Source organism: Roseitranquillus sediminis (assembly GCF_016918935.1).
GTDB lineage: Bacteria > Pseudomonadota > Alphaproteobacteria > Rhodobacterales > Rhodobacteraceae > Roseitranquillus > Roseitranquillus sediminis.
This window is the reverse complement of sequence record NZ_JAFFOB010000005.1, coordinates 165478-220822: the sequence shown is the minus strand read 5'-3', so window position 1 is coordinate 220822 and position 55345 is coordinate 165478. Positions and strand designations below refer to the sequence as shown.

The 55345-nt window shown below is 67.3% G+C and carries 54 protein-coding genes and 1 pseudogene (2 of these 55 running past the window's edge); 35 read left to right on the top strand and 20 right to left on the bottom strand.

Annotated features, from left to right (window positions below):
• Together JM664_RS01580 and JM664_RS01575 are read left to right on the top strand one after the other, a co-directional pair.
• Nucleotides 1-249 carry the final stretch of a transporter substrate-binding domain-containing protein gene (locus JM664_RS01580; RefSeq protein WP_227418144.1) on the top strand. Its footprint begins 426 nt before the window's first position, so the window shows 249 of its 675 coding nt (coding positions 427-675); its start codon lies off the left edge, out of view; the stop codon is at nucleotides 247-249.
• A gap of 40 nt (nucleotides 250-289) precedes the next feature.
• Nucleotides 290-919, top strand: a complete 630-nt coding sequence (locus JM664_RS01575) for a glutathione S-transferase family protein (RefSeq protein WP_227418143.1) — start codon at nucleotides 290-292, stop codon at nucleotides 917-919.
• A 406-nt stretch (nucleotides 920-1325) separates the two neighbouring features.
• On the opposite strand, the gene JM664_RS01570 is transcribed toward JM664_RS01575, so the two are convergent.
• Nucleotides 1326-2639 carry a tetratricopeptide repeat protein gene (locus tag JM664_RS01570; protein ID WP_227418142.1) on the bottom strand — a complete coding sequence of 438 codons (1314 nt, stop codon included), beginning with the start codon at nucleotides 2637-2639 and terminating at the stop codon, nucleotides 1326-1328.
• A gap of 609 nt (nucleotides 2640-3248) precedes the next feature.
• Here JM664_RS01570 and JM664_RS18830 point away from each other — a divergent pair.
• From JM664_RS18830 to JM664_RS01555, 3 genes are all read left to right on the top strand, one after another.
• Nucleotides 3249-5219, top strand: coding sequence for a 4Fe-4S binding protein (locus JM664_RS18830; protein ID WP_227418141.1), 1971 nt, complete (start codon nucleotides 3249-3251; stop codon nucleotides 5217-5219).
• Entirely contained in the window at nucleotides 5216-6262 is a 1047-nt protein-coding gene (locus JM664_RS01560) for an FAD:protein FMN transferase (protein WP_227418140.1), read from the top strand. Before JM664_RS18830 ends, JM664_RS01560 begins: the two co-directional genes overlap by 4 nt.
• A 275-nt stretch (nucleotides 6263-6537) precedes the next feature.
• Nucleotides 6538-8178: a peroxidase family protein gene (locus JM664_RS01555; protein ID WP_227418139.1), complete on the top strand. Its 1641-nt coding sequence runs from the start codon at nucleotides 6538-6540 to the stop codon at nucleotides 8176-8178.
• Here JM664_RS01555 and JM664_RS01550 read toward each other — a convergent pair.
• Both JM664_RS01550 and JM664_RS01545 read right to left on the bottom strand, forming a co-directional pair.
• Nucleotides 8126-8410 (bottom strand): annotated as a pseudogene (locus JM664_RS01550) (transposase); the annotation flags it as partial. The gene JM664_RS01555 and the pseudogene JM664_RS01550 overlap by 53 nt on opposite strands.
• 141 nt (nucleotides 8411-8551) lie before the next feature.
• Nucleotides 8552-9919, bottom strand: a complete 1368-nt coding sequence (locus JM664_RS01545) for an aminotransferase-like domain-containing protein (RefSeq protein WP_227418138.1) — start codon at nucleotides 9917-9919, stop codon at nucleotides 8552-8554.
• A 240-nt stretch (nucleotides 9920-10159) separates the two neighbouring features.
• Between JM664_RS01545 and JM664_RS01540 the strand changes: the two genes are divergently transcribed.
• The 16 genes from JM664_RS01540 to JM664_RS01465 all read left to right on the top strand — a co-directional run bounded on the left by JM664_RS01540 (nucleotide 10160) and on the right by JM664_RS01465 (nucleotide 25712).
• The gene (locus JM664_RS01540; RefSeq protein WP_227418137.1) at nucleotides 10160-10480 is read left to right on the top strand and encodes an NIPSNAP family protein; all 321 of its coding nucleotides are present in this window, start codon (nucleotides 10160-10162) and stop codon (nucleotides 10478-10480) included.
• Nucleotides 10481-10520: 40 nt separating this feature from the next.
• A complete protein-coding gene (locus JM664_RS01535; RefSeq protein WP_227418136.1) occupies nucleotides 10521-11396 on the top strand; it encodes an FAD binding domain-containing protein in 876 nt (291 codons plus the stop codon).
• Nucleotides 11393-11893, top strand: a complete 501-nt coding sequence (locus tag JM664_RS01530) for a (2Fe-2S)-binding protein (RefSeq protein WP_227418135.1) — start codon at nucleotides 11393-11395, stop codon at nucleotides 11891-11893. Before JM664_RS01535 ends, JM664_RS01530 begins: the two co-directional genes overlap by 4 nt.
• A complete protein-coding gene (locus tag JM664_RS01525) occupies nucleotides 11890-14286 on the top strand; it encodes a xanthine dehydrogenase family protein molybdopterin-binding subunit (protein WP_227418134.1) in 2397 nt (798 codons plus the stop codon). The genes JM664_RS01530 and JM664_RS01525 overlap by 4 nt, the downstream gene beginning before the upstream one ends.
• Nucleotides 14283-15263 carry an amidohydrolase family protein gene (locus JM664_RS01520; RefSeq protein ID WP_227418133.1) on the top strand — a complete coding sequence of 327 codons (981 nt, stop codon included), beginning with the start codon at nucleotides 14283-14285 and terminating at the stop codon, nucleotides 15261-15263. The genes JM664_RS01525 and JM664_RS01520 overlap by 4 nt, the downstream gene beginning before the upstream one ends.
• Before the next feature lie 13 nt (nucleotides 15264-15276).
• Nucleotides 15277-15741, top strand: coding sequence for an SRPBCC family protein (locus tag JM664_RS01515; protein WP_227418132.1), 465 nt, complete (start codon nucleotides 15277-15279; stop codon nucleotides 15739-15741).
• Nucleotides 15741-16550, top strand: coding sequence for an alpha/beta fold hydrolase (locus JM664_RS01510; RefSeq protein WP_227418131.1), 810 nt, complete (start codon nucleotides 15741-15743; stop codon nucleotides 16548-16550). Before JM664_RS01515 ends, JM664_RS01510 begins: the two co-directional genes overlap by 1 nt.
• Nucleotides 16550-17146, top strand: a complete 597-nt coding sequence (locus JM664_RS01505) for a UbiX family flavin prenyltransferase (protein ID WP_227418130.1) — start codon at nucleotides 16550-16552, stop codon at nucleotides 17144-17146. Before JM664_RS01510 ends, JM664_RS01505 begins: the two co-directional genes overlap by 1 nt.
• Nucleotides 17147-17173: 27 nt before the next feature.
• The gene (locus JM664_RS01500) at nucleotides 17174-18874 is read left to right on the top strand and encodes a UbiD family decarboxylase (RefSeq protein ID WP_227418129.1); all 1701 of its coding nucleotides are present in this window, start codon (nucleotides 17174-17176) and stop codon (nucleotides 18872-18874) included.
• A gap of 34 nt (nucleotides 18875-18908) precedes the next feature.
• Nucleotides 18909-19274 (top strand): Rieske (2Fe-2S) protein, encoded by a 366-nt coding sequence (locus JM664_RS01495; protein WP_227418128.1) that lies wholly within the window; start codon nucleotides 18909-18911, stop codon nucleotides 19272-19274.
• Entirely contained in the window at nucleotides 19255-19611 is a 357-nt protein-coding gene (locus JM664_RS01490) for a hypothetical protein (RefSeq protein WP_227418127.1), read from the top strand. Before JM664_RS01495 ends, JM664_RS01490 begins: the two co-directional genes overlap by 20 nt.
• Nucleotides 19608-20852, top strand: coding sequence for an amidohydrolase family protein (locus tag JM664_RS01485; RefSeq protein ID WP_227418126.1), 1245 nt, complete (start codon nucleotides 19608-19610; stop codon nucleotides 20850-20852). The genes JM664_RS01490 and JM664_RS01485 overlap by 4 nt, the downstream gene beginning before the upstream one ends.
• Nucleotides 20853-20974: 122 nt before the next feature.
• Entirely contained in the window at nucleotides 20975-21949 is a 975-nt protein-coding gene (locus JM664_RS01480; RefSeq protein ID WP_227418125.1) for a Bug family tripartite tricarboxylate transporter substrate binding protein, read from the top strand.
• Nucleotides 21950-22022: 73 nt separating this feature from the next.
• Complete coding sequence (locus JM664_RS01475) at nucleotides 22023-22463, top strand: tripartite tricarboxylate transporter TctB family protein (protein WP_227418124.1); 441 nt, start codon at nucleotides 22023-22025, stop codon at nucleotides 22461-22463.
• Entirely contained in the window at nucleotides 22454-23971 is a 1518-nt protein-coding gene (locus tag JM664_RS01470; protein ID WP_227418123.1) for a tripartite tricarboxylate transporter permease, read from the top strand. Before JM664_RS01475 ends, JM664_RS01470 begins: the two co-directional genes overlap by 10 nt.
• A gap of 10 nt (nucleotides 23972-23981) precedes the next feature.
• Complete coding sequence (locus JM664_RS01465) at nucleotides 23982-25712, top strand: thiamine pyrophosphate-requiring protein (RefSeq protein ID WP_227418122.1); 1731 nt, start codon at nucleotides 23982-23984, stop codon at nucleotides 25710-25712.
• Between the two features lie 16 nt (nucleotides 25713-25728).
• On the opposite strand, the gene JM664_RS01460 is transcribed toward JM664_RS01465, so the two are convergent.
• The 3 genes from JM664_RS01460 to JM664_RS01450 are packed head-to-tail and all read right to left on the bottom strand — an operon-like array spanning nucleotide 25729 to nucleotide 28653.
• A complete protein-coding gene (locus JM664_RS01460) occupies nucleotides 25729-26214 on the bottom strand; it encodes a TIGR02444 family protein (protein ID WP_227418121.1) in 486 nt (161 codons plus the stop codon).
• Nucleotides 26207-26902: a GntR family transcriptional regulator gene (locus JM664_RS01455; protein WP_227418120.1), complete on the bottom strand. Its 696-nt coding sequence runs from the start codon at nucleotides 26900-26902 to the stop codon at nucleotides 26207-26209. Before JM664_RS01455 ends, JM664_RS01460 begins: the two co-directional genes overlap by 8 nt.
• Nucleotides 26903-26904: 2 nt before the next feature.
• Nucleotides 26905-28653: a thiamine pyrophosphate-binding protein gene (locus tag JM664_RS01450; protein ID WP_227418119.1), complete on the bottom strand. Its 1749-nt coding sequence runs from the start codon at nucleotides 28651-28653 to the stop codon at nucleotides 26905-26907.
• 91 nt (nucleotides 28654-28744) lie between these two features.
• On the opposite strand from JM664_RS01450, the gene JM664_RS01445 reads away from it, so the two are divergent.
• The 3 genes from JM664_RS01445 (at nucleotide 28745) to JM664_RS01435 (ending at nucleotide 31533) form a co-directional block, all read left to right on the top strand.
• Nucleotides 28745-30172, top strand: a complete 1428-nt coding sequence (locus tag JM664_RS01445; protein WP_227418118.1) for an aldehyde dehydrogenase family protein — start codon at nucleotides 28745-28747, stop codon at nucleotides 30170-30172.
• A gap of 83 nt (nucleotides 30173-30255) precedes the next feature.
• Entirely contained in the window at nucleotides 30256-30729 is a 474-nt protein-coding gene (locus JM664_RS01440; protein WP_227418117.1) for a MarR family winged helix-turn-helix transcriptional regulator, read from the top strand.
• Nucleotides 30730-30744: 15 nt separating this feature from the next.
• Nucleotides 30745-31533, top strand: coding sequence for a sulfite exporter TauE/SafE family protein (locus tag JM664_RS01435; RefSeq protein WP_227418116.1), 789 nt, complete (start codon nucleotides 30745-30747; stop codon nucleotides 31531-31533).
• Here the strand turns inward: JM664_RS01435 and JM664_RS01430 are convergent.
• The gene (locus tag JM664_RS01430; RefSeq protein WP_227418115.1) at nucleotides 31530-32276 is read right to left on the bottom strand and encodes a sulfite exporter TauE/SafE family protein; all 747 of its coding nucleotides are present in this window, start codon (nucleotides 32274-32276) and stop codon (nucleotides 31530-31532) included. The two genes, JM664_RS01435 and JM664_RS01430, sit on opposite strands and share 4 nt — an antisense overlap.
• A gap of 254 nt (nucleotides 32277-32530) precedes the next feature.
• Between JM664_RS01430 and JM664_RS01425 the strand changes: the two genes are divergently transcribed.
• The 3 genes from JM664_RS01425 to JM664_RS01415 are packed head-to-tail and all read left to right on the top strand — an operon-like array spanning nucleotide 32531 to nucleotide 35087.
• The gene (locus JM664_RS01425) at nucleotides 32531-33511 is read left to right on the top strand and encodes an ABC transporter substrate-binding protein (protein ID WP_227418114.1); all 981 of its coding nucleotides are present in this window, start codon (nucleotides 32531-32533) and stop codon (nucleotides 33509-33511) included.
• Nucleotides 33508-34314 (top strand): ABC transporter permease, encoded by an 807-nt coding sequence (locus JM664_RS01420; RefSeq protein ID WP_227418113.1) that lies wholly within the window; start codon nucleotides 33508-33510, stop codon nucleotides 34312-34314. The genes JM664_RS01425 and JM664_RS01420 overlap by 4 nt, the downstream gene beginning before the upstream one ends.
• Complete coding sequence (locus JM664_RS01415; protein ID WP_227418112.1) at nucleotides 34311-35087, top strand: ABC transporter ATP-binding protein; 777 nt, start codon at nucleotides 34311-34313, stop codon at nucleotides 35085-35087. The genes JM664_RS01420 and JM664_RS01415 overlap by 4 nt, the downstream gene beginning before the upstream one ends.
• Before the next feature lie 108 nt (nucleotides 35088-35195).
• Here JM664_RS01415 and JM664_RS01410 read toward each other — a convergent pair whose 3' ends face one another.
• On the bottom strand, nucleotides 35196-35888 hold the full coding sequence (locus JM664_RS01410; RefSeq protein WP_227418111.1) for a GntR family transcriptional regulator: 693 nt from the start codon (nucleotides 35886-35888) through the stop codon (nucleotides 35196-35198).
• Between the two features lie 42 nt (nucleotides 35889-35930).
• The gene (locus JM664_RS01405; RefSeq protein WP_227418110.1) at nucleotides 35931-37097 is read right to left on the bottom strand and encodes an NAD(P)/FAD-dependent oxidoreductase; all 1167 of its coding nucleotides are present in this window, start codon (nucleotides 37095-37097) and stop codon (nucleotides 35931-35933) included.
• Nucleotides 37098-37462: 365 nt separating this feature from the next.
• Here JM664_RS01405 and JM664_RS01400 point away from each other — a divergent pair, with 365 nt between their 5' ends.
• Genes JM664_RS01400 through JM664_RS01385 form a run of 4 tightly spaced genes read left to right on the top strand, consistent with a single transcriptional unit; the run spans nucleotide 37463 to nucleotide 42197 of the window.
• On the top strand, nucleotides 37463-38452 hold the full coding sequence (locus JM664_RS01400; protein ID WP_227418109.1) for a Bug family tripartite tricarboxylate transporter substrate binding protein: 990 nt from the start codon (nucleotides 37463-37465) through the stop codon (nucleotides 38450-38452).
• Between the two features lie 2 nt (nucleotides 38453-38454).
• Nucleotides 38455-38928: a tripartite tricarboxylate transporter TctB family protein gene (locus JM664_RS01395; RefSeq protein WP_227418108.1), complete on the top strand. Its 474-nt coding sequence runs from the start codon at nucleotides 38455-38457 to the stop codon at nucleotides 38926-38928.
• A gap of 1 nt (nucleotide 38929) precedes the next feature.
• Nucleotides 38930-40456 (top strand): tripartite tricarboxylate transporter permease, encoded by a 1527-nt coding sequence (locus tag JM664_RS01390; RefSeq protein WP_227418107.1) that lies wholly within the window; start codon nucleotides 38930-38932, stop codon nucleotides 40454-40456.
• Between the two features lie 52 nt (nucleotides 40457-40508).
• Nucleotides 40509-42197: a gamma-glutamyltransferase family protein gene (locus JM664_RS01385; protein ID WP_227418106.1), complete on the top strand. Its 1689-nt coding sequence runs from the start codon at nucleotides 40509-40511 to the stop codon at nucleotides 42195-42197.
• A 259-nt stretch (nucleotides 42198-42456) separates the two neighbouring features.
• Here JM664_RS01385 and JM664_RS01380 read toward each other — a convergent pair whose 3' ends face one another.
• Genes JM664_RS01380 through JM664_RS01365 form a run of 4 tightly spaced genes read right to left on the bottom strand, consistent with a single transcriptional unit; the run spans nucleotide 42457 to nucleotide 45221 of the window.
• Nucleotides 42457-42759, bottom strand: coding sequence for a 4a-hydroxytetrahydrobiopterin dehydratase (locus JM664_RS01380; RefSeq protein WP_227418105.1), 303 nt, complete (start codon nucleotides 42757-42759; stop codon nucleotides 42457-42459).
• The gene (locus tag JM664_RS01375; RefSeq protein ID WP_227418104.1) at nucleotides 42759-43934 is read right to left on the bottom strand and encodes a GNAT family N-acetyltransferase; all 1176 of its coding nucleotides are present in this window, start codon (nucleotides 43932-43934) and stop codon (nucleotides 42759-42761) included. The genes JM664_RS01380 and JM664_RS01375 overlap by 1 nt, the downstream gene beginning before the upstream one ends.
• A 50-nt stretch (nucleotides 43935-43984) precedes the next feature.
• Nucleotides 43985-44752, bottom strand: a complete 768-nt coding sequence (locus tag JM664_RS01370; RefSeq protein ID WP_227418103.1) for a glycerophosphodiester phosphodiesterase family protein — start codon at nucleotides 44750-44752, stop codon at nucleotides 43985-43987.
• A 4-nt stretch (nucleotides 44753-44756) separates the two neighbouring features.
• Complete coding sequence (locus JM664_RS01365; RefSeq protein WP_227418102.1) at nucleotides 44757-45221, bottom strand: RidA family protein; 465 nt, start codon at nucleotides 45219-45221, stop codon at nucleotides 44757-44759.
• Nucleotides 45222-45344: 123 nt separating this feature from the next.
• Between JM664_RS01365 and JM664_RS01360 the strand changes: the two genes are divergently transcribed.
• Entirely contained in the window at nucleotides 45345-46094 is a 750-nt protein-coding gene (locus JM664_RS01360) for an MlaA family lipoprotein (RefSeq protein WP_227418101.1), read from the top strand.
• Nucleotides 46087-46674 (top strand): MlaC/ttg2D family ABC transporter substrate-binding protein, encoded by a 588-nt coding sequence (locus JM664_RS01355; RefSeq protein WP_227418100.1) that lies wholly within the window; start codon nucleotides 46087-46089, stop codon nucleotides 46672-46674. The genes JM664_RS01360 and JM664_RS01355 overlap by 8 nt, the downstream gene beginning before the upstream one ends.
• A 21-nt stretch (nucleotides 46675-46695) precedes the next feature.
• On the opposite strand, the gene JM664_RS01350 is transcribed toward JM664_RS01355, so the two are convergent.
• Nucleotides 46696-48879 (bottom strand): transglycosylase domain-containing protein, encoded by a 2184-nt coding sequence (locus JM664_RS01350; protein WP_227418099.1) that lies wholly within the window; start codon nucleotides 48877-48879, stop codon nucleotides 46696-46698.
• 257 nt (nucleotides 48880-49136) lie between these two features.
• Here JM664_RS01350 and JM664_RS01345 point away from each other — a divergent pair, with 257 nt between their 5' ends.
• On the top strand, nucleotides 49137-49475 hold the full coding sequence (locus JM664_RS01345; RefSeq protein ID WP_227418098.1) for a P-II family nitrogen regulator: 339 nt from the start codon (nucleotides 49137-49139) through the stop codon (nucleotides 49473-49475).
• Between the two features lie 32 nt (nucleotides 49476-49507).
• The gene (locus tag JM664_RS01340) at nucleotides 49508-50842 is read left to right on the top strand and encodes an ammonium transporter (RefSeq protein WP_227418097.1); all 1335 of its coding nucleotides are present in this window, start codon (nucleotides 49508-49510) and stop codon (nucleotides 50840-50842) included.
• 60 nt (nucleotides 50843-50902) lie between these two features.
• Here the strand turns inward: JM664_RS01340 and JM664_RS01335 are convergent, their stop codons facing one another.
• The 6 genes from JM664_RS01335 to JM664_RS01310 form a co-directional block, all read right to left on the bottom strand.
• A complete protein-coding gene (locus JM664_RS01335) occupies nucleotides 50903-51277 on the bottom strand; it encodes a rhodanese-like domain-containing protein (RefSeq protein ID WP_227418096.1) in 375 nt (124 codons plus the stop codon).
• An 84-nt stretch (nucleotides 51278-51361) separates the two neighbouring features.
• On the bottom strand, nucleotides 51362-52678 hold the full coding sequence (locus tag JM664_RS01330) for a DUF3618 domain-containing protein (protein WP_227418095.1): 1317 nt from the start codon (nucleotides 52676-52678) through the stop codon (nucleotides 51362-51364).
• Entirely contained in the window at nucleotides 52671-53081 is a 411-nt protein-coding gene (locus tag JM664_RS01325; RefSeq protein ID WP_227418094.1) for a phage holin family protein, read from the bottom strand. The genes JM664_RS01330 and JM664_RS01325 overlap by 8 nt, the downstream gene beginning before the upstream one ends.
• Nucleotides 53082-53093: 12 nt before the next feature.
• A complete protein-coding gene (locus JM664_RS01320) occupies nucleotides 53094-53840 on the bottom strand; it encodes a hypothetical protein (protein ID WP_227418093.1) in 747 nt (248 codons plus the stop codon).
• Nucleotides 53841-54014: 174 nt separating this feature from the next.
• Nucleotides 54015-55199 carry an amino acid aminotransferase gene (locus tag JM664_RS01315; protein ID WP_227418092.1) on the bottom strand — a complete coding sequence of 395 codons (1185 nt, stop codon included), beginning with the start codon at nucleotides 55197-55199 and terminating at the stop codon, nucleotides 54015-54017.
• Nucleotides 55193-55345, bottom strand: the 3' end of a protein-coding gene (locus JM664_RS01310; RefSeq protein WP_227418091.1) for a GNAT family N-acetyltransferase. Its footprint extends 405 nt past the window's final position; only the last 153 of its 558 coding nucleotides appear in the window; its start codon lies off the right edge, out of view — the gene reads right to left on this strand; it ends in the stop codon at nucleotides 55193-55195. Before JM664_RS01310 ends, JM664_RS01315 begins: the two co-directional genes overlap by 7 nt.

Below are 55345 nucleotides of genomic sequence, written 5' to 3'. Positions count from 1 at the left end.
ATCCGAGCCAGCGACCCCGGCGAATCCTTCGAGATGTTTCGTCGGGGCGAGGGCGATCTGGTCGGGGGCGTGCTGCAAAGCCTGCAGCGCGCGTTCCCCGAAGGGAGCGGGGTGCGGATCCTGCCCGGACGGATCACCGCGGTGCGGCAGGCGATGGTGCTGCCTTATCACGACGCGGACCGGATCGCGGCGCTTGACGCCTTTGTCGAGCGAGCGATCGCGGACGGCTTCGTCGAAGCGAACAGCTGACGAACGAGCGCGCCAACGGATTCGCAAGCAGGAACATGGAATGATCGACCTCTACACCTGGACGACACCGAATGGCCGTAAGGTCTCGATCCTTCTGGAAGAGCTTGGCCTGGAGTACGAGGTGCATCCGGTCAATCTGCGCGAAGACGAGCAGAAGACCCCGGAGTTCCTGAAGATCGGCCCGAACAACAAGATCCCGGTCATCGTCGATCGCGAGACCGGCCTGAGCCTGATGGAGTCGGGTGCAATACTCTGGTACCTGGCGGACAAGCACGGGCAGTTGCTGCCGGCCGATACCGCAGCGCGGATGGACGTGCTGCAATGGTTGATGTGGCAGATGGGCGGACTTGGCCCGATGGCAGGGCAAGCGCATCACTACGTCCATCAAAATCCCGGCAAGTACGAGTATCCCGAGGCCAAGCTCTCGAAGGAGGTCAACCGCCTCTATGGCGTGCTCGACCGACGGCTCGAGGGACGGGTTTATCTCTGCGGCGATTACACGATCGCCGACATTGCCTGCTGGCCTTGGGTCTCGCGCTACGAGTGGCACGGGGTGGAATTGGCGCGCTATCCCAACGTGCGGAATTGGTATCGACGGCTGCTGGAGCGCGAGGCGGTGCAGAAGGGGTACCACATCCCGCATTTCGTCAATGCCATCCCGCCGGGCTAACGCGCGCGCACCGGCGGAGGCATCTCTTATCCGAGCGCCTGCGCAATGTCATCGAAGATGCCGAGGTAGTCGGCGACAGCCCCTGGAGGCCTTTCAGAGCTATTCTGCATGAGCAGGGCAGGGCGACGCCTAACAGTGCAACGCAGACCATCCCGTTGCGTCAAGACCGGCCCCGAGATCACCCGCGGTCCGTTCCCGCTCTCGCTACAGAACATCCGGACCTGCTGCACCTGTGCGACATCGAGGTGAGCCACGATACTTTGCGGTTCAGGTGGAACTGGCTCGGCCCAAGGTTTGCCGCCGAGATGCAATTGGGCGATGCAGCGGTTGCGGCGGAGGCAAAGTCTGCAAGCCGCGACCGGGATTCCTCCGTCTTGGCGCACGCCGACAACAGCGTAGCCTCGCCTCAGTGCATCCCGCGGATCATGTACGAGAGGGCTACGGTGCGGCCGTAAGCGTCGTGTATCCCGCGGGCAGTCTCGAGCGCCCCCGCAAGGTTGCCCGCCTGAACCTGTATTTCGGCGATCGTCGAAAGGGCGGCGACCGCTGCTTCTTCGCTGTCGATGGCTTCCACCGTCTGGACTGCCGCAGCCCAATCGCCGGCATGTGCTTGCGCATGTGCCAGCAATTGTAGCGCGGTGGTTCGCGCACGAGCCACGCCAAGGCCATCGATTATCTCGCGCGCGCTTGCGAAATCACCACGCATTCCAAGTGCCGCGGCTACCGCGCTGAGGGCTTGGATGGTGCCCTCGTGATCAAGGATGCGGCGCGCCGTCCGGAGTGCGTCCTCGGCGTTTCCTGCTGCTGCTTGCTCGCGCGCGATCGTGATCAACGCGGAACGGTCTCCGTAGGCCTCTGCAATCAGCTGGCCCAGATCCGATGCCTGGTCAAACTCGCCGCGCTTGGCACGCTCTTCTACGATGGCGTTCAGGATTCCGAGATCGCCGAAGGCGACCTCGATCATGGAACCGATTTCCAGCGCCCTATCGAAGTCCCCCGCACGGACCCGAGCCACCGCTACCGCCTCTAGCGCACGAGCGCGCGCATGGGTGTTTTCGAGAGACTGAGCGGTGGCCAATGCGGCCTTGATCTCTCCGGCCTCCGCTTGGGCCGCAGCCACGTAAACTACCGCCTCGAAGTACCAAAAGGCCTCTTCCAAAACGTTGTCCGCGGCGCGCGTCGCGGCTTTCTTCCCGACTTCCGAGTTCCAGAAATCGGAAACCAGCCGATCCGCGCTTTCGAGGGCGCCAGCATGATCGCCCGACCGGGCCTGTTCTGCGACGATGGCCGCGCGGGCCTCCGACAGTCGAAGCGGGTCGCCTTGAATCCCATCGACGATCTCAAATGCGCGGGAGACTTGACCAGCGCGCGCATAAGCCACCGCCACGGCCTCCAGCGCCTCATGCCTGTTCAGGCGCTCCCGCACGCCGGAGATGCTGTCCGCGGTTTGAAGCGCGTCCTCAAGGTGCCCCTGCCGGGCCTGCTCTTTTGCCAACACCATCAGCGCCTCGGCCTGATCGCGCGGAAAGGCGATCGCGCGAACGGTGATCTGGGCTTCGGCGAAGGCTCCTGTCGCGGCCTGTGCCGTAGCCAGCGCGTAGAGCGCGCGGCTGCGCTCACGCTCTGAGTCAATGGACCCTGCGCTGATACGCGCCTCTTCGATGAGGCAGGAGGAAGGCGAGCTGTGACATTCCGGAAAATGGCGGGGCGACTGCGCCATGGCCGAGCAAGCAAGCGTCGCTGCAGACGACACGATAACCGCCAACAGTCTCATCGACGGCACTAATTTCCGTGTTCGCCGTCGCACCGGCCCTTGCGTCCCGAAGAGAAACGACGAGTCAGACCCGCTGCGTTCCGTCACGATCATCCAGCGCTATCATATGCAAGGCATTCGCCGGTGTACATGTACCCTCGCTGCCGGTCACCGCTCCCTGTCATCCTCATCCGCCTCCTGCCCGCACGATCGGAAGTACCTTCCGAGGCGTAAGCCGCACACCCGCGGTACCGCCCCGAGCCTTCGCGCTTAGCACGGCACGAGCTGGGTACGCGGTCCACGAAACTCCTATGAAACGCGGCTGCGGCATGACAATTTCGGAGCGGAGAAGCAGCGCGTCGGAGCAGATCGGCGCCACTGGAGGAGCGACTGTTGCCACCATTTGTCGGTGCGCTGATCGGGTTCGTCGCTCTGGTCTCGGCTTGGGGCGCCGTCGCGCAGGAGTACCTCGAGAACGTGCCGCCACTCGAGGAGCGGCTGACGGTCGATGTGCTGCCCCATGTATTCGCCGGAGCCAGCCGTATTGAGCCGGCCGATGACGGCGGACCTCCGGCCGTGGCCGCCTATGCGGGGGAGGGAGACGAGGAGGAGCTTGTAGGCTACATCTTTTCTACCCTCGACGTGTTGAGGGCTCCGGGCTACTCGTCCACGCCCTTCGACGTGGTAGCCGGCGTGACTTTGGGCGGACGGGTCACGGGCGCCGCGGTCCTGTTCCATCACGAACCGTACCTGCTGAACGACGAGCGCCGGACGTCGCAACTCGTGCGGTTCCTCGGCTCGATGTCCGGTATGGAGGGACGCCTGGGTGCCGCGGGCGGGATGGAGCCAGAATTCGTGGCGGGCGCGACCATCTCCGCACGCGCCATGCGCAACGCGGTGCTCGAGGGCGCAAAGATCGTGCTGCGCTATCGTAACGAGACTGTGCCCGTCACCGAGCCCACCGTGGACATGCTGAATTTCCGACCGATGAGCGCCGACGAGCTGATCGCCGATGGCGGGATCGCCAATGTCGTGGTCACCAACGCGACGCTCGAAGCGGCGATGGAGAAGGCCGGCCTCGGGCATCTGGAGCCGCAGGTGCTACCCCGTCGAGGCGCGGACGCGGTCTATCTCGATCTCCGGGCGGGGTACGCCAACGCCTCGACCATCGGACGGAACTCCGTCGGCCAGGGTGCCTATGACCGGCTCTACGAGCCGATGCGCAACGGGCGCCACGTTCTCGTCTTCGGATCGTACGGGACCTACGATTTCCGAGGAACGCAGTTCAACAACTATACCCACGGGTTTCGATTGGAGCGGATCACCGTCACCCAGGGCGAAACAGAGTTCGAGTTTCACAAGTCGGATCTAGTTTACACCGACTATTCGCTCGGCCGCGTCGCCAATGCGCTGATGCTTCCGGAGAGCGCGGAATGGGATCCATTCGCGCCCTGGCGCGCCGACATCCATGCGCAGGCGCGCCATCCCGACGGTCGGCTGGAGCCGTTTCACTTGACCAGCCTCGAATACCGACTGCCTCCGCAATATGTCCTGATGCCTCCATCGGCACCCAGGGCCGCCTGGATGGAACCGTGGGTGCAGCAGCGGGTTCCGCTCGTCATTCTCGGCTCGGCGCTCGGGCTCCTGACGCTGATCCTGGGCTTCCAGGGGCCGCTGACCCGTCGGAGAACGCTTCATCGCTGGGTGCGGCTCGGCTTCCTCGGGTTCACCATTGTCTGGCTGGGCTGGATCGCCAGCGCCCAGCTCTCGATCGTTCATCTGATCAATTACCTGCAGGCGCCGTTTCAGGGTCTCGGTCTTGCCTTCTATCTGGCAGAGCCGCTGATCGTGCTGATCAGCGTCTACACCGCCGTTTCGCTGATCATTCTCGGCCGCGGCGTGTTCTGCGGATGGCTCTGCCCGTTCGGCGCGCTTCAGGAACTGCTGGCCCACGTGGCGCGGCTCTTCAGGCTGCCCCAGTGGAACCCCTCCGAGCGCCTGCAGCGCAAGCTCTGGTGGGGCAAGTATGCCTCGCTCGTCATCGTGGTCGGGCTTGCCATTGTTGCGCCCGCAGCAGGCGCGATCGCCGCAGAGATCGAACCTTTCAAGACCGCCATCACCGCGATCTTCCAGCGGGGCTGGCCCTATGTCGTCTATGCCGTGATCCTGCTCATCATCGGCCTGTTCACGGAGCGTGCGTTCTGCCGTTTCCTTTGCCCGCTCGGCGGGGCTTTGGCGATCTTGGGCCGGGTGCATCTGGTCGATCTTCTGAAGCGCCGGCCTGAATGCGGCAGTCCGTGCAAACTGTGCGAGCGCGCCTGTCCGGTGAAGGCGATCGAGAGATCGGGCAGGATCAAGATGGCCGAGTGCTTCCAGTGCCTGGATTGCATGGTCGAGTACCACGACGATCGACGCTGCCCGCCGCTGGCCAAGCTGCGCAAGATTCGTCAGCGGGCGCAGGGCGCCCCGGGCCGCCAAGCACCGCAGCCGAACCGAGGTGTTTTGGCCCCGCGGCCTGCCGCCGCAATCGTCGAGCCGGCAGAATGACACGCGACCGGCATGGGTCGCCCAGCGGGCCGGGCCATGCGCGGCTGAGCCGCCGCCGGATGCTGAAGATCGTCGCTGTTGCCGGAGCCCTGCCGGCCGGCGTACTCGGCCTGCGCGAGCTCAGCCCGACACCCGCGCCAGTTGAGTGGTTCGGCGAGGTAATGAACGCCCCGGCGCGACTGACGCTTTGGCATCCAGACTCCGGCGTCGTGCGGCGCGCCTTGACCCGCATCCGGGTCGAAACCGCACGGCTGGACGACATCTTTGGCCTCGACCGTCCGCACGGCGAGCTCGCGCGCTTGAACGCCACCGGGCGCCTCGACGCACCCTCCAAGGATCTTGTGTCGGTGCTGGAACTGGCGCAGGAGATCGGGGCGATCAGCCGTGGCGCCTTCGATCCGACGATCCAGCCGCTCTGGAAGGCTTATGCCAGGCATTTCGCGCAGCCCGCTGCGGCGCCAGAGGGGCCTGATCCAGCCAGCCTGGACCGGCTGCGGCCGATCATCGGCTATGAAGGTATAGAAGCGGCGTCGCGAGCCGTCGTGCTCGCGCGAGCCGGCATGGCTCTGAGCCTCAACGGCATTGCACAGGGGTACATCACTGATCGAGTCACCGACCTGCTCCGCAATGAGGGTTTCGATCATGCGATGGTCGAGATGGGGGAGAGCCGGGCGCTGGGGACCGCCCCCGATGGCGCGCCATTCCCCGTGCGACTGCTGAACCCGTTCGACCCGAACCGTATGAATCGGCGGGTGGACCTCAGCGATGCTGCTCTGTCGGTTTCAGGAGGCTACGGAACCCGATTCAGCGAGACGGCGCACCATCTGTTCGACCCGGCCACCGGACGGAGCGCCCAACGCGTCCGCGACGTGGCGGTGATGGCACCGCGCGCAGTCCTGGCCGATGCACTCTCCACCGCGATCTATGTCGGTGGAGAGGCCGCCGCCCCCCGGATTCTCGCAGCCTACCCGACGGCTCGGGCCTGGTTGACCCGCAACGACGGCTCGCAAGGCGTCTTGACCGCGCCACCTTCAGGTGCGTAACGCACCTGAACGCTATGACTTGCCAGCGTTCTCGGGGCGGAACCCTGCCGCGCGACGTTCGCCGGGAAGTCTGCTCGCTTCGCCCCAAAAGGATCTGCTGGCGATGGTCCGGCCGCGACAGATCTCTGGAATGGCGCTAGCTTCTGTGCCAGCTTGACCAGCAACATGCAGAGGGCAGGAAGCTTGATCTGCTCCAGCCCGCTGCAGCTGGTTTTGAGAGCCACATGCAGGCGGTCCGGACGAATGCGCGCCGCATGCCGCTGACGAGGGTCCTGATGGCGGAACGAAGCAAGAGGTGCGACGGCACCGTCAGGCGGCTCCGCACCTACCTGCTCCAGAATTTCGAGCCCGTCTGGCACTTGGTGGCGTCAGTGCCGTTCTTGGCCAGGCGGGCGAACACCTACATCATCAACACCGCTTGCAACGCCGCTGCCGCAAGGCCGCACCCGATGAGCACGCGGACGGACTACACATCGTGGTCGTCGCTGACGGACCGAACGTTCCTCGGTCGATCCATTCCGCCGGCGGAGCCGGACCCTGACCTGCCCTCCGTCGAGGAGGTGACGAAGCTCTTCATTCCGCGCGACGGCAGGCAGCGCGAATGTTCGAAGTCGACGCTGCTCTTCCCGGTCTTCGCGCAGTACCTCACCGACGGTTTCCTGCGCACGGACATGAAGGATCGGCGCAAGACGACCTCGAACCACGACATCGACCTGTCGCCGCTCTATGGCAGGACGCCGACGCAGACGTCTGCGCTGCGGCTGAAGTCGGATGAGCCCGGTCGCAGGGGCAGGCTGAAGTCACAGAACATCGAGGGCGAGGAGTTCCCGCCCTCGCTCTACGACGCAGGCACCGGCAAGCTGCACGCCGATTTCGTTGATGACCACGGGGCGCACTTGCTGGACCCGCCGCTCGGTCTGCGGGACGACTGGGCGTTCGGAGAGCACTCGCGGCGCTATCTGTTCGCCGTGGGCGGCGACCGCGCCAACTCCACCGCGCTGGTCGGTATGATGAACACTCTGTTCCTGCGCGAGCACAACCGGCTGGCCGGCGAGCTCGAGAGGCTCAACCCGGAGTGGGACGACACCCGCGTCTTCGAGACCGCCCGCAACATTGTCATAGTGCTCTTCATCAAGATCGTCGTCGAGGAGTACATCAACCACATCTCGTCAGCCTGCTTCAGACTTCGCGCCAACCCGGCCGTCGCCTGGCCCGCGCCCTGGAACCGGCCAAACTGGATGACGGTAGAATTCTCGCTGCTTTATCGATGGCACTCTCTGATCCCGAAAGAGATGCACTGGGACGGGCGGTTGGTCGATTCGGCGACGCTGCTGCTGGACAATTCCTCTCTGGTCCAGGCGGGGCTCGCCAATGCGTTCAAGTGGGTCAGCCAGACCCATGCGGCGAAGCTGGACCTGCACAACACCGCGATCTTCCTCGAGCGCGACATGACGGTCGAGTCTCTCGCGATCCGGCAGAACAGAGAGCAGCGCCTCCAGGGCTACAATGCCTATCGAAAGTCGATGGGGATGAAGGTCGTCGACGGCTTCGACTGCATTACCGAGGACGAGGCGTTGCGCGCCGAATTGTCGACGCTCTACGGCCATCCCGACAGGGTGGACTTCTACGTCGGACTGTTCGCGGAAGACAACGGGCCCAATTCTCCGATGCCACCGCTGCTTGGTGCCATGGTGGCACTCGATGCCTTCTCGCAGGCGCTCAACAACCCGCTTCTGTCGAAGCAGGTCTACAACGCGCGGACCTTCAGCGAGTTCGGGATGGAGGTGATCGAGCGGACCGAGGCCCTCGCGGACATCGTGGCGCGCAACCCGGGGGCGAAGTCACCCGCCGATATCAGCGCCGCTACCGTGCGCATGACGCGCGCCGACTGGAAGCGACGGCATGCGGCCTTCTGACTGGCGACTGTAGCTTGAAGAACAGGAAGAGATGGCGCCGCCGGGGGACCAGCTTGCCGTAGAGGGCCTGCGCGACGGAGTTGCACAGCCGCAGCAGGCTCTCCATGAGCTCCGCGGTCTGGCGCAACGCCATGCCGAACAGCACCCTCATCGTCGGGCAAGGCTGGATGGCGGTATCGCTGCAGGTTTGCAGTCGGCCGCGCCGACCTGTCGGCGTGGCATCCCGGCTCATCCCGGAGCTGCGTGGTGGTCTGCACTGCGCCTGAGACGAACATGCGGCCTTGGATGAGATCGCGGCGGCAAACCCGGCTGGAGGAGCCTCGCGCCGCCTTGCAGGCGACGAAGCGGCTCTGCGGTAGCGGGTAAAGAGGGCTCAGACGAGAGCCATCTCGGCGTCACTAAGGATCTCTCGCAAGGTGGCGAGGGCGCCGCGGAGGGCGTCCGGAGTGCTGGCGCCGCCGAGGCAGAGGCGGATGCCGTCGCCCATGCTGGGGATGGCGCGGAGCGGACTCGGCGCGGCGAGGGTGATGCCGGCCTGCGCCGCCTGAGCGGACAGGCCCTGCGAGGTGCGGCCGGCCGGCATCTGGAGCCAAGCGTGGAAGGCGGGAACTCCGACGGGGGCGAGAAGGGAGCCGAGCATCTCCCGCGCAATGGTGGTGCGCTCGGCGGCGGCGGCGCGCTTGAGTTCGATCTGCTTGTCGAGCGAGCCGTCGCCGATGGTACGGGCGACGAGATCGGCCATCAGCGGCGTCGCCATCCAGCCGGTGGAGCGTATGGCGTTGACCGTGCGGTCGCGGAACGCGGTCGGCGCCACCATCGCGCCGACGCGTAGGCCGGGCGAGAGGCACTTCGCGAATGAGACAATGTAGAAACTGCGGTCCGGCAGGTACGAGGCGAGGGTCGGCAGCGGGTCGGAGCAGAGGAAGCCGTAGGCGTCGTCCTCGATCACCCACGCGTCGTGGCGCTGGACTACTTCGGCGATCTCGCGGCGACGCTCGGCGGGCATGAGGATGGCGGTGGCGCTCTGGAGGGTGGGGGTGCAGTAGAGCACCTTCGCGCCGCTTTCCCCGAAGGCGCGGTCCAGCGCGGCGGGAACGAGGCCGTGCGCGTCCATCGCGACGCCGTGGAGCGCGTAGCCTTCCATCAGCGCGAGCGCGGTCATTCCGGAATAGGTGAGGTTCTCCGTCAGGACAGACGCGCCCTGACGGGCGAGGAGGCGCGCGGCGACAGAGATCGCGTGCTGCGCGCCGTGCGTGATGTAGACGTTGGCCGGCTCGACCCGGAGGGCGTGGCGGGAGATCCAGTCGGCGACGGTGACGCGGTGGTCTTCCCGGCCCTGGTGGGGGAGATAGCCGAGAAGGCCCGGGAGGCGGTTCTCCTCCAGGATGGCGGCGAGGGTGCGGGCGAGGAGCTGGTCCTCCCCTGTGGCGGGCGGGGCATTGAGGGCGAGGTTGACGAGGCGAGGGCCTTCGGGTGCCTCGGACACGCTGAGCTCGGGGGAGGGGGGCATGACGAAGGTGCCGCGCCCGACTTGGCCGGAGATGAGGCCGCGCCGTTCGGCGGCCGCGTAGGCCTTGGAGACGGTGCCGACGCTAAGGCCGAGACGGGAGGCCATCTCCCGGTGCGTCGGCAACTGCTCGCCCGCGGCAACGGTGCCGGTTGCGATGTCGCTGCGCAAAGCATCGACGATCTGGAGGTATCGCGGTCCTTCGCCAAACGGGAGCTTGGGATACCAAACCATTAGCACGCCTTGTTGCCGATGCAGGACGAATAGGACAATGTTGCCATTGTCGCAACCCGCTTGTTGCGCAGAGATTGGAAGCCGGGCAGCGGCGCATGTAGTTCAAGGCTTTGCCAAGGGAAATTGCTGCAATGCGGCGTCGAAAATCCAGAAATTGAACCACTCAAAGCATATCTTTTCGTTGACCTGCGCAGATTGTCCCGGTAAGCCGGCAGCAATGAAAAGGGCCAGGGAGGGGTCATGATCTACGAGATGCGTGTCTACGAGCACATCGACGGCAAGGCGGATGACGTCCGCCGTCGGTTTGAGGCCGAAGTGGCGCCGCGCTTCCCCTCCCACGGTATCGAGCTCGTGGGTGCGTTTGTCGACGCGGACAGCGAGATGCTGACCTACCTGACCCGCTTTCCCGACGAGGAGGCGCGGAAGAAGGCGTGGGCGTCATTCGGCGCCGATGCCGGCTGGAAGGACGCGAAGGCTCGGTCTGAGGTGGAAGGGCCGCTGATCGCCAAGCAGCGGGCGAGCGTGCTCCGCCCCGTGATGCCCGGACTGCCAATCGCCTGACACCCCTGCACAGGGCTCGGCTCGAGGAGGAGGATCGGCGTTGAAGGCTGCACCGTTCGAATACATCCGGCCGGCTTCGGTCGAGGAGGCGCGTGCGGCGCTCGGCGCGGACCCGGACTCGCGTGTGCTGGCCGGCGGGCAGACCCTGGTGCCGATGCTGGCGATGCGTCTCTCGCGGCCTTCGGTGCTGGTCGATGTGTCCCGCCTGGCTGACCTCAGGGGCATCGAGGAGAGCGGCGAGCGCGTCGTGATCCGCGCGGCGACGCGGCAGGCGGAGGCGCTGCGGTCGGACCTGGTCCGGCGCGAGGTGCCGCTCCTGGCGGCGGCGCTGCCGCATGTGGGACATCCGCCGACGCGGGCGCGGGGCACGGTGGGCGGGTCTGTCGCGCATGGCGATCCGTCGGCGGAGATCTCGCTGGCGGCCACGGTGCTGGGGGCGACGATCCATTTCCTGAGCGACGAGGGCGAGGAAGAGTTCGCGCCGGAGGACTTCTTCTTCGGACCGACGGTGACGGCGGCGCCGATGGGCGGGCTGCTGACCCATGTGGCATTCCCGAAGCGCCCAAAGGGGAGGGTCGGCGCTGGCTTCCGCGAGGTCGCTTCGCGGCGCGGGGATTACGCCTTCGCCTCGGCGGGGGCGCAGGTGGTGCTCGACGGCGACGGGAGCTGCACGGAGGCGCGGCTCGGGATCGGCAGCGTCGGAGACGCGCCGGTGGCGGTGGACGTGTCGGAGCTCGCGGGCGGGACGCTGTCGCAGCAGGATATCCAAGCGGCGGTCGCCGAGGCGCTCGAGGGGCTCGACTGCGTCGACGATCTCCATGCGACGGCGACGTATCGGCGCCGGGCGGCGGCGCGGCTGGCGGAGCAGGCGCTCGCCGAGGCGCGCGACGCGGCGCTGGAGGAGGGCGCGCAATGAGGACATCACTGAGGGTCAACGGCCGGACGCGCGAGGTCGAGGTGGAGCCGCGGATGACGCTGCTCGACGCGCTGCGCGACAAGTGCGGACTGAAAGGCACTCATGCAGGCTGCGAGCATGGGGTGTGCGGCGCCTGCACCGTGCTGGTCGACGGTGAGGCAGTGCGCTCGTGCCTGATGTTCGCGGTGCAGTGCGACGACATGGAGATCACCACGGTCGAGGGGATGGCGCCGGAAGAGGGCGAGCTGGGGATGATCCAGGACAGCTTCTGCGAGACGCATGGGCTCCAGTGCGGCTACTGCACTCCCGGAATGGTCATCGCGGCGCGGGCGCTGCTGGAGAAGAACGACGAGCCCACGGACCACGACATCCGCGAGGCGATCTCCGGCAACATCTGCCGCTGCACGGGCTATGGCCAGATCGTCGAGGCGATCCGGCTGGCGGCAAAGCGGCTGCGGGAGAGCAACGTGGCTCGCAGCCCGGAGGCGGCGCGATGAGCGAGGCCGGCCGCCGTTTCATTTCCGCCAACCGCCGGGTGCGCGAGGACCGGCGCTTCGTCGCCGGGCACGGCAGGTTCGTCGCCGATCTCGAGATGCCGGAGATGGCGCATGTGGCGCTGGTCGCGGCGCAGGCGCCGGCGGCGCGGATCGTCAGCATCGATGGGTCGGAGGCGCTGGCAATGCCGGGCGTGATCGCCGTGATCGACGGCGCGGAGCTCGCCGGGGCGGTAAACCCGATGATGAACGGGCTCGACACCCCGAACGTGAAGCGCTTCCCGCTCGCGGTCGGGCAGAACCGCTATGCCGGCGAGTGGATCGCGGCGGTGGTGGCCGAGAGCCGGGCGCTGGCCGAGGACGCGGCGGAGAAGGTGCGGGTCGAGACGGAGCCGCTCGGCTACGTAGTCGACGTGGAGGAGGCGCTGGAGCCGGGGGCGACGCCGGTCCATCCGGAGCATGGGTCGAACCTGCTCCTTGATCGCACCTTTGACTGGGGTCCGGTGGAGGAGGACTTCGCGGCGGCGGAGGATCGACTGAGCCTCAGGGTAACTTGGGGGCGCAACTCGACGGTGCCGATCGAGACCTTCGGGGTGATCGCGAAGTGGCACGCCTGGGAGGGGGTGCTCGACGTCTGGGCGTCGATCCAGATGCCGAAATACGCGGATCAGATCGCGCGGGCGCTGAAGATCCCGGGCAACGCGGTGCGGGTGCATTACGACGTCGACGTCGGCGGCTCCTACGGAGTGAAGCGCGGGATCAAGCAGACGGTGCTGTGCGGTTACCTGGCGCGGAAGCTTGGGCGGCCGGTGCGGCTGATCGAGGACCGACTGGAGAACATGCGCGCGGGTGACGCGCACGGGCCGGAGCGAATTTTCGACATCGAGGTGGCATTCGACCGGGACGGCACGGTGCGGTCGATGAAGATGCGGGCGCTCGACAATGCCGGCGCCTATGCGGGGCGGGCACCGTTCCAGCTCGGCAAGCCGATCGGGGCAATCGTGGGACCGTACCGGATCGGCTCGGTCCAGTACCGGGCGATGTCGGTGACGACCAACAAGACGGTGCAGGAAGCGGTGCGAGGCTTCGGCCAGTCGCCGACGAACTACGCCATCGAGACGATGATGGACCGGGTCGCCGAGCACCTTGGGATGGACCGGATCGAGATCCGGCGGCGGAATTTCATCCGCAAGGAGGAGTTTCCCTACGAGATCCCGTCGGGAAGCAAGTACGACTCCGGGGATTACCATACGGTGGTCGACAAGGTGCTGGCTTCGGCGGACTACGAGGCGCTGGTGGCGGAGCGGGACCGGCTGCGGGCCGAGGGGCTCTGCGCGGGGATCGGGATCGCCTCGTGCCTCGAGCCCTCGGGCGGGCGGTCCTCGTTCGAGCCGCTGCTCAACGAGAAGAACAAGACCTCCACCTGGATGGAGGGGAGTCGGGTCAACATCGACGGTCTCGGCGACGTGACGGTGGCGATCCACACGACGAGCTCCGGGCAGGGGCACGAGACGCTGGCGGCGACGGTGGTCGGCGAGGTGCTGGAGATCGACCCGGACCGGATCCGGGTGGTGCGGCCGGACAGTCTCGGGAGCCTGCCAGGCAACTCGCCCGTGGGGAGCCGGATGGCAATCATGCTCGGTGGGGCGGCGGCGAACGCGGCGAAGGACGTGAAGCGACAGATGCTTGCGATCGCGGGGCAGATGCTCGGCGTTTCGGCGGAGCAGCTGCGCTACGAGAGCGGGACAATCCACGGGCCCGCCGGGCAGTCGGTGAGCTGGGACGAGGTGGTGGACGTGGCGCACCGGCGCTTCGACGACCTGCCGCCAGGGACCCAGCCCGGGCTGACGGCGAGCTTCATGCAGCAGGTGCCCGGGGACGCGCGGCTGCCGGAGAACGGGAAGGGGGAGATGTACCCCTGCTACTCGTTCGAGTTCCACCTGATCCTGATGGTGTTCGACCCGGTGCTCGCGCGGCCGGAGATCCGGCGCTACGTGATCGGGCATGACTGCGGCACGGTGATCAACCCGCACATCGTCAAGGGGATGACCTTGGGCGGGATCGCGCACGGGATCGGTGCTGCCTTGCTCGAGGAGTTTGCCTACGACGCGGAGGGGCAGCTCATGACGCAGAGCTTCCTCGACTACCTGATGCCGTCCGCGCACGAGGTGCCGGAGGTGGAGATCGTGCATCACTGCACGCCCTCGCCCCTGACCGAGTTCGGGCAGAAGGGGTCTGGCGAGTCGGGCTATCTCGGCGCGCCGGCGGCGATCTCGGGGGCGATCCACGACGCGGTGCGGCCCTGGGGCGTGCACCTCGACAAGCTGCCGATACGGATGAGCACGGTGAGCGACGCGATCGCCGCCGCCGAAGAACAAGGAAAAGGTTACAGATGATCGTCGACGCGCACGCCCACCTCGTTCCACCGCGGCTGCTCGAGGAGCTGCAGGACCGCAAGGCGGAGTTCGGAAGCGTCGCGATGACGCCAAAGGACGGGAGCTTGTCTTTTGCCTTTGCGGGCAGGGCACCGACGCGGCCGGTGTCGCCGGGGTTGACGGGTGTCGACAAGCGCCTTGGCTGGATGGACGAGAATGGAATCGACCGGCAGGTAATCGGCGGCTGGCTCGACATGTTCGGCAACGACATGCCGGCCGCGGAAGGCGCCGAGTGGGCGAGGACGATCAACCGCCACCTGAGTGCGGCGGCGGAGGAAAGCGGCGGCCGTTTCATCCCGCTCGCAGTGCTGCCGACGCAGGACGGCGCACTCGCCGCCGAGGTGCTGCGCGAGGCTTGGGAGATGGGCTTCCGCGGCGCGATGATCGGCACCCAGCCGGACAATGGCGGCGGCGTGCTCGACGATGCATCGCTCGACCCGTTCTGGCAGGCAGCCGACGCGCTCGGCGCCATCGTCGCGATCCACCCTGTCTTTGACGCGGGCGACGACCGGGTGAAGTTCAAGGGCATGGAGAACGCGGTCGGGCGGGTGACGGATTCGCTGATCGCCGTAAGCCGCATCATCTACTCGGGCCACGTCGAAAAGTATGCGCGGGCGAAGATCCTGGTCGGCATCGGCGGCGCGGCACTGCCCTACGTGCTCGGGCGGCTGAAGCGGAACCACTCGCTGCACCCGGAGGACATGGGGGACCCGGAGAAGGCGCTGTCGATGCTGTGGTACGACACGCTGGTGCACGACCCTGCGGCGCTGCGGCTCCTGATCGAGACGGTGGGGGCGGACCGGATCATGCTGGGGTCGGACATGCCGTTCCCGATCGGCGATCCAACGCCGCGGACGATCCTCGACGAGGCGAACCTTGATGAGGACGCGCGAGAGTCGATCGAGGGCGGGCTTGCCCTCCGGCTCATGGGCGAATGAGGAGGAGAGCGCGATGAAGATGGAGCTGAAGGGCAGCGAGGAGATCGCCGCCTCGCGCGAGGCGCTGTGGGAGGGGCTGAACGATCCCGCGGTGCTGACGAAGTGCATCCCCGGCTGCAAGGAGATGGTCGAGACCGGACCCGACGCCTACGAGGTCAAGCTGCAACTCAAGGTCGCGGCTGTCGGCGGCAGCTTCGACGGCAAGGTCCGGCTCCACGACAAGGAGGAGCCGGTGCATTGCCGCATCACCATCTCGGGCGGGGGCAGTCTCGGCACCGGCAACGGGACGGCCGAGTTCCGGATCGAGGAGACGGGTCCGGGGACATCGCGGCTCGACTACGAGGGAACGGGCGAAATCGGCGGGCTGGTGGCCGGGGTCGGCCAGCGGGTGCTGGGATCGGTCGCGAAGCACCTGACGAAGCAGTTCTTCACTGCGCTCAGGAAGCACTTCGCCGAGAGCGGCGAGGCGGCGGCCTGATGGCCGAGGCAGGCATGAGCGAGCGGCGGATCCGGCTCGAGGACGGTCGGCGGATGTTCGTCTCGGAGAGCGCACGGAAGGAGGGGCTTCCGGTCCTGTTCCTTAACTCGCTCGCGGCGGACCACTCGATGTGGGAGGCGGTGCGGCATCGCCTCGAGCGGCGGACGGTGGCTTTCGATGCCCGCGGGCATGGGCAGTCGGACGTGGTGCCGGGGGACGGGACGCTTGCTGATTACGCGGCGGACGTGCTGCGGGTGATGGACGCGACGGGGCTGGAGCGGGCGGTGCTCTGCGGGCTGTCGCTCGGCGGGCTGACGGCGATGCAGGTGGCGGCGGACGCGCCGGAGCGCGTCGCGGGGCTGGTGCTGGCGAACACGGCGGTGAGCTTTCCGCCGGCGACGATGTGGCAGGAGCGCGCAGCGCAGGCGCGAGGCGGCCAGTGGGGCGAGCTTGTGGAGCCGACGCTGGAGCGGTGGCTGACGCAGGGGTACCGCTCCGCCGAGCCGCAGACGGCGACTGCGGTGCGGACGATGCTCGAGGGGATGCCCGCGGAAGGGTACGCCGCCGCCTGTTCGGTGCTGGCGATGGCGGACGCGACGCAAGCGCTGACATCCTGGGACGGCCCGGCGATGATCATCGCGGGCGCGCAGGACCAGTCGACGCCCGTGGCACGGGCGGAGGAGATGAGTGCGCTGGTGCCGCAGGCGGAGCTGGTGGTGCTCGATGCGGCGCATGTGTCGGCGATCGAGCGGGCGGAGGAGTTCGCGGCTGCGCTGGAACGGTTCGTGGCCAGGGTCGAGCGGGACTGATGGCGGACCGGCGGCGCGTCATTGTCGGGATCACGGGGGCCTCGGGGACGATTCTCGGCGTGCGGCTCCTCGAGATCCTGCGGGACGTGCCGGACGTCGAGACGCATCTGGTGATGTCGCCCGCCGCCGTGCGGACGCTGCTGATCGAGACCGATCACACCGCCGACGACGTGACGCGGCTTGCGGACGTGGTGCACAGCTTCAAGGACATCGGCGCGTCGATCGCCAGCGGCTCGTTCAAGGCCGAGGGCATGATCATCGCGCCATGCTCGGTGAAGACGCTGGGTGCGATTGCGCATTGCCTGAGCGACGACCTGATCGGGCGAGCCGCCGACGTGTGCCTCAAGGAGCGGCGTCGGGTGGTGCTTCTCTTTCGCGAGACGCCGCTTCATGCGGGCCACATCGCGGCAATGGAGCTCGTGACGCGGGCGGGCGCAATCGTGATGCCGGCGGTGGTCGGACTCTACTACCGGCCGCAGGACGTGATGGAGATGATTGACCACCTCGCGGGGCGGGCGCTCGACCTGATCGGGATCGAGAGCGGCGCGGTCGTGCGGTGGCAGGGACAGAAGGGGCGGCCGGACGACGTCGGCTAGCGGCGCGCGGGTCGGGGAGGAGACGACATGAAGGACCAGACGGCGAAGAGTTACCGCGATCTGCACGACCACATCGACGCGCTCGACGCGGCGGGTCTTCTCGTGCGCGTCGACCGGCCGATCGACAAGGACAGCGAAATGCACCCGCTGGTGCGCTGGCAGTACGTAGGTGGGATCAAGGAGGAAGAGCGCAAGGCTTTCCTCTTCACGAACATCCGCAACCGCCACGGGCGCACCTACGACATCCCGGTGATCGTGGGCGGCATGGCGGCCAACCGCGCCGTCTACGCGACAGGGATGGGCTGCGACCTCTCCGAGATCCAGGCGAAGTGGGACCGAGCGCTCGCGAACCCGATCCAGCCATGCGAGGTGGCGGATGCGCCCTGCCACGAAATCGTCGAGGAGGGGGACATTCTCAAGGAGGAGGGGCACGGGGTCGATCTGCTCCCGATCCCTGTCTCCACCCCCGGCTTCGATTCCGCCCCCACGCTTTCGGCGACGAACGTGATCACGGCGGACCCCGAGGATGGGGTGCAGAACATGGGCACCTATCGCTGCGCGTTGAAGGCGCCGGACCGGCTGGTGGTGCGCATGGCGACGCGGGTCGGCGGGGCAGGGGGCTACCAGCATTACCTCAAGCACCAGGAGGCGGGCGACAAGGAGATGCCGGTAGCGATCGTGCTGGGCTGCCCGCCTTACGTGGCGTTCATGGGGCCGCAAAAGCTGCCGATTGGCATGGACGAGTTCGTCGTGGCAGGCGGGCTCGCGGGGGCGCCGATCAACATCACCAAGGCGCGGACGGTGCCACTGATGGTGCCGGCCGAGGCCGAGGTGGTGATCGAGGGCTGGATCGACGTGACCAAGGTCGAACCCGAGGGACCGTTCGGTGAAAGCCACGGCCACGTCGCTCTCGAGGAATACAACATGCCGATGCGGGTGACGGCCGTCACCCGGCGCAAGGACGCGGTGATCCCGAGCTACATCAGCCAGGTGGCGCCGTCCGAAAGCTCGGTCATCAAGCGCGTTGCCTACGAGCCGCTGTTCCTTCACCACCTGAAGTCGACCATGTCGATCCGCGGCGTGAAAAAGGTGTCGCTCCACGAGCCGCTGACCGGGCTCCTGCGTGTGACGGTGGTGACGATGGAGGCGGGGACGCCGACCCCGGAGGTGTGGCGAGCGCTCTACGGCGCGGCGTTCTTCAAGGGCGATTGTGGCAAGATTTGCATCGCGGTGAACGAGGACATCGACGTCGACAGCCCCGATGCCATCCTCTGGGCGATGGCGTACCGGACCAATCCGGTGAAGGACATGCAGCTCCTGCCGCATCGGGGGCAGGGGCACGGACCGAAGCGCGAGCACGAGGGCGAGGAGGATTCGTCGCTCCTCGTCGATGCGACGATGAAGTCGCCGATGCCGCCGCTGGCGCTGCCGGGTCGCGAGTACATGGAGCGGGCCAAAGACATCTGGGACGAGATGGGGCTGCCGCGGCTGCTGCCGCAGTCGCCGTGGCACGGCTATTCGCTTGGCGCCTGGCACCACGTTTGGGACGAGGCGGCGAAGCGGGCGGCGGAGGGTGACTACCTTGAGAACGGGCGGATCAGCGTACGGCAGCAGGTTCCGGGGCTGAAGCCGGAGACGCGGGTCGACCCGGACCTCGCGACGGTCGATCGGGAGCTTGAACACGAAGAGTTTCGCTTGGACCCCACCGAGGGGTCAGATACCGTATGATGCCATACGATATGGTATCTGACGGAGGAGAAGAATGAGCGAGATACTTGTCGCAGCGCGTGACGACATTCCCGAGGGCGGGGCGCGGATCATTGAGATCGGCAACCTTGAGATCGGCGTGATCCGCCACGAAGACGCGTTCTACGCCTACCGCAACTTCTGCCCGCACCAGGGTGGGCCGGTCTGCGAAGGCATTCGGATGGCGGGCGTCTACGATGACGTCGACCCTGAGGGGCTGTTTCACGGACAGAAGTTCGACAAGGCGGACATGCACATCGTCTGCCCCTGGCACGGCTACGAGTACCGGCTGAAGGACGGGGTAAACGTCTGCGACGCAAGGCTGAAGCTGCGGAAGTACGAGGTCACGGAGAGGGATGGAAATGTCTACATCACCGTCTGATCGCTTCGCCGATGCGGCGAGTGAAATTGCGGCGCTGGTCGACGACGCCGTCGTCGGAAGCCGCATCGACGAGATCGGGGACGAGGCGCTCGGCCAGGTTCTGGCCGCTGCCGTGCGCCTCTACGTCGCCAAGGCAGAGACCGGCGCGCGGCTGATGCCGTTCGGCCGCAACAGCGCCGTCACTCCGACCGAGATCGCCATCGCCTCTCTCGCGATGCTCGATGCCGGCCGGATGGAAGTGTTCGAACTCGGCCTTTGGGAGCAGATGACCAACATCCGCCCCGCCCGGCAGACCAGCCTCGCCGATGTGCCGTCCAGCCACGGAGCCGCCGCATGAACGTCGCCGACCGCCAGGTGACGAAGGTCCGCGACCTCACCACCGAACCCTTCAACACCTCGACCCACCTCGCCCACGCGCAGCAGCAGGCAGACGCCCGCGGCTACGAGGACTTTCTGATCGTGGACGTGGACAGTCACCATTACGAGAACGAGGCCTCGACGGAGATCGCCGACTACGTCGAGAACGAGGTGATGCGGAACGAGATCCTGTACCAGGGCATCTCGCGCAAGGGAATCTCCACCGGATTCGGGCAGTACCAGGACCTCGGCGGCCGCCTCGTACGCTACCCGCGCCGCAAGTCGGAGGAGGTTCCAGAGACGCCGCACCGCGACATCACTCTGATGCGTCGTTGGATGGACGCGATGGGCGTCGACATCGCCTGCATGTTCCCGACGCCACTCCTCAACCTCGGGCTGAGCCCGCGGGTCGACCTCGAGGTGGAGCTGGCGATGGGCTACAACCGCTGGCTCTGCGAGCGGGTGCTGCAGGAAGACCATCGGCTGAAGTCGATGCTCTACCTTCCGTTCAACGACCCCGAGGCCTGTCTGAAGGTCATCGAGATGTTCGGCGACAAGCCCGGCGTGATTGGGTTCATGGTGACGTCGACCCGCTACCGTGGTGTCTACGACAACGCGTATGTGCGGACCTACCGGATGCTGGAGGAGCGGGGGCTGCCGCTCGGCTTCCACACCGGGCTCGGCGGGCAGGAGCCGGGGCTCTCGACCTGCAACCGGTTCCTGACGCTGCATGCGCTGGGCTTTGCCTGGCACAACATGCTGCACCTGTCGAACTGGGTCATCAACGGCCTGCCGGAGCGGTTCCCGAAGTTGAAGGTGATGTGGATCGAGGCGGGGCTGGCATGGCTCCCGTTCCTGATGCAGCGGCTCGACAACGAGTACATGATGCGCCACTCGGACGCGCCGCTGCTGAAGCGCAAGCCGTCGGAGTACATGCGGGAGATGTTCTACACCTCGCAGCCGATGGAGATGGTGGACAACGCGCGGGCACTCGAACTCACGTTCGAGATGATCGGCGCGGAGACGCAGCTTCTCTACTCGTCGGATTACCCACACTGGGACATGGACCTGCCGAGCGTCATCTACGACCTGCCGTTCCTCACCGAGGGCGCCAAGCGCAACATCCTCGGCGGCAATGCCCAGCGGGTCTTCAACCTCGATCCCGTGCTGAGCGAGCGCAAGCGCGCGCGGCAGGCGGAGAAGGCACGCGCCTCGGCCTGAGGAGCGCGAGCGACGGCCCGGACTCCGGGCCTTCGCAACGACCGGCCAGCAGACGCTGGCGAACGAAGAGGCACGGGACCAACCGTGGTCGAATGTCGAACAACAATGGTGGAGGATAGCCAATGAATCCCAAGTTCTTGCTGAAAGGTGCCGCAGCCGCGGTTACCGTGTTGCTTGCCGCCGGGGTGCCGGCGGCCGCCCAGGATTTCCCGACGAAGCCGATCCAGATGATCGTGCCGTTCGGGCAGGGCGGTGCGACCGACCAGCTCGCCCGCATGTTCGCTCCGGCGCTCGAGGAGCGGCTGGGCCAGCCTATCGTCATCATCAACCAGCCTGGCGCGGGAGGCGCTGTTGGCCTTGCCAACCTCGCGACAATGGCGGCGGACGGCTACACGGTCGGCGTCGGGTCGGACTCAACGCTGGCGGCGCGGCCGATCATGGACTCCTCGTCCTATACAGCCGACAGCTTCGACACGGTCGCGCGGATGGTGTCGATCCCGTCCGGCCTCGCCGTGCGCGCCGACAGCCCGTACCAGTCGCTGACGGACCTCGTCGAGGCAATGCGGAACGGCGAGGACCTCAATTGGTCCGGCTCGGGCATCGGCTCAGGGCCGCACCTCGCGATGGCAGTATTCCTGGCGCAGAACGACCTCGAGGCGACCTACATCAACTCGAACTCCGGCCAGGAGGCGATGGTCAAGCTCCTTTCGGGCGAGATCGACGTGTTCTCGGGCGGCGGCTCCAACTACCCGCCGATGCTCGACGACCAGGGTCAGGGCGACATCCGCGTGCTCGGCCTCGCCGCGGAGGAGCGCTGGAAGTACATGCCGGACGTGCCGACCTTTCAGGAGCAGGGGCTCGACTACCTCCGCTCGCAGTGGTTCGGCCTCGTTGCTCCCCAGGGCACGCCGCAGGAAGCGATCGACAAGATCTCCACGGCCGTCGAGGAGACGCTCGCCGATCCGGAGTTCGAGGCAAGGCTCGACCAGTTCTACTTCGACCCGGCCTATCTCGGGCCCGAGGAGATGCGCGCGGCCATCGACGCGGAGGCGGAGGCCTTCCGCCCCATCCTCGAGGAAGCCGGCCTAGCTGAGTAAATGACGGACCGGCCGGCTCTCCGGGGCCGGCCGCGCCCCCCGCGCGGGCGGGCGTCTCAGGGAGGGGTGAAAAATGGCTTTGAAGAACGAAGATACAGTCGCGGGCGGTTTCATAGCGGCCATAGGTACGCTGGTCGCGTACCTATCGCTCGACATCCGGGCGGGGGCGACTGCGAACACCCTGCCGCCGAACTTTTTTCCGCTGCTGTGCTCCCTCGGATTGGTCATCTGCGGACTGGTCATCATGTTACGCGGCCTCAGGGCGGAGGCGAGACCCTTGCCCGCGCTTGTTGACTGGCGCGTGGCCGTCGTCGGCGGCATGGCGTTCGTGTTCTACTGGTTCTTCGCCGACATCGACTTTCGTGTCGGCGCGGCGGCGCTGACGGTCGTCACCATGTGGGCATTCGGCATTCGTAGCGTGATGCAGCTGGTGCTGGTGCCTTCGATCCTCTCCATCGGGCTCTACTACGCATTCACTCGCGGCTTCCAACTGGTGCTTCCGATATGGACCTGATGGTAAACCTTTTGGGCGGCCTCCAAGCCGTCGCGGACCCGTGGGTCCTCCTTTTCGTGTTTCTCGGCGCGATTATCGGGTTGGTTTTCGGCGCCGCGCCGGGCCTTACGGCCACGTCGGCGATCGTGCTCTTTCTGCCGGTGACCTACGCAATGGGGCCCGTGACCTCGATGGCGCTGCTCCTCGGCATCTACTGCTCCGGATATTTCGCGGGCTCGATCCCGGCAATCCTGATCAACACGCCGGGGGCGCCGGGCTCGGCCGCGACGGCGCTCGACGGCTATGCGCTGGCGCAGGCTGGGCAGGGGGACCGGGCGATCGTGACGGCGATCTCCTCCTCGTTCGTCGGCGGGCTCTTTTCGCTGACGCTGCTGGCGCTGATCGCGCCGTCGCTCGCGAGGGTCGCCCTCAGCTTCACTTCCGTCGAATACTTTACCTTTGCCCTCGTCGGTATCGTCTGCGTCGCCGGCATCTCCAAGGGCTCCATGATGAAGGGGCTGACGGCTGCCTTCATCGGCATCCTCGCCTCCACGGTCGGCCTCGACCCTGTATCAGGCGTCAGCCGCTTCACCTTCGGCGAGCCGAACCTCCTCGGCGGCATTCCAACCACCGCGGCGCTGATCGGCCTCTTCGCTGTGGCGCAGATGATGCTCCTGACGCGCCTGCGCGACATGGATGCCGAGATCCTGCCGGTGCAGGAGCGCACCAGCGTCGCCAGTGTCTGGGGCGAGATGTTTCGCAACAAGTGGTTGATGTTCAAGTCGGCGACGATTGGCGCGCTGATCGGCATTCTGCCCGGCACCGGCCCCTCCATTGCGTCCTGGGTCAGCTATTCCGATGCGCTGCGCACCGCGGGTCCCAAGGACCGGTACGGCAAGGGCGATGTGAAGGGCGTGATTTCCTGCGAGGTCTCGAACAACGCCGTCACGGGTGGCGCGCTGGTCCCGCTCTTGACCCTCGGCATTCCCGGCGACCCGGTGACCGCAGTTCTAATCGGCGCGCTGCTGATCCAGGGCATCGAGGCCGGACCGTTCTTCATCCCGCAGAACACCGAGCTCTTCTATGCGATCCTTGTCCTGCTCCTCTGCTCGAACATCCTGATGCTGGTGCTCGGGCTGGCGGGACGGGGGCTCGCGGCGAAGGTGCTGACGATCCCGCACGGGATCATGGTGCCCGTGATCCTCGTGGTGGCGGCGGCGGGGACCTTCTCTCTAGCCTCGAACCCCTACTACCTGAAGCTCGTCATCATGTTCGGTGTGCTCGGCTACCTGATGGTCCGCTTCAAGATCCCGACGGCGCCGGCGGTGCTGGGCATCGTCCTCGGGCCGATCCTCGAGCAGAACCTCAGAAACGCGCTCACCGCGAGCCGCATGGATCCGACGGTTTTCATCACCCGGCCGATCAGCGCGGTGACGCTCGCCTTCATGTGCCTCCTGCTCTGGGTATGGCTGAAGCCCGCGAAGAAGTCCGGCGCCCACGAGGGCGGCGACGCCGAAACCAATATGTGAGGATGGCGCGATGGACGCAGCTGTGACCGAGACGCATACCGCCGCGCACTACTTGCTCGAGGCTCTCGTCGATGTCGGCATCGAGTACGTCTTCTCGAACCTCGGCACCGACCATGCCCCGCTGATCGAGGAAATGGCCCGCTGGCGCGCGGAAGGCCGCGAGCCGCCGAAGATGGTCCTCTGCCCGCACGAGAACACCGCCATTCACATGGCGCTCGGCTATGCGATGGCGACGGGGCGCGGGCAGGGGGTGCTGGTGCATGTCGACGTCGGCACCGCCAATGCCGCAAACGGAATGCACAACGCCTGCCGATCTCGCTTGCCCGTGCTGCTGATGGCGGGCAAGGCGCCCTATACCAGCCACGGGGAGCTGCCGGGGACGCGGGACAACTACGTCCACTTCATCCAGGAGCCCTATGATCAGGGTGCGGTGGTCCGGCCTTACGTGAAGTGGGAGTATACGCTGCAGTCGGCCGCGCATGCGGGCGAGGTGGTCCGTCGGGCGCACACGGTTATGCAGTCGGGAGCTCAGGGGCCTGTCTACCTGATGCTCCCGCGGGAGGCGCTGACCGGAACGGCCAGTCCGTCGCGGCTGCGTCCATTTCCGGCAGACAAGCACGGCCCGCTCGCGCCGGGCGGCGCGCCGGAGGGGGCGCTGGGGGACCTGGCGCTACGGCTGCTCGCGGCGGAGCGGCCGCTGATCGTGACCTCCTACGGCGGCAGAACGCCCGGCACGTCGGAAGCGATCGAGCGGCTGGCGGTGCTGCTCGGCGCGGCGGTGGTCGAGAACGCCATGGTCACGAACGTGAACCACGAGATGGACTGCTTTGCCGGCGGCATTCCGGGGCAGCGGCTGTCCGAGGCCGATGTTGGTCTGATCGTGGACAGCGACGTGCCGTGGATCCCGTCTCAGTCCGAGCCGTCGCCGGATGCCTTCTGGGCGCACATCGACATCGACGCGCTCAAGACTGGCTCGCCGATCTGGAGCTTCCCGGCTGATCTGCGGATCGAGGGGAAAAGTGCCACCATCCTCCGCCAGCTCATCGCGGAGGTGGAGGCGCGGCGAAGCGAGGCGCAGGCCGCGGCCGCGGCGCGGCGGGTGTCGGCGCTGAAGCAGAACGGCGCGAAACGGCGCCGGGTTGCGGAAGAGGCGGCGGCCGATCCCGGAGGCTCGGGTGCGCTGAACCCGCGGCACGTGCTGCGGGCGCTGGGGCAGGCGCTGCGGCCGGAGGACATGATCATCCACGAGGCGGTGCGGAACCAGCCGGCGATGGTGCAGCAGATCCCGCGTCCGCTTCCCGGCACGATGACGCGGACGGCGGGCGGCGGGCTCGGAGCCTCCGGCGGCATGGCGCTTGGCTACAAACTGGCGCGGCCGGAGACGCTGCTCGTCCAGATCGTGGGGGATGGGGCGTTCTACTACAACTGCCCCGCGTCGATGCTGGCGGTCTCGCGGCAATACGGGCTGCCGATGCTGACGGTGATCCTCGACAACGCGGGCTGGTCGGCGGTGAAGGAATCGACTCTCCGGGTCTACCCGGACGGCGCGGCGAAGGGCGGAGGCGACTACGCCTCCGACTTCCGTTCGGACACCGACTTCGCGGCGATGGCAGCCATGTTCGGCTTCACGGGCCTCACGCTCACGGAGCCGGAAGACGTGGCGCCGATGGTGGCGGAGGCGGTCGAGACGGCGCGGTCGGGCACCTCCGTGATCCTGCACGTGCGGCTGCCGCGCCACTGAAGGAGCCCGCCGAGGGTCAGGCGATGGCGAGAAGCCGGGCGGCTAGCGTATCGACGATGCCGGGCGTGAAGTCCGAGCGAAGGAAGCGCGCATAGGCGGCAAGGTTGGCGCGGCCGGCCGTCTCCGGCCCGGCCCGGGCGGAGGCCGCAACCGTCGCTGCGGAGAGGATGTGCTGCTCGAGCCGCTCCGCCTCGAGCTCGACCTTCTTGAGACGGGTGCGGAACGCCTCCTGCGCCTCCCCATCGGGGAAGAGCACCGTCTCCTTCAGCGCGCGCCGCCGTGCCCGCAGCGGCACCACCGTCGCCTCGCGCCATGGCCGGACCGCGGCGTCGAGGGCAGCGACGTCGTCGTCGCCGATGATTGCGCCGCGGGTAGCGTGCCAGAGGAGGCAGAGCGCGATGTTGACGTCGGCGCCGTGCGCGTCCTGGAGGGCGAGGCAGGCACGCTGAACGTCGGCGTCCGCATAGAAGCGCAGGGAGAAGTTCCAAAGGTCGTCAGCCACGCGTCGTCTCCAATTCCTCGAGGTGGCGAACGGCGAGCTCGCCCACCGAGCGGACGTGCCGGACGATGGCGGCCTGCGCGCCGGAAACATCCCGCACGACGAGCCGGGCGACGATCTCGCGCATCTCGTCCGACCGCATCTGGGCCCGGTCCTGCTGGCGCAGCGAGCGGGAGCGGAGGAAGCCGATCCGGTTGAAAAGCTGGATGAAGACCGTCTGCATCGAGGGGTTGCAGGCGGCGCCGAAGAGCACCTCGTAGAATTCTACCTTGACCTGCAGTCGCTCATCGACATCGCCGCTTTCGACCGCCTTGGCAAAACGGTCCGTCAGGGCCTCCAGTTGTCGAAACGCGGCCTCCGGCGCCCGAGCCACGAAGAGCGGGATGGCGGCGGCTTCAAGCACCTCGCGGAACTCGTAGATCTCGCGCGCCTGGGCGCTGGTGATGAGGGCGACGGAGGGGCGGCCGCGGGGGCCGACCGCGACGAGCTTCTCGATTTCAAGCTGGCGCAACGCCTCGCGCACGGAGGTGCGGCTGACGCCTACGGCATCGCAGAGCTCGCGCTCGAGGAGGCGCTGGCCGGGTCGATAGCGGCCGGTGACGATCGCCCGCCGCAAGCGCGCCACGACCTGGTCACGGAGGAGGAGCGACGGCCGCTCGATCGCGAGATCGAAGTTGGAATCCTGCTCCATGCTCACTCCAGCTGGGCGACGACTTCGACGACCGCAACCTCGCCCTCTTTCACTCGCTCCACCGCCTCGCGCAAGACGGGCGCCAGAGCCTCGGGGTCAGCGACCGGCCCGGCCGCCCAGGCGCCGAAGCCGCGGGCGACGGTGGCGAGGTCCGCATCCGGCTCGTGCGTTCGCTGGCCGATATGCGCGCGGCTGGCATCGCGGCCGCGCTGATGCGCAATCTCGCGCTGGTGCAGCTCGTCGTTGCCCCAGGAGCGGTTGTTCATCAGCACCATCAGGAGCGGCACCCCGAGATGCGCCGCCGTCCAGATCGCACCCGGCGCCATCATGAAGTCGCCGTCGCCGAGGATGGCGACCGGCAGGACGCCGGTTCCCTTGAGGCCGAGGGCGGCGCCCACCGCAGCGCCCGGGCCATACCCCACGCCGCCGCCGCCGTCGCCGCCGAGGTAGTGACCACAACCGGGAATGGCCCAGTAGCCATCCTTCCAGCTGCGATGGTTGCGCACGACGAGGCGCCAGTCTTCGGCGCGGACGGCCTGGAACACCTCGTGGGTCAGGCGTTCCACCGAGATCGGGCTATCGCTCCACCGCTTCTCCAGCGTTTCGGCCGCGCGCTTGCGCACCGCCTCGTGCCGCTCTGCGAGCCGGTCCCTGCGGGTCGCAATGCGGGCCGTGTCGCCGCCGAGCCGCTCCGCCGCGTCCGCCAGCGCTTCCAGCGTCACCAGCGGGTCAGCCGGGATCTGGTCGTCCCGCGGCGGGGTCGGGCCGCCGAAGCGCGACCACGAGTTTCCGAACCAGTCGCTGAGCGAGACGTCGATGACGTGGGCACCCGCGCTGCCGGGGCCCGCGCCCATGATGTGACTGCGCCCCACGCCATACCCCGTGGTCGCGAGCGTGAGGTCGTGCACGTCGAGGGCGAGGATGACGTCGGCTTCGGACCGGGCCTTGCGGTCGCCGTTCAGGTTTTGCGGGTGGCGCGTCGGCAGGCAGGCGATGCAGCGGTCGTCTAGGTAGGCGGCGCCGGTCGCCTCGACGAGGCGGACGAGCGGAAGGGTGGCGCGGCGGTCGATGCCGAGCCGGCCGCAGACGATCAGCGGCGCCTCCGCAGCGAGGAGTCGGGCAGCGACCCGCTCGACCGCCGCCGGATCGGGATGGACCGGCGGCGGCGGCGCATAGCGGGTGAGGTTGGCGTCTGTGGTGCGCGATGTCTCCAGCGGCTGCTCCTGCAGGCCCGCGTCAAGCGAGACGTAGACCGGACCCTTCGGTGCCGTCTGGGCGATCCGCGCGGCGCGCAGGAGCGAGTCCATTGCGCCGTCAAGCGTCGCCGGCTCGTCCGTCCATTTCACGTACGGCCGCACCAGATCCCCCTGCGCGTTCGCCGAATGCGCCCAGTCGATGAAGCGGCGCTGCCCCGGATCGGCCGGCCCGGAGCCGCCAATGATCAGCACCGGCGTCTGGTCGCAGAAGGCGTTGAAGATGCTCATCGACCCGTTCATCAGGCCGACGAGGTTGTGGAGGATCGCGACGCCGGTGTTGCCGGTGGCCTTGGCGTAACCATGCGCCATCGCCACCGCGATCATCTCGTGGGTGCAGAGCGCCATCTTCGGCTTTTCGTCGCCGAGGAAATTCGCAAGCGAGTCGTGAAGGCCCCGGAAGCTGGAGCCCGGGTTCAGGAAAACGTAGTCGGTGCCAAGGTCGCGAAGCGCCTGCGCCATCAGGTCAGAGCCCCACGCCATCTCGTCGCTCGCCACCATGAAATCCCTCTCCCACTTTCGCGGTTGCCGCGTTTCGTATTACGTAATACGTAATATGCCAACTGCGCAAGCCGAGGAGGGAAACCCGATGGATCATGCGAGCTGCATCTACGTCGCTGGCGAATGGCGCGAGGCGAGCGGAGCGCCCCTCGACGTCGTCGACCCGGCGACGGAGGCGGTGACTGCCAGGATCGGCACCGCGTCGGAAAACGACGTGGATGCCGCCGTGGCCGCGGCCCGCGCCGCATTCGACGCCTGGGCAGAGACCACGCCGGCGGACCGGGCGGACTTCATCGAGCAGATCGTGGTCGAGTACGACGCGCGCGTCGAGGAGATGATCGATGCGATCACCCGCGAGATGGGTGCTCCACTCTCGTTCGCGCGCAACGTTCAGACCAAGATGGCGCGGGAGCGTTTCGTGATGGCGGCCAAGCTGGTGCGCGACTACGCGTTCGAGGAGGCGGTGGGCACCTCGCTCGTCGTGCGCGAGCCGATCGGGGTCTGTGCCTTCATCACGCCGTGGAACTGGCCACTGAACCAGGCCGCCTCCAAGATAGCCTACGGGCTCGCCGCCGGCTGCACGGTGGTATGGAAGCCCTCGGAGATCTCGCCGCTCTCGGCCGTCATCCTTTCCGAGGCGGTCGACGCGGCAGGACTGCCGAGGGGCGTCTTCAACCTCGTTCAAGGCGACGGGCCGGGCGTCGGCGCCCACCTCGCCTCGCACCCGGACGTCGACATGGTCAGCTTCACCGGCTCGACCCGCGGCGGCATCGCGGTCGCCAAGGCTGCGGCCGACACGGTCAAGCGCGTCCACCAGGAGCTCGGCGGCAAGTCGGCCAACCTGATCCTGCCTTCGGCCGAGTTCGAGGCCGCGGTCGCCGCGGGAACTAAGCTCTGCTACCGCAACACCGGCCAGTCTTGCCAGGCGCCGACGCGGATGCTCGTCGAACGCCATCGGATGGGAGAGGCCGCTGCCATCGCCAAGGCTGCGGCGGAAGAAATGAAGACGGGCGATCCGCGCCAGCAGGGCACCGACCTCGGTCCGCTCGTCAGCAAAGCGCAGTGGGAAAAGGTTCAGGCCCTGATTGCGAGCGGGATCGAAGAAGGCGCGACCCTGGTTACCGGCGGCACCGGCAAGCCGGAAGGGCTCGAGAACGGCTACTACGTGAAGCCCACCGTCTTCAGCAACGTCACGAACGACATGACGATCGCGCGCGAGGAGATCTTCGGACCGGTCATCTGCCTAATGGGCTATGACGACGAGGATGACGCGGTGCGGATTGCCAACGACTCCGTCTACGGACTGGCGACCTACGTCTCCGGCACCGATCCCGAGGCGCTGCGACGGGTGTCCCGCAAGATCCGCGTCGGCCGCGTCTATCTCAATTACGCGCCGGCGCAGGGTGACGTCCCCTTCGGCGGCTACAAGCAATCGGGCAACGGCCGCGAGCAGGGTGTGCACGGACTCGAAGACTTCACCGAGCTGAAAGCGATCCTCGGTCACCAGGCCGCATGACGGCCGCGTTCACCCCGCTCCGGGGTGCATCCCCGATCGCGTCTGCTACCGTTGACGCGGGTTTCGCGGCAGGAGGAGCGGGGATGTCGGGCCGGGAGAGCGTCGAGCGGGAGCCCGGGAGGATCGGCCTCGGCCTCCTCCTGCGGCGGGCACACAAGAGCTTCTCCGGCGCACTCGCGGCGCGGCTTGAACGCGTCGGGATCACACACGCGCAGTTTCACCACCTGAGACGGCTCAACGAGCAGGACGGCGTCAGCTCGTCCGAGCTCTCGGCGCTGGTCGAGGTGAAGAAGGCCACATCGACCTCCATTCTCGACGCGCTGGAAACGAAGGGCCTGATCCGCCGCGACCGCGACGCCACCGACCGCCGCCGGGTCAACGTCTTCCTGACGGCCAAGGGCCGCGAGCTGCAGGGCGAGCTCGCCGCCTGCGCCGTCGAGGTGAACGACGCCGCCGCGCGCGACCTTTCGCCTGAGGAGCGGGCGCAGCTCTTCGATCTGCTCGAACGGATGATAGCCAGTCTCTCGGCGGAGTGGCGTCCCGGGCGCGAGGACTGAGGGGCAGGCCGCCGGATGCAGCTCCTCGCCGCCGCGCCGTTCGAGGCGCTTTCGTCCACCGGGATCGTCGCGCTCGTTCTGGTCTACAGCGCATCGTTCTTCGTAAAGGGCATCTTCGGCTACGGCGCAGTGCCGATCCTGATCGTCGCCGGGTCGTTCGTGATCACGCCGCACCAGGCGGTGGTGCTCGCCGCCGTTACCAACCTCATGACGCACGTGCAGTACATGCCTGACGGCCTGCGCCATGGTCAGCGCGGGCTCGTCGTTCGCCTCGCGATCTTCCTGCTTCCGGCCATTGCGGTCGGCGTCTGGATCTTCTCGCGCATCGACGGCGCGTCGCTCAGCGTCGTCACCGGGCTGATCATCCTCCTCTCGATCCTTGCCGACGCGTTCGGCCTCTTCGATCCGCTCGCGCCCTTCGTGCGGCGCAACGTGAGGACCATCGGTCCCGCCTTCGGGACCGTTGCCGGCCTCATCTCCGGAATAGTCGGCGCCGGCGCGATCTCGTTCATCTCGCTCTACGTCCGCGTCTTCGCGCCCGACCGGCAGGGGTTCCGCGCGACCATCATACTCGTGACCGCCGTGATCCTCGTCTGGCGCACGGCGATGCTGGCCCTCAGCGGCCACTTGACGCACACGCTCTTCGCGGAGGCGCTGCTGCTGCTGCCACCGGGCCTCCTTGCCGGCTGGATCGGCGCCCGCGTCTCGCGACGGATCTCGGACCGCGGCTTCTTCGCCGCCTATCGCGCCGTGATCGCTCTCGGCGCCGGCCTCCTGATCCTGCGGGGCCTCACGACGGCCTAGACCAGGCCCGCCTCGGTCACAGCGCGCCAGATCAGCGTCGCCGCCGTCCAGGCCAGGACGATGAGGACCAGCCGGTCGAAGAGCCGAGTGTCCACCTTCCGCGCCGCGATGTTGCCGAGCATGAGGCCCGCGGCGACAGCCGGCAGCCCCAGGAGGCCCACGACGACTGCCTGCGAGCCGAGGATCCCGGCTGCGGCAAGGGCCGGTAGCTGCACCACTGTGAAGCCGAGGAACATCGTCCCGGTGGCAAGGATGAAGTCCTCCCGCGGCAGCCGCAGCGCGTGGAAGAAGGTGACGGCGATTGGACCCGAGATACCCGTTGCGCCGTGGAGAAGCCCGGAGGCCAGTCCGACCCCGGGCGCAAGGCGTCGCGCGACAAGATGGCCAAGCCGAAGCCCCGGATTGGCCAGACGGAGCACCAGGTAGACCACGAGCATGACCGCGAGCGCCACCTCGAGCAGCGCGGACGGCACGGAGGCGAGCATCCAGGTTCCGACTGCCGTGCCAATCCCGCCTGCAACTACGAAGCGCGGCAGAAGGCCGCGCGCGCTGCGGGCACCCCTGAACTGCCAGATCTGCCACGCGTTCGCGACCGCGACCGGGATGGCGCACATGGCGAGCGCCTGCGGCAGCCCGACGAGAAGCGTAAGTCCCGGGATCGCGACCATCGGAAGGCCAAGCCCGAGAATGCCTTTCACGAAGGCGCCGACGAGGAGCAGCCCTACCGCCGCCAGGATGGTCATGTCGCCTCCCATAGCCGGATGTAGGACAATGTTCGAGAGCTCGTCCGTATGACACCGCCTGCGTCACCGCAAGCCCTTGTCAGACCTGCGCTTCGCCCCGCCAAGAGCCTGCCGCCCTGGCGATTGTCTCATCGTCCGCACCTTAGCTCCAGCCCCATTGCCTCACTGTTGCATTGACATTCAGCCGCCCGCGTCCTAACGGGTTGTAACAATAAGCGGGCAGAGATCCCGCGGGAAAAGGGAGGAAAAACACGTTGTCACGCACCATTTCCGTCTCGGCGCTCGCTCTGGTCGCCGCGTTCGCGGGCCACGCAGCCCCGGCGCAGGACCTGACCGAGGTCTCGATCGTTGTCTTCGGGCCGCCGTCGCTCGGCGCGTTCCTGCCGCCCGTCATCAAGGACCAGGGCCTGGACGAGGTGCACGGCCTCGATATCACCTTCGCCGAGCGCACGCCCGACGCATACGCGGCGCAGTTCAACTCCGGCGAGTTCGAGGTCGGCGGCAGCGCCGCGCTGCTGACCGTCGGCCTCGCGGAGGCGCGGGGCGTCGAGGCGACCTACCTCTTCAACCTCTTCGACTTCTGGGGCGCCGTCGTGACCACGCGCGATGACGTGCAGACGCTGGCCGACCTCGCAGGCAAGGACCTCGCCGCGGCGACCGGCACGACCAACTACCAGATGTTCCGCTGGCTCGCGGGTCGGCAGGGCCTCGACCTGTCGCAGGTGACCGCCGTCAACACGGCGACGCCCGGTCTTGTCGGCTACGCCATGGCCGATCGCGCCGCGGCGGTGCAGCTCTGGGAGCCGGCCTTCACCTCGCTCACGTCGCAGAATGCAGAGGTGCGCTCGCTCGACCTCAACATCGGCGGCGCCTGGGAAGAGTTCGCGGGCTCCGCAAGCATCCCCTACCTCGGCGTCGCGGCGCATCGCGACTGGGTGGAGGCGAACCCGGACACGGTGGGTGCCCTCTACGCCGCCTACTCGGATGCCGCCGAGTGGGTCAAAGCAAATCCGGACGAGGCCGCCGCGGTCATCGCCGGCGGCGACGCGACGACAGACGTAGTGCAGAACTACGCGGACCTCATCCGCAACAACGATCGCCTTGGGCTGAATGTGGCCTGGGCCGGCGATCTCGAGACCGAGATTCGCAAGGTCTACGAGGTCGGATTGGAGATCGAGTATCTGCCGCAGATGCCCTCTGACGCGACGATCCACGCGGGCGGCAGTGCTGAATGACTGACGTCACGCCGAGTGCGCATCCTTATGCGAACCCGGTCTTCGGTGCGGCGCGGGGCTTCTTCTGGATCGCCGCGCCGTTCGTACTGATTGCGCTCGCGTGGCAGATCGCGTCGCTGTTCTTTCCGCCGTTCCTGTTCCCGTCGCTCATCGATGTGTTCGCGCGGGTCTTCCAGATCCTGACGACCTGGTCGCAGTTCTCGAGCGTCCTCGCGACTGCGCTCAGGATCCTCGCTGGCCTCGCCGGCGCGTTCTCGATCGGCGTGATCCTCGGCCTCCTGATCGCGAACTTTCGCGTCGCGGACCGGCTGCTGACCCCGACGCTCACCTTCTTCCAGGGCATCCCGGCGCTTTCCTGGGTCGTGTTCGCGATCATCTGGTTTCATGGCGTCGAGTTTCGAATTCTCTTCATCATGATCATGACCACGCTGCCAGCCTTCACCTTCCAGGTCGTCGGCGCGCTCAGGGGAATGAACAAGGACCTCCTCGAGATGGTGATGAGCTTCCGCCCGACGCGGCCGAAGTATTTCACCGCCATGGTCCTGCCGGCAGTGCTGCCTGAGATCCTCACCGCCTGGAAGGTGAACCTCGGCAATGCCAGCCGCGTTGTGGTCGTGGCGGAGCTCGTCGGCTCCTCGGGCGGCGTCGGCTACGAGCTCCTCCAGCAGCAGCAGCTCTTTGACATGGCAGGGGCGCTCGCTTGGACGTTGCAGCTTGTCTTCTTCGTGCTCCTCTTCCAGTGGATCCTCAGCTTGGTCGAGCGCGTAGCATTTCGCTACCGCGCCATTTCGGAGCGGTCGTGACGGAGCGCCACTCGCAGCCGGCCGCAACCGCAAGGGACGAAGCCGCGCCGGAGATCCAGTTTCGGAACGTCAGCAAGCGCTTCGGCACCCTGACGGCCGTCGACCACCTGAACCTCGAGATCGGCAAGGGCGAGCTTGTCGCGCTTCTCGGCAAGACCGGCTGCGGCAAGTCGACCATGTTCAACATGATCGCGGGCCTGATGGAGCCGACAGAGGGTGCGGTCACCGTGATGGGGCGCGTCCCCTTCCGCGAGTTCGACTGGTTCCGCGGCAAGATGGCAATCGTGTTCCAGAACGACCGCCTGCTGCCCTGGCGCACTGCGGTCCGCAATGTCGAGCTCGGCCTCGAGATGCTGGGCATCTCGGCCGGCGAGCGGCGGGCGCGGGCGCTGCGCTGGCTTGAGACACTCGGGCTCAAGGGGCACGAGAACGACTACCCCTACGCGCTCTCGGGCGGCATGCGCCAGCGCGTCTCCATCGCGCGCGCCTTCGCGACCGATGCCGAGCTTCTGCTTTGCGACGAGCCTTTCTCTGCGCTCGACGAGATGACCTCAGCAAGGCTCCGCACGGAGTTCGCGCGGCTCGTCCGCGACACGGGCAAGACGGCCGTCTTCATCACCCACTCGATCAACGAGGCGTTCGACATCGGCGACCGGATCGTGGTGCTCAAGCGCCCCGCCGAAATTGCCCACGACATCCAGATCACCCCCGATACGCCCGATCACGAGCGGGAGCGCATCCGCGCCGTCATCCACCACTCCCTCTCCGCCTGAGCGGGAACGGTCGGTCGCGGGTCGAGCGGCATGCGGATCTGGAGACGATCCGCCGGCTGAAGCGGCTGGGCGAGGAGATCGACGGTGGCGGCGGGAAGAAGCCCCCGCTCAGGGCCGACTTTGGTTGGCCGATCGCCGGCACGTGTCCGAGTCGATGCGCGTCGAGGCAAGGAGCAGCATCTCGGCTCGGTTCAGACGGTCGAGCACGAAACGACGAGCGTCTTCTATCCGGCGGGACTGCATGAGCTCGACGAATTTTACGTGGTCCTCGCCCATGGCCACAAGATCGTAGGACTCCGACACTGAGACGTCGGCCATCGCCAGCCGGAGCTTTGCCAGGAGGCCAGCATAAAACTCGGTAAGATCGGTCGACCCCACCAGCGCTACAAGCTCGACGTGGCACCTGATGTCTTGCCGAGTTATCGTCCGGACGTCGCCGGAGGCGATGGCGGACACGAGCTTCTCCGTTTCGGCGGCGAGCGCACCCAGGGCCCCGTCCTCACGACCTGCGAAGGCCGTCACGCCCCCCGCCTCAAGCAGGCGGCGAGCCCGATAGATCTCGCGGATGGTATCAGCTCCGAGGCGGGTCACGTGCAGCGCGCGGGTGGTACGGTTGCGAGTTAACAAGCCCTCGACCGTCAAGGTGTTGAGCACCTCGCGCACCGTGGGCCGGGAAACGCCGAGCTCCTGCGCCATCGCCTCTTCGGTAACGACCGTGCCAGGCGGCCGACGCCGTTCAAGAATGTCGTCCCGCAGAAGCTGAACGCATTGCTCGGAGACTGTCTCCCGCCTGAGCTTCATCGTACCTCCGTCCTTCGGTGGCCCCGTACGGCTGGCTCTGAGCTACTGCTGCCCCGGCTTTCGCGGAGCATATGGCTGACCGAAGGTGCTGTCCTGCATGAAGCGCTCCAAGCGGAACTCGTCGAAGAGCTCTTGCCGTTCGCCCATGATCTCGGCGGCCACTGCGTCACCGAGATAGGGTGCTAGGGTAACGCCGGAGTGGGTGGCGACGACATAGAGCCAGGGCAGGTTCGGCGCCGGACCGACGATCGTCCGCCCGTCATCGGGCATCACGCGCTGGCCGACGACGATCTGCTCGATCTGAACCGCTTCCGTGTTGGCGATGAGAGCCTTCAGCCGCTCCTCGAAAGTCCTTGCGAGCTCGGAGTCCGGGCCCGGCACGTTGCCGGGGTCGGCCGTGGCGTCGAGGTCGAGCGCCTGGAGCATGAGGCGACCGCCCCCGGCGGGCCGCACGTTGAGCCAGGGGCTCGTCACCAGTCGGCTCAGCCGCACGGGCAGGGGGTTGGTCACCGCAAGGTACCCCACGACAATGTCGCCCGGCTCGGTGAACTCGCGTACCGGCACGACGACCGAGGCGAGCGCAGCAAGCCTTGCCGTCCAGCGCCCGGCGGCCGAGACGATTCGATCCGCCCTCAGGGTCGTGCCGTCAGCCAGGTCCACCGCGGCGCCACCGTCGGCGGCTCTCAGGCCGACGACTGCGGAGCCTTCGCCCGTCCGCACGGTCGCTCCGGCCTTGCGCGCCTCACCGAGCATATGGGCGAGGTACTTCAGCGGATAGGCATAGCCCTCACGCGTGTAATGGACGATCATCTTCGCGTCCTCGGGGATCCGCACGTCCGGCAGGAGTTCGCGCGCACGATCAACGTCGATGATCTCGACGCCGTAGTCGCGCTTGGAGTGCCGCTCGATCCTAGCGGCGAGATCGGCGCGGTGGTGCTCGTCAATGGCGATCTCGACATGGCCGCCGGTGCAAAGCCACCCGTCCTCCCCCTGCGGCGACAATCTCTCGTGCGCTTCCAGTCCCGCCAGGTTGAGTTCGTAGTACGCGACGGGTTCCTTCCCGTTGGAGTTCACCCAAGCGTAGGAGGTGCTCGACGTGCCGCTGCCAGGTGCGGCCTGGTCCACAAGCGTCACCTCGGCGCCGCTCTGTGCGAGGCGGGCGGCGATCGACACGCCAACCACTCCGGCCCCGATGACGATCACCTTCATGTCTGTCTTCCTTTCCCTCGAGCAGTTCTTGATGCACGCACCCGATGCTCGGGCAGGGGCATTTACTGTCTGTCTGCCTTACAGCATAACACAACGCAACAAGACTCTCATCGCCGGAAAAGTAGGCGAGTAAGGCCGAAACAAAGGGGCATCAACGTTTTCGTTATCAAACTCGTTGACGTGAGTGGCGCACGTATCGCAGGCTGATCCTGTCTGACAGATAGACTGCTCGTTGCTCTGCGCGGCATCGGAAAGAGGAGGAGCCGCCCACGTTGCGAGGCAGCAGAGACGACCGCCAAGGCAAAGCGCGAATGTTCGGTTCCGTCCGAGCACGATGCCCACCCAAGTCCACGAAAGGAAGAACGATGAACATGATCCTCTCCTTCGGCCCCAAGACCATCAGAACAAGCACATGCGCGGCCGCCGCATTGATCGCATGCTCGCTGCCCCAAGACGCCGTAGCGCAAGACTATCCAGAGGACGACATCATCTTCATCGTCCCCTACAACCCGGGTGGTTCATCCGACATCCTGGCTCGCGAATACACGCAGCTTCTGAGCGAGAAGCTTGGGGTGAACGTCGTCGTTCAGAACGTGTCCGGCGGATCCGGCACCATCGGGACCGTCGAACTCTTCGGGGCCGAGCCGGACGGCTACACGATTGGCTATGGCCATAATTCGCCTCTCGCGATCCAGCCGCACCGCAACGCGGACCTTCCCTATTCCGGCATCGACGACTTCACGCCCATCGGCGGAATAGGCGCTCAGGCGGGAACGGTGTCGGTGAACTCGGCATCGGACTATCAGACCTTCGCCGATCTGGTGGCGGCCGCCGAAGCCGCGCCCGAGACGATCTCCATCGCCGTCGGCTCCGCCGGCAACGTCAAGGACATGCAGCTCCAGCAGGTCGAGAAGGCCGCGGGCGTGGAGTTCAACATCGTCCCGTCTTCCGGCGGTGGATCCGAGGCCGTCGCCAGCGTGCTCGGACGAATCGTGGATGCCGTTTCCGTGAACGCCTCCAGCGTCGCGGGCCAGATAGCTTCGGGCGACCTGCGGCCCATCGCGATCTTTGCGAAATCCCCGCGGGACGAGGTTGCCGGATTCGAGGTGATCAACTCCGACGACTACCCGGGCCTCGTCATTCTTCAGGACACATCGGGAATAATTGCGCCCGCTGGTCTGCCGGATGAGGTGTTGACCGTTCTTTCGGACGCGCACCAGGAGATCATGCAGGACGAGGGCTTCCTCGAGTCGCTCGAGGAGAGCGTCTACATCATCGATCCGGCCGATCCCGAGACCTACAAGGCTCAGCTGATGGAAGACTACGAGAACTTCGGCGCGATCCTGGGGCAATAAGAGTGGCGGCAGACGGCACCACCGAATGGCGCACCGGCCGCACAGTGGCCGGTGTGCTCGGGCTCGCGTTCTCCGGCGTCTATCTGCTCGAGGGCCGCACACTGGACTTCGGCACGATGGACGCTCCGGGGCCGGGCATCTTTCCGCTCGCGGTCGGCATCCTAATGGCGGTCGTCAGCCTGGGTGTGATCGCCGAGGCGAGGACAACGCGCGAGCCCGGCAAGCTGCATCTTCCCGCAGGCTACGACGCGACGCGCCTCTTGAGCGTCTTTACGGCGCTCGTGGTGTTTGTGCTTGCGCTTTCGGTGCTTGGTCTGCCGATCGCCGCGTTCCTGTTTGTGGCCTTCTACGTCCGCCTTGTCGGGCGGGTTACCTGGGCTGCATCCGTCCTGAGCGGCGCCGGAGTAGCCATCGGCGTCTACGTCGTCTTCGAAGTTCTGCTCGGGGTGCGCCTGCCGGATCCGGTCTGGGCCTGACATGGAAGCAATCGAAGGACTGATCCAGGGCTTTCAGGTCGCGATGCTGGCCGAGAACCTGCTGGCCGCTCTGATCGGAGCGGCATTGGGAACGGCCGTGGGCGTGTTGCCCGGGCTCGGCCCGCTCGGCGGCGCCGCGCTTGTGTTGCCCTTTACCTATTCAATGGAACCCACCGCGGCGATCATCATGATCGCCGGCATCTACTACGGTGGCATGTACGGCGGATCGACCACTTCGGTCTTGCTGAACGTGCCGGGCGAGACCGCCTCTGTCGTCACGACCCTCGATGGCTATCCGCTGACGCAGAAGGGCCGCGCCGGCCCTACACTTTTTATCATGGCCATCGGGTCAGCCGTCGCTGCATTCATCTCGCTGGTCCTGCTCACCTTCTTCTCGCCCTGGCTCGCGCGGTTCGGACTGCGCTTCGGCCCGGCGGAGTTCTTCGCTGTCATGACATGCGGTCTGATCGTCCTGTCGCGCGTCTCGGGCGGGAGCCTGATGAGCAATCTCTTTCCGCTCATGATCGGGATCGTGGCGGGAACCGTGGGACAGGAAGCCGTCAGTTCCGCCGTGCGCTTCACGTTCGGCTACTTTCCCCTGATTGCGGGGCTGGAACTCGTGGCGCTCGCCATCGGTCTTTTCGGCCTCGCCGAAGTGTTGCGCCTCGTCGAGAACCCGGCGGGGACGCCGCGGGTCAAGACGGTGCGCGTGCGAGACATGGTGCCGAGCCGCGAGGAATTCAGCCGCTCAGTCGGCCCATGGGGCCGAGGCTCCCTCGTCGGCTTCGTGTTCGGACTCCTGCCGGGTCCGTCGGCAGCCATGTCGAGCTATGCGTCGTACCAGCTCGAGAAGAAGGTCGCGCGCGGACGTGCCGAAATGGGCAAAGGCGCCATCGAGGGAGTCGCCGGGCCAGAGGCGGCCAACAACGCGGCTGCGACCTCCGGGATGATCCCGGTGCTGTCGCTCGGCCTTCCCTTCTCTGCAACGCTTGCGCTCATCCTGGCGGCATTGATGATCCATGGCATCCAGCCGGGGCCACTCCTGCCCATCCAGCATCCCGACATTTTCTGGGGCGTGATCGCCTCGATGTTCGTCGGAAACATCATGCTTCTGATGCTGAACATCCCGATGATCGGCGTGTGGGTGTCGATGCTGAAGGTGCCGATCTGGCTTCTGGGTGCGATCGTGATCGTCATCGCCGTCGTGGGCACCTTTGCGGCACGCAACAACCTGACGGACGTCTACGTACTGACGGGCGCAGCGGCGGCGGGATACTTTCTGCACAAGCTTGGCTTCAACCTCGCGCCGCTGATCCTCGGGTTCGTTCTCGGCCCCGAGATCGAGAAGCACTTGCGGCAAGGGCTGTATCTTTCGAACGGCGACCTGACTTATTTCATCGAACGACCCATCGCGGCGACGCTTTGGGGGATCACCATCCTCACCTTCCTTGTCGTGTTCCTCTGGCGTCGTTTCTTCGGTGAACGCGCGCGGGAGCTCGACGCAATCGAATCCGGAGACGACGAGTGAGCAGCGAAGACCACATGAGACACCCGACGTGACCGCGCCGCATCGTGCCCGCATGATCGGCACGCGCCATATGGTCGCTGCGGGTCATTACCTGGCCACGCAGGCGGCCTTCCAGATCCTCGAAGCCGGCGGCAATGCGGTGGATGCCGGCGTAGCAGGTGGGATCGCGTTGGCCGTCGTGCAGAGCGAGTACGTGGGCTTCGCCGGCGTCGCACCGATCATGATCCACCACGCCGAAAGCGGGCGCACGATCACCATCAGCGGCCTTGGGACCTGGCCTGCGGCAACGGATGTGGATCTCTTCGTGCGCGAGCATGGCGGGCGGATTCCGAAGGGAGTGCTGCGCTCCGTCGTGCCCGCTGCGCCGGACGCCTGGATCACCGCGCTTGAGCTCTACGGCACGATGTCGTTCGGCGAGTGCGCCGTCGCGGCCCACCGGTTTGCCAGCGAAGGGTTCGCGGTGCCGTCGCTCATGGCAGAAATTATCGCCGACCATGCCGACGAATATGCGGTCTACCCCGGTAACGCGGCCATCTACCTGCCGGGGGGCAAACCGCCGAAAGCGGGCGACATCCTTCGGCAGACCGATCTGGGCAACGCCATCGCCTACATGATCGACGAGGAGAAAGCGGCGGCTACGAAAGGTAGAGAAACCGGGCTCAAGGCCGCGCGCGATGCCTTCTACAGAGGCGACATCGCCCGACGCATCGCCGAACACCAGCGGGAAGAAGGCGGCTGGTTGTCCGAAGACGATCTTTCGGGCTTCCGCGTGGAAGTGGAAGATGCCCGATCGGTCGGATTCGGTGGAGCCGAGGTATTCTATTGCGGACCCTGGTGTCAGGGACCGCTTCTGGGCCAGACTCTGGCGATGCTGGACGGCACCGACCTGCGCGGGCTCGGCCATAACAGCACCCGGTACATCCATCACCTGACCGAGGTGCTGAAGCTGGCATACGCCGACCGCCACGCGCTCTACGGCGATCCGAACTTCAACGACGTGCCGATCGATCGCCTCATGTCGCCCGACTACGCAAGGAAAAGAGCGGCGCTCGCCGATCCGGAGCGCGCACATCCGGGCCTGCCCGTGCCCGGCATCGGCGCCCACTGGGACCCTGTGGTGACTTCGCGCGAGGATATGCCGCGCGATCCGGGAGAGCTCGACACGTCCTATGTCTGCGTGATCGACCGAGCCGGCAACGTCTTCTCCGCCACACCAAGCGACGGGTCGGCGGGCGCACCAGTGGTGCCCGGCCTCGGTTTCGTGGTGTCCGGCAGGGGTGTGCAAGCATTCACGGAGCCAGACGCGCCCGCCCGCGTCGGGCCGGGCCGCCGGCCACGGCTGACACCCAACCCTGCCATCGCACGCAGTGTCCGGGACGGCTGGACGATGCCTATAGGCTCTCCGGGGAACGATGTGCAGCCCCAAGCGATGCTGCAGGTATTCCTCAACGTCCATGTCTTCGGGATGAGTCCCCAGGATGCTGTCGACGCCCCCCGCTTCGCGACGTTCAGCTACCCCCGCTCGTCATCGCCCCACCCGTACTCGCCCGGGCTGTTGCAGGTCGAGGAGCGCGTCGGCTCCGAAGTGATCGAGGCTCTTGAGGACCTCGGACACCGGGTCAGAGCCTGGTCTGACTGGCACTTCACGTCCGGCGGCGTCTGCACGATCCTACGGGACAGGCAGGGTCGGCTGGAGGGCGCGTCTGATCTCAGGCGCCCGACGTCGGTGGCGGGATGGTAGGCGGCCTGCTGCCGGAATGTACCAGAGCTCTGCTGCGCGCATCGGCTGATGGCCGTGTTTCTCCCTTCCCCGGACGGGCTCATCGCACAGGGTCAGTGAAGGGCATACCGCGTGCGGTGTAGCCGTTCAGGACGAGAATCCGGACCTGCAGACCGGCGACCGACGAACCAGAGTAGCCGGTCCGCCCAGTCCGAGACCGGATTCGTTCGGGGCGGATGATCGCGGCGACCTCGCTCGGTGGCCCAATCAAACCCCGCCCCTAGGAGCCCTCGGCGAGGCGGTCCATGATCTGGGCGAGCCGGACGTCGCGCTGCGTCAGCCCGCCCGCGTCGTGAGAGATCAGTGTGACCTCAACCGTCTTGTAGACGTTTCGCCATTCAGGGTGGTGGTCCATCTTCTCGGCGCGGATCGCGACCCGCGTCATCCAGCCGAAGGCATCAACGAAGTTCTGGAACGCGTAAGTGCGCGAAATTGCGTCGCGCCCCTCGTCGTGTGTCCAGCCGTCTGCGAGCAACGGCGCGAGGTCATCGCCTCGTTCGGCCTCTGTCAGCGTCTCCGGCATCAATCCTCCGCCATGACCTTGCGGAACGGGCCGTAGCTGGTGAGGATCTCGATCTCCTCGTCAATGGCTCGGCGCTCCGCCTCGAGATACTGCGCGACGGCGCGGGTAAATCCCTCGTCCGCGAACCAGTGGAGCGAGTGCGTCTGCACCGGCAGATAGCCGCGCGCCAGCTTGTGCTCGCCCTGCGCACCTGCCTCCACCGTCTTCAGCCCGTGCGCGATCGCCCAGTCGATCGCCCGATAGTAGCACAGCTCGAAGTGCAGGCAGGGATGTTCCTCGACAGCACCCCAATAGCGGCCATAGAGCGTCTCGCGCCCGATGAAGTTCAGCGCGCCGGCCACCGGCCACCCGTCGCGCACCGCGAGGACGAGCAGCACGTCGTCGCGCATCGTCGCGTGGACGCGGTCGAAGAAGGCGCGGGTCAGGTAGGGCGTGCCCCATTTGCGCGCGCCCGTGTCCTGGTAGAAGCGCCAGAAGGCGTCCCAGTGGCAGGGTTCGATCTCGTCCCCCGACAGCGCAACGATACGGCCGCCGAATGCCTGCGCGGTCTGCCGCTCCTTGCGGATGTTCTTGCGCTTGCGCGAGCTGAGCGAGCCGAGGAAGTCCTCGAACGACCCGTAGCCGTCGTTGCGCCAGTGGTACTGTTGCGTCACACGGTGGAGCAGCCCGGCCTCGCGCCCCGCCTCCGCCTCTGCGGCTGTGCAGAAGGTAGCGTGGACAGAACTCAGCTGATTCTGGTCGGCAAGCGTCACGGCCCCGCGGAGTAGCGCTGCGCGGCCGAGGTCCTCGTGGCCCGGAAGCGTCAGGAGGCGCCGCCCGGTTGCCGGCGTGAATGGCACGGCGAACTGGAGTTTTGGATAGTAGCTGCCGCCCGCGCGCTCGTAAGCGTGGGCGAAATTGTGGTCGAAGATATACTCGCCCTGGCTGTGCCCCTTGGCGTAGAGCGGCGCGCAAGCGATGACGTGGCCGTCGAAGCGCGCCACGAGATGCCGTGGCTGCCATCCTGTGCCAAGGCCGACGCTGCCGCTCGTCTCCAGCGCGTCGAGAAAGCGGTGCGTCGTGAACGGGTGGCGTGGTCGCCCGTCCGACGCCTCGGGACAGGCGCAGGCGTCCCAGGCTGCGGCGTCGACCTCGGAGAGCGCGCCGAGCACGTCGATCTGGATCTGGTCCGCCATTGCCCGCCTCTCTCGCCCGGCGCCTGACGGTGGGCCTGTATCGCCGCTGGTCAACCCCGCAGCCGCGGCAGGTAGTTCTCGAAGGTGACGTTGTCGCAGAGCTGGCGCGCCCGGGTCTCCTCCGCCGGCGAGCGGACGGTCCAGCTCAGGATCGGCACGCCCTGCTCGCGCAGGGCGGCGAGGCCGGACATGCCGAGGCGGCGCCAGTCATGGCTCACGAAGGTCGCACCAGCCGCATCGACGTCGATCGAGCGCAGCCGCTCCAGCACGGGTTCCGGGACCGACGGCCAATCGGCGGCGTCGAAGGCATCGGTCGTCAGCCCCCGCGGCACGTCCGGCGTAGCTTCGGCCATTCCGGCGACGATGTGCGGGTTGAAGGACATGACCGCGAGCGGTCCGCTGTACACCGAGAGAGTGGCGGCAACCGCGCGCTCGAGACGCCCGTCCGTCTCCCCCATGGTCCCCGTCGGATCCTTGATCTCGACAAGGAGCGGCACGTTGCCGGCGACCGCGGCGAGGATGTCGTCGAGCATGGGAATGCATTCCTCGCTCCCCATGAGCGGGACGCGCGTGAGTTCGGCGGCGGACAGGGCGGTGACCGGGTCCCTGCGGCCCGTCAGACGCTCGAGCGTCGCGTCGTGGAAGACGACCGGCTGTCCGTCCGCGCTGAGGCGCACGTCGATCTCGACGCCGTAGCCAGCCTCCGCCGCCGCCCGGACCGCGCTTGCGCCATTTTCCACGCGATCGGAGTCATGCAGGCCGCGGTGCGCGATCGGCGTTCGCAGGAAGGCCCGCGGCAGGCGGGCCGGACGCGGCATCGCGCTATTCGATGGAGAGGACCGCCTCGATCTCGACGGCGACGCCCATCGGCAGCGAGGCGGCGCTTACGGCCGAGCGGGCGTGCCGGCCACGGTCGCCGAGAAGCTCGACGAGCAGGTCCGACGCGCCGTTGATGACCTTGGGCTGATCGGTGAAGTCGGGTGTCGAATTGACGAAGCCGGTCAGTTTGACCACGCGGTTGATCCGTCCGAGGTCGCCGTCGCACGCATCCTTGGCCTGGGCGAGGATCTGCAGCACGCAGGTGCGGGCTGCGTCGGCCCCCGCCTCGACATCCAGCGCGTCGCCCAGCTTGCCGGTGATGAGGCCGTCGGGCGACCGCGAGATCTGACCGGAGATCCAGAGCGTCGTGCCGTTGAGCACGTACGGGACGTAATTCGCCGCCGGCGTCGACGGTTCAGGCAGGGTGTATCCCAGTTCCGCAAGCCTCGTCTCGAGCGTATCAGTCATGTCGCATCCTCCTGGCACGAGCTCACGCTATCCGCAGGACAGGGCGCGGGAAAGCCTCTGCGAGGCGTTGTGACGGCGGCGACGGCAGACTAGGCTGGCGCGACATGTGAGGGGAGGTCGCGCATGGGCGGGCGGGACATGGTTCGGATCGCGGCTCTGGTGCTGCTGGGGGGTCTGGCGGGCGCCTGCGCCAGGGTCGAGCCTGCGGCGACAGGCACCGCCTACGACCCCTACGAGGCGCAGAACCGGCAGGTGCATGCCTTCAACAAGGGTGTTGACCGCGCGCTCTTCCGTCCCGCGTCGACGGTCTACGGGCGCGGCCTGCCGGGGCCGGTGAGGGAGGGCGTGTCGAACTTTGCCGCCAACCTCTCCGCCCCCGGCGATATCGTGAACGACGTGCTGCAGGGCGAGGCCGAGGATGCCGGCAGCAACTTCTTCCGGTTCCTCATCAACTCGACACTGGGTGTCGCGGGTGTCTTCGATCCGGCCACCTCCATCGGCCTGCCGGCGCGGGAGAGCGACTTCGGCCAGACGCTGGCGGTCTGGGGCGCAGGCGAGGGGGCATACCTCGAGCTGCCGCTTCTCGGCCCGTCGACCCAGCGCGACGCGGTCGGCACCGCGGTGGACTTCGCGCTCAACCCGATGCGTTATGCCCTGCCGGACGAACTGCGCACGCCTGCCGTCGCGGCGCGGGTGGGCAGCGGGCTGCAGCAGCGCTACGTCCTGCGAGACACGCTTGATCAGGTGCTCTACGAGAGCGCCGACAGCTATGCGCAGACGCGTGAGATCTACCTGCAGAACCGCCGGTTCGAGCTTGGCGGAGACGAGGCTCAGGACTACTTCAACCCGTATGACGATGTTTTCGATGAATGAACCCACCCGCCGTGCGGTGATCGCCGGAGCCCTCGCGCTTGCGGCGCTGCCAGCCCGCGCTCTTACCACGAACGAGGCGCGCGCCCTGATCGAGCGGGTCACGTCGGAGATCAACGCGGTCATCAATTCGGGCAGGTCCGAAGCCGCGATGTACCGCGACTTCGAATCCATCTTCGCGCGCTATGCAGACGTTCCTACGATCGCCCGCTCTACCCTCGGGCCGGATGCGCGGCGCGCCTCTTCGGCGCAGCTCAGCGCCTTCGCCGACGCTTTCCGCGGCTACATCGCCCGCAAGTACGGCCGGAGGTTCCGCGAGCTGATCGGCGGGCAGGTCAACGTGACCGGCGCCGGACCGGTGAAGTCGTTCTACGAGGTCGACGCCATCGCGGACCTGCGTGGACAGGCGCCGTTCGAGGTGACCTTCCTGGTCTCCGATCGCTCCGGGCGCGACCTCTTTTTCGACCTGCTGATCGAGGGGATCAGCCTGCTCAGGACCGAGCGGACAGAGGTCGGCGCGATGCTCGACCGCCGTGGTGGCAACCTCGACGCGCTGATCGCCGACCTGCGCCAGGCGGGCTGAGCCCGCCGCGCCCCGCATGGGTCAGTTCCCGAAGATTCCGCCCAGTACGTCGAGCAGGATGCGTTCGATGACGTCGCCACCGCTCTGCGGCTGGCGCTCGCGCGAGGCGGCGGCGCTGCGGGAGCCGCCGTAGTGCGGCGAGTCCGACTGCGCCGACTCCGGCACGCCCGCACTTGGATAGGCGGGCGGCGGCGCCAGCGACGGGTCGATCGACGGCAGCGGGCGGATCGGCATCCCTTGGTGGACCCTCGCCATCGTCTCCTGCCAGATCTCGGCCGGCAGCCCGCCACCGGTGACGCCGGTCAGCGGCGTGTTGTCGTCATAGCCCATCCACACGCCGGCGACGTAGTCGGCGGTAAAGCCCAGGAACCAGGCGTCGCGCGCCGCCTGCGTCGTTCCGGTCTTGCCGGCGGCGGGGCGGTTGCCGAGCGATGCGCGGGTTCCGGTGCCGCGCTCGATCACCTGGCTCATCATGTAGACCAGCTGCCGCGCGGCATTGTCGGAAATCACGCGCTCGCCGAGGCCGCCGGACTGCCCGATCAGCGGCACGTCCTCGCCCTGCAGGCGCAGCTCCAGCAGGCCGTAGGGTGTGACCGAGGTGCCGCCGTTCAGGATGCCGGCATAGGCGCCGGTCATGTCCAGCAGGGTCGATTCGGACACGCCGAGGGCGAGGGCCGGGCCGTCCGCCAGATCGCCCTTCACGCCGAAATCCGTGGCGATCTTCTGCACCTTGTCGCGCCCAACCGCCTCGGACACCCGCACCGCCGCCGTGTTGAGAGACTGCGCCAGCGCATCCGTCAGCGTCACCAGCCCCTCGTACCGGCCGGTGTAGTTGCGGGGTGAGTAGGGGCCGGAGCCAGGCACGTTGATCGTGAGCGGCGCGTCCTCGACCCGGTCGTTCCAGTTGTAGCCAAGGTCGAGGGCGGTAGCGTAGACGAAGGGCTTGAACGCGCTGCCGGTCTGCCGTTCGGCTTGAATCGCGCGGTTGAACTGGCCTGAGACACCGCGCAGCTTGCGCCCGCCAACCATCGCGCGCACGGCTCCGTCGGCTGACATCACCACGATCGCCGCCTGCGCCTCGGACCCCGCGCTGACCTTGGTGTCGAAGACATGCTGCAGCGCCGCCTCGGCCGCGTTCTGGATCGCGGTGTCGAACGTCGTGCGGATGATGACGTCCTCGGTCGTGTCTCGCGTCAGGAACGCCGGTCCGTCCTCCATCACCCAATCGGCGAAGTAGCCGCCCGCGCGGGCCGCGGCCTGTTCCGATAGCACGGCTGGATTGCTGCGGGCGCGCGCCGCCTCCTCGGAGCTGAGGTAACCCTGCTCGGCCATCAGCCCGACGATGACGTTCGCCCGCTCCTGCGCGCGCGCAAGGTCGTTGGTGGGCGCGAAGCGCGATGGCGCCACCAGGAGGCCCGCCAGCATCGCCGCCTCGGCCGGGCTCACGTCGGAGGCCGACTTGCCGAAGTAGCGCTGCGCCGCAGCCTCGAATCCCCTGGCGCCAGCGCCGAGATAAGCGCGGTTGAGGTAGATCGTCAGGATCTCGTCCTTGGAGTACTTGAGCTCCATTGCGAGCGCGTAGGGAACTTCCTTGATCTTGCGCCAGAGCGAGGTGCGGCGGCAGTCGGCCTCATACTCAGCCTCGCTCATGCCGCTCGTCGGGTCGTAGGGCTCGCCCAGACAGAGGATCTTCGCCACCTGCTGGGTGATGGTCGAGCCGCCGTGCCCCTCCAGCGGACCGCGACCCTCCGCGAGATTGATGCGGATGGCACCGGCGATGCCGATCGGGTCGACGCCGACATGGCGATAGAAGCGCCTGTCCTCGGTCGCGACGATCGCCTCGCGCAGGTCCGGCGCCACGTTGGCGGCGGTGACCTGGCCGCCGAACTGCTCGCCGCGCCAGGCGAAGGTCTCGCCATGCCGGTCGAGCATCGTTACAGACCCGCGGGCGCGCCCGTCGAGCAGTGAGCCCACCGGCGGCAGTGTAGAGTAGAAGTAGAGCACGACGCCGCCGACGATCATCGCGGCGACAAGCCCCAGACGCCACGACAGCCGCAGCATCAGGACCAGCAGCCAGCGGAATGGCGCCGTCAACAGCCGCGCGAGTCCGCCGCGCCTGCGCCGCGGCCGACGCGGCTTGGCAGCCGACTTGGCGGCACGCCTCTCGGCCACCAGCGGTGACTTCTTCCTGCCCGATCCTGCCATGCGCTTCCTTCGTCCGGGTTCCGTCGCCGGCGGGTGATCCCTCTTACCGCCTGCCGCCCGACAAGTGGAGGCGCAATCGGTCCACCGCAACCATTCGCCGCTTGCCTGAAAAACAGGCATAGCCGATTAAATGTGCAGAGGCGAGGTCGCTGCGCCTGCGAAGGGAGCTCCGCAGCCTGTCCGTCGCTTGCTGACCGCTGCCGCCGCCGCTCCTTATCCGCCTCGGGAGCCCGCCGAGGGCAACGAAAGGGGTGCGCGTGAAACTCATCATAGCAGCGATCAAGCCGTTCAAGCTCGAGGAGGTGCGCGAGGCGCTGACCGCAATCGGCGTGCGCGGCATGATGGTAACCGAGATCAAGGGCTTCGGTTCGCAATCTGGCCACACCGAGATCTACCGCGGCGCGGAGTACGCCGTGAACTTCGTGCCGAAGGTCAAGCTCGAGATCGCGGTGAGCACGGCGATGGCCGAACAGGTCGTCGAGACCCTCGCGCGGGCGGCCAAGACCGACCGGATCGGCGACGGAAAGATCTTCGTACTGGACATCGAGAGCGCGCTGCGCGTGCGCACGGGCGAAACGAACGAGGAGGCGCTGTGAGCGCGCGGGGTATGAGAAAGGACTGGCAGAGCATGAGCAAATTCAGGATAGCGGCGCTGGCCGCGGCGGCGGTCGCGCTGCCGTCGCTGGGCTTCGCGCAGGAGGCGGCCGTCGCCGACGAGACGCCCCTCAACGCCGAGATCGGCTTCATCTTCACCACCTTCATGTTCCTCGTCACCGGCTTTCTGGTGATGTGGATGGCCGCGGGCTTCACCATGCTCGAGGCGGGCCTCGTCCGGCAGAAGAACACGACGATGCAGCTGATGAAGAACGTCGCGCTCTTCTCGATCGCGGCGATCATGTACTATCTGATCGGCTACAACCTGATGTATCCAGGTGACGGCTGGCTGGTGGCGGACTGGCTCGGCGCGATCACGGTCGCCTCGCTCGAGCCCGCGGGGTTGGCCGAGGCGGAGCCTGACCTTACCTACGCCTCGGTCGGGTCGGACTTCTTCTTCCAGCTGATGTTCTGCGCGACCACCGCGTCAATCGTTTCGGGCACGCTGGCCGAGCGGATCAAGCTCTGGCCGTTCCTGGTCTTCGTGGTGATCCTGACGGGCCTGATCTACCCGATCCAGGCGAGCTGGAAGTGGGGCGGCGGCTTCCTCGACGCGAATCTCGGGTTCCTCGACTTCGCCGGATCCACGGTCGTGCATTCGGCCGGCGGCTGGGCCGCGCTTGCCGGCGCGCTGGTCCTCGGGCCGAGACTGGGCAAATATGCAGGCGGCCGGGTCAACCCGATGCCGGGCGCGAACCTGCCGCTCGCCACGCTGGGGATGTTCATCCTGTGGCTCGGCTGGTTCGGCTTCAACGGCGGTTCGCAGCTCTACATGGATACGGCCGGCAACGTCGCCGACATCAGCCGGATCTTCGCCAACACCAACACCGCCGCGGCCGGCGGCGCGCTTGCGGCGCTGATCCTGACGCAGGTCGTGTACGGCAAGTCGGACCTCACGATGGTGCTCAACGGGGCGCTGGCCGGCCTTGTCTCGATCACCGCCGAGCCGCTGACGCCGACCCTCGGAGTGGCCACGCTGATCGGCGCGGCGGGCGGCGTGATCGTGGTCTTCGTGGTGCCCTTCCTCGACAAGGTGCGTATCGACGACGTGGTCGGCGCGATCCCGGTGCACCTCTGCGCCGGCATCTGGGGCACGCTGGCGGTGGTGCTGACGAACCCCGACGCCACGCTCTTGGGTCAGTTCCTGTCGATTATGATTGTCGGCGTCTTCGTCTTCGTCGCCAGCCTCGTTGTCTGGATCGTCCTGCGCGCCACGATGGGCATCCGCGTCAGCGAGGAGACGGAGGTCGCCGGTCTCGACGTGGGTGAGCTCGGGATGGAAGCATACCCCGAGTTCGCCAAGGGCTGACAGCGCCGGCCAGAACTTCAGCGCGGGCGCCCTCCGCGCCCGGGCTGCGCCCTTCCAAGATCAGCCGACCCGTTTCGGCGCGCCGGTCGCCATGTCGGTGGCGATGTGGGACCGGCCCTCCTTCTTCCACGCGCCGAAGCCGCCCTCGAGGTGGGCGACGGGTGTAATGCCCGCGGCGAGACACTGGCGCGCCACCTTCTCCGAACGCGCGCCCGAGCCGCAGTGAAACACCAGACGCTTGCCTTCCTGCGACGGAAGGCTGTCGGCGCGGAAGAAAGCCAGCGGAAACAGCAAGGCTCCCTCGACGTGCTCGAACATGTATTCCTGTGGAGTGCGCACGTCGATCAGGACGGCGCGCCCCTCGCGTAGCGCCTCCTCGACTTCCGCCACCGTCCAGGTCTCGAGCGTGCCGCCGTCCACGTCTTCCTTCTTCATCGCTCAGGTCTCCCTCTCTGCAGGCTGATCTCTGACACGAAAAGGGGCGCACATGGCGCCCCCTTCCAACCTTCTTCTTACGCGTCAGCGCTGGCCGAGGTTCTTGTTCTCCGCCTCGGACTTCGCCTTCTCGCCGACCTGCTCCGCCGCCTCCTTGGCCTTTGCCTCTGCGTCGGACAGCTTCGAGCGTGCGGTGGCTCCGATCTCGGAGGCGGCCTCGTTCAGGTCGCCCCGGATGTCCTCGGCGGTACTGCGCGCAACGCGTCGTGCCTCCTCGGCGGTTTCCCTGGCGACGGCCTCGAGCTTCGACCGCTCCTCGCGATAGACGCGCTCTGCCTCCTCGAAGAGGTCGTCGCGGTATGCGCCGAAGGCGTCGTCTTCGCGCGAGGTGCGCGGCAGCAGTCCGCCAAGAGCCGCGCCGAATGCCAGCGCGAGTGCGCCGATGACAAGCGGCTGGTCTTCGAAGAGATCCACCGCCTTGTCGCGGCCACGGCTCGCATACTGCTCTGCCCTGAGTTGCGCCTCGTAGGCGCGGGTCCGGGCCGCGATGATGCGCGCGCGTGCCTGTGCACTCAAATCCTGGGTACCGTGCGTGATGCGCTCGCGCAACTCGGCGGCCGAGGCATAGGCGCCGCGAGCGCGCGACCGGCCGGACTCGTAGCCCCGGCTGAAGCTGCTGCGGACCCGTTTCGCGCCCGAGGCAATCGCGTCGCGGCCAGCGCGATAGCGAGAACTGGTGGCTTCCTGGCCGGCATGAAGACCGGCGGACGCCTTGTCGCCTGCGGAATGCAGGCCTCCCGCAGCGCGGTCGCGCGCCGACCCGTAGCCGGAGGCGGCGCTGTCACGCGCCGATCCCACTCCCGAAGAGGCGGCGTGCGCGCCGGAGCGCGCGCGGTCGCGCGCCGATTGTGCCGCGCCCGACACCGCGTGGCGGGCACTGTCCCAGCGCGACTCGTGGTCCTCGTGCACGTCGCCGCTGATCGGCCGGCCAGACGCATCGTAGATCGGTCGCCGGTAGGCGCCGGTCCCGCCGACTGGCGTGGTGCGGCCACCGACGCCGGCATACTCGTCGTCCCAGTCGCTCGCCGGACGGCGGCCGATGTAGCCGTCGTAGGGGTCGTAGCCGTACGGATCTTCGTGGCCCGAGTTCCGCTGGCTGATCATCAGCCACGTGAGGCCGATGGCGGTCAGCGCAAGCGGCACCGGGTTGTCGCGGACACTGCGGATCACGGCGCGGCCGACGTCGCCGCCGCTGTCGCGCACCCGCTCGTAGAGGTCGCCGGAGAGCGACTCGAAAGACAGGCGCTCCTGGATTTCGTCGAGGGTCCGCGTGAGGGCATTGCGCTCGGCCTCGATCTCACGCTCGATTTCGGCGGCGGACCTGTGGTCGTCGCTAGCCATTGATTGTCTCCTTCACTGCATGGGCGTCCTTCTGGACGTTACGGGCCGATCGGGTGGGCGCGAGGCTGGTCGACTTGAGGTCGTTCGTCCCCTTCTTCACCATGATGACGGCGACGACGAGGTAGACGAGCCCCACGATCAGCGCGGCCCATCCGGCGTCGATCCCAAGTTCGGCGAGGCCGGACACCAGTGCCGCCGACAGGACGTTCAGCGCCGTCAGGAGCAGGACGACCGCTCCGACGATCAGGCCGATGGCGACTCCGGCACGATGTGCATTCTCGCTCAGTTCGGCGCGGACGAGGTCGATCTCCTTTCGGACAAGGCCGCTGACGTGCGCCATCGCGTCGGACAGTAGACTGGTCGTGCTACGCGCCGCGGTGGGATCGGTGGTTCGATCTGTCATGGCTGACTTCCCTCAGACAGGTTTCGTTTCCGACGCTCCCGTCGGACGGCCAGCCGGTGTACCCGTGGTGGGAGTGCCGGTACTGTCGGTGGCGGTGCTGGGGCGGACCCCGCCGGTCGGCGTCGCGCCGCCGGGTGTCCCGGACGGGCTGGTTGCGGTGGTCGCTCCAGCCGGCCGCGTCGCGGGCTCCGGCACACGGTTCGACACGGCGCCTGGTCCGCTGCTTCCGGAGGTGCCAGTCGGCATGGGTGCCGTTGCCGACCCATAGCCGGTCGGGGCGGGGCGGGGGCTGTCCGCCATCTCGTAGGAGTCGGGGCCGTGGCGGGACGAGGCCTTGAGAAAGCGCGCGGCCGCAAAGCCGACCAGCGCAGCGCCGCCGAGGAACGCCGCCGGATGCCGGCGCGCAAAGCCCGTCGTCTCGCGCGCGACCTCGTCCAGCGTCATGCCGCGAACGCGGTCTGCCGCCTCGGCCACGCCGTCGGCGATCTGGGCGACGAAGCGCTCCTGAGGCGAACCATCCGAAAGATCCTCGGACGCCTTCCGGAGCGCCGCGGCGACCTTGCTCGTCTCATCGGCGGCGTGCTCGCGGTAGGCCTCGCCACGTGCATAGGCTTCGTGGCGCGCACGGTCGGCATACTCCCGCGCGGTATCTCGCGCTGCTCCAGCCGCGGCGGCGCCCTGCGACTTGATTTCTTCGCCGAGGGAGCGGGCTTCGGCCTTTGCGCGTTCTGCGGCGTCTCGTTCGGGTGTGTCGGCCATCGCTGACCTCCTTTCGCTGATGCCATGCGCCGCTTCGCGGTTCGCGGCATCGACGAGGCGACGCTCGCGCCGGCAGAGCGGCGTTTCTCGCGCAATCAACATCGCGAGAGGCTTGAATGTTCCCGAAGAACGCCGGCGTGCGCGGGTCGCCGATCCGCTCCGCGCGCGACCGTATCAGCCGATCACGTCGGCGATCGCGGAAGCCAGGAGCGGCACCGTGTGCGCGTTGAGGCCGGCGACGTTCATCCGTCCGTCTCCGACCAGGTACACGCCGTGGCGCTCGCGCAGGGCGAGGACCTCGTCGCCGGTGACGCCGAGGCGGGAGAACATGCCGCGATGCTCGGCGATGAAGTCGAAGCGGTCGGAGTTCAGCCGCTGGCGCAGTTCACTGGCAAGCTGCCGCCGCAGGGACAGCATGCCGTCGCGGATCTGTTCCAGCTCGGCCTTCCAGTCTTCCCGCAGCGCCGCATGCTCCAGCACCGTCGTCACGACCCGCGCGCCGTGGTCCGGCGGGAACGAATAGTTCTGCCGGTTGAGGTACTCCAGCGTCGGCTGTGTCAGGTCCCTCGCCGCCGCGTCCTCGGCCACGGCGAACAGGATGCCGGTCCGCTCGCGGTAGATGCCGAAATTCTTCGAGCAGCTCGCCGCGATCAGTGTCTCGGGCAGCTTCGAGGCCAGCAGGCGGGTGCCGGCGGCATCGGCATCGAGGCCGTCGCCGAAGCCCTGGTAGGCGAGGTCGATCATCGGGATCGCCCCAGTGCTGGCGAGCGTGTCGGCGATGGCCTCCCACTGGCCGATGTCCGGGTCCGCGCCGGTCGGGTTGTGGCAGCAGCCATGCAGCACCACGAGGTCGCCGCGCTGCGCCCCCTCGAGATCTGCGATGAGCCCCTCGAAATCCACGAGCCCCGTCTCGGCGTCGAAGTAGCGGAAGGTCTTCGTCGGCCGGCCGAGGTGGCGCAGGATTGAGACGTGGTTCGGCCATGTCTCGGCCGGTAGCCAGGCCGTCGCTTCGGGCGCGGCCATCCCTAGCAACTCGAAGGCCATCCGCACCGCTCCCGTTCCGCCGGGGGTCGCGGCCGAGGCCACGCGCTCCGGCTCGACCGCGTCGGCGAGCACGAGTTTGCGCATCGCTTCGCGGTAGGCAGGGTCGCCGCCGAGCGATGTGTAGGCCTTGGTCTCCTGCGACTCCCAGAGTCGGCGTTCCGCGGCTTTGACAGCCCTCATCACCGGCGTCCGTCCCTCCGCGTCGCGGTAGACGCCGAGGCCGAGGTCGATCTTGTCGTCCCGCGGGTCGGCGCGGAACATGCCGACCAAGGCCAGGATCTTGTCCTGCGGCAGTTCCTTAAGATCGCTCAGCATTGTTCTTTCTCCGGGATGGGGCGCGTCAGGAGCCGGGAGCGCGTCTCGCGCCGCACCGGGCTGAATCCGTGCCTCTGGTAGAGGCCGAGTGCGCGGGGGTGGTCGAGGGTACAGGTGTTGACGGTCATCGCGCGCACGCCCGGCCG

Bases quoted from the DNA above. Each gene is read 5' to 3' on its own strand.
- JM664_RS01575 (WP_227418143.1), top strand. From the start codon at position 290: ATGATCGACCTCTACACCTGGACGACACCGAATGGCCGTAAGGTCTCG.
- JM664_RS01570 (WP_227418142.1), bottom strand. From the start codon at position 2,639: ATGGCGCAGTCGCCCCGCCATTTTCCGGAATGTCACAGCTCGCCTTCC.
- JM664_RS01560 (WP_227418140.1), top strand. From the start codon at position 5,216: ATGACACGCGACCGGCATGGGTCGCCCAGCGGGCCGGGCCATGCGCGG.
- JM664_RS01555 (WP_227418139.1), top strand. From the start codon at position 6,538: ATGGCGGAACGAAGCAAGAGGTGCGACGGCACCGTCAGGCGGCTCCGC.
- JM664_RS01545 (WP_227418138.1), bottom strand. From the start codon at position 9,919: ATGGTTTGGTATCCCAAGCTCCCGTTTGGCGAAGGACCGCGATACCTC.
- JM664_RS01540 (WP_227418137.1), top strand. From the start codon at position 10,160: ATGATCTACGAGATGCGTGTCTACGAGCACATCGACGGCAAGGCGGAT.
- JM664_RS01530 (WP_227418135.1), top strand. From the start codon at position 11,393: ATGAGGACATCACTGAGGGTCAACGGCCGGACGCGCGAGGTCGAGGTG.
- JM664_RS01525 (WP_227418134.1), top strand. From the start codon at position 11,890: ATGAGCGAGGCCGGCCGCCGTTTCATTTCCGCCAACCGCCGGGTGCGC.
- JM664_RS01520 (WP_227418133.1), top strand. From the start codon at position 14,283: ATGATCGTCGACGCGCACGCCCACCTCGTTCCACCGCGGCTGCTCGAG.
- JM664_RS01515 (WP_227418132.1), top strand. From the start codon at position 15,277: ATGAAGATGGAGCTGAAGGGCAGCGAGGAGATCGCCGCCTCGCGCGAG.
- JM664_RS01510 (WP_227418131.1), top strand. From the start codon at position 15,741: ATGGCCGAGGCAGGCATGAGCGAGCGGCGGATCCGGCTCGAGGACGGT.
- JM664_RS01505 (WP_227418130.1), top strand. From the start codon at position 16,550: ATGGCGGACCGGCGGCGCGTCATTGTCGGGATCACGGGGGCCTCGGGG.
- JM664_RS01500 (WP_227418129.1), top strand. From the start codon at position 17,174: ATGAAGGACCAGACGGCGAAGAGTTACCGCGATCTGCACGACCACATC.
- JM664_RS01495 (WP_227418128.1), top strand. From the start codon at position 18,909: ATGAGCGAGATACTTGTCGCAGCGCGTGACGACATTCCCGAGGGCGGG.
- JM664_RS01490 (WP_227418127.1), top strand. From the start codon at position 19,255: ATGTCTACATCACCGTCTGATCGCTTCGCCGATGCGGCGAGTGAAATT.
- JM664_RS01485 (WP_227418126.1), top strand. From the start codon at position 19,608: ATGAACGTCGCCGACCGCCAGGTGACGAAGGTCCGCGACCTCACCACC.
- JM664_RS01480 (WP_227418125.1), top strand. From the start codon at position 20,975: ATGAATCCCAAGTTCTTGCTGAAAGGTGCCGCAGCCGCGGTTACCGTG.
- JM664_RS01475 (WP_227418124.1), top strand. From the start codon at position 22,023: ATGGCTTTGAAGAACGAAGATACAGTCGCGGGCGGTTTCATAGCGGCC.
- JM664_RS01470 (WP_227418123.1), top strand. From the start codon at position 22,454: ATGGACCTGATGGTAAACCTTTTGGGCGGCCTCCAAGCCGTCGCGGAC.
- JM664_RS01465 (WP_227418122.1), top strand. From the start codon at position 23,982: ATGGACGCAGCTGTGACCGAGACGCATACCGCCGCGCACTACTTGCTC.
- JM664_RS01455 (WP_227418120.1), bottom strand. From the start codon at position 26,902: ATGGAGCAGGATTCCAACTTCGATCTCGCGATCGAGCGGCCGTCGCTC.
- JM664_RS01445 (WP_227418118.1), top strand. From the start codon at position 28,745: ATGGATCATGCGAGCTGCATCTACGTCGCTGGCGAATGGCGCGAGGCG.
- JM664_RS01440 (WP_227418117.1), top strand. From the start codon at position 30,256: ATGTCGGGCCGGGAGAGCGTCGAGCGGGAGCCCGGGAGGATCGGCCTC.
- JM664_RS01435 (WP_227418116.1), top strand. From the start codon at position 30,745: ATGCAGCTCCTCGCCGCCGCGCCGTTCGAGGCGCTTTCGTCCACCGGG.
- JM664_RS01430 (WP_227418115.1), bottom strand. From the start codon at position 32,276: ATGACCATCCTGGCGGCGGTAGGGCTGCTCCTCGTCGGCGCCTTCGTG.
- JM664_RS01420 (WP_227418113.1), top strand. From the start codon at position 33,508: ATGACTGACGTCACGCCGAGTGCGCATCCTTATGCGAACCCGGTCTTC.
- JM664_RS01410 (WP_227418111.1), bottom strand. From the start codon at position 35,888: ATGAAGCTCAGGCGGGAGACAGTCTCCGAGCAATGCGTTCAGCTTCTG.
- JM664_RS01405 (WP_227418110.1), bottom strand. From the start codon at position 37,097: ATGAAGGTGATCGTCATCGGGGCCGGAGTGGTTGGCGTGTCGATCGCC.
- JM664_RS01400 (WP_227418109.1), top strand. From the start codon at position 37,463: ATGAACATGATCCTCTCCTTCGGCCCCAAGACCATCAGAACAAGCACA.
- JM664_RS01390 (WP_227418107.1), top strand. From the start codon at position 38,930: ATGGAAGCAATCGAAGGACTGATCCAGGGCTTTCAGGTCGCGATGCTG.
- JM664_RS01385 (WP_227418106.1), top strand. From the start codon at position 40,509: ATGATCGGCACGCGCCATATGGTCGCTGCGGGTCATTACCTGGCCACG.
- JM664_RS01380 (WP_227418105.1), bottom strand. From the start codon at position 42,759: ATGCCGGAGACGCTGACAGAGGCCGAACGAGGCGATGACCTCGCGCCG.
- JM664_RS01375 (WP_227418104.1), bottom strand. From the start codon at position 43,934: ATGGCGGACCAGATCCAGATCGACGTGCTCGGCGCGCTCTCCGAGGTC.
- JM664_RS01370 (WP_227418103.1), bottom strand. From the start codon at position 44,752: ATGCCGCGTCCGGCCCGCCTGCCGCGGGCCTTCCTGCGAACGCCGATC.
- JM664_RS01365 (WP_227418102.1), bottom strand. From the start codon at position 45,221: ATGACTGATACGCTCGAGACGAGGCTTGCGGAACTGGGATACACCCTG.
- JM664_RS01360 (WP_227418101.1), top strand. From the start codon at position 45,345: ATGGGCGGGCGGGACATGGTTCGGATCGCGGCTCTGGTGCTGCTGGGG.
- JM664_RS01355 (WP_227418100.1), top strand. From the start codon at position 46,087: ATGAATGAACCCACCCGCCGTGCGGTGATCGCCGGAGCCCTCGCGCTT.
- JM664_RS01350 (WP_227418099.1), bottom strand. From the start codon at position 48,879: ATGGCAGGATCGGGCAGGAAGAAGTCACCGCTGGTGGCCGAGAGGCGT.
- JM664_RS01340 (WP_227418097.1), top strand. From the start codon at position 49,508: ATGAGCAAATTCAGGATAGCGGCGCTGGCCGCGGCGGCGGTCGCGCTG.
- JM664_RS01335 (WP_227418096.1), bottom strand. From the start codon at position 51,277: ATGAAGAAGGAAGACGTGGACGGCGGCACGCTCGAGACCTGGACGGTG.
- JM664_RS01330 (WP_227418095.1), bottom strand. From the start codon at position 52,678: ATGGCTAGCGACGACCACAGGTCCGCCGCCGAAATCGAGCGTGAGATC.
- JM664_RS01325 (WP_227418094.1), bottom strand. From the start codon at position 53,081: ATGACAGATCGAACCACCGATCCCACCGCGGCGCGTAGCACGACCAGT.
- JM664_RS01320 (WP_227418093.1), bottom strand. From the start codon at position 53,840: ATGGCCGACACACCCGAACGAGACGCCGCAGAACGCGCAAAGGCCGAA.
- JM664_RS01315 (WP_227418092.1), bottom strand. From the start codon at position 55,199: ATGCTGAGCGATCTTAAGGAACTGCCGCAGGACAAGATCCTGGCCTTG.